Annotated in this window: 48 protein-coding genes; 5 read left to right on the forward strand and 43 right to left on the reverse strand. The window is 65.4% G+C overall.

Annotated elements, in window-relative coordinates; translation table 11 throughout:
* Positions 1 to 707 (reverse strand): hypothetical protein (locus PMI02_RS09830; protein ID WP_036503242.1); only part of this gene is annotated, 707 nt, incomplete at its 3' end.
* A gap of 229 nt (positions 708 to 936) precedes the next feature.
* Between PMI02_RS09830 and PMI02_RS09835 the strand changes: the two genes are divergently transcribed.
* Positions 937 to 1899 (forward strand): zinc-binding alcohol dehydrogenase family protein, encoded by a 963-nt coding sequence (locus PMI02_RS09835; RefSeq protein ID WP_007682108.1) that lies wholly within the window; start codon positions 937 to 939, stop codon positions 1897 to 1899.
* A 112-nt stretch (positions 1900 to 2011) separates the two neighbouring features.
* On the opposite strand, the gene PMI02_RS09840 is transcribed toward PMI02_RS09835, so the two are convergent.
* Entirely contained in the window at positions 2012 to 3718 is a 1707-nt protein-coding gene (locus PMI02_RS09840; protein ID WP_007682111.1) for a hypothetical protein, read from the reverse strand.
* Between the two features lie 83 nt (positions 3719 to 3801).
* Positions 3802 to 5094 (reverse strand): cytochrome P450, encoded by a 1293-nt coding sequence (locus tag PMI02_RS09845; RefSeq protein WP_007682114.1) that lies wholly within the window; start codon positions 5092 to 5094, stop codon positions 3802 to 3804.
* 86 nt (positions 5095 to 5180) lie between these two features.
* Between PMI02_RS09845 and PMI02_RS09850 the strand changes: the two genes are divergently transcribed.
* On the forward strand, positions 5181 to 5801 hold the full coding sequence (locus PMI02_RS09850; protein ID WP_007682115.1) for a trimeric intracellular cation channel family protein: 621 nt from the start codon (positions 5181 to 5183) through the stop codon (positions 5799 to 5801).
* 10 nt (positions 5802 to 5811) lie between these two features.
* On the opposite strand, the gene PMI02_RS09855 is transcribed toward PMI02_RS09850, so the two are convergent.
* The 10 genes from PMI02_RS09855 to rplO form a co-directional block, all read right to left on the reverse strand.
* A complete protein-coding gene (locus tag PMI02_RS09855; RefSeq protein ID WP_007682116.1) occupies positions 5812 to 6354 on the reverse strand; it encodes a hypothetical protein in 543 nt (180 codons plus the stop codon).
* Positions 6355 to 6442: 88 nt separating this feature from the next.
* Complete coding sequence (locus tag PMI02_RS09860; RefSeq protein ID WP_007682117.1) at positions 6443 to 8635, reverse strand: prolyl oligopeptidase family protein; 2193 nt, start codon at positions 8633 to 8635, stop codon at positions 6443 to 6445.
* A 171-nt stretch (positions 8636 to 8806) separates the two neighbouring features.
* Positions 8807 to 9229 carry a 50S ribosomal protein L17 gene (rplQ, locus tag PMI02_RS09865; RefSeq protein WP_007682121.1) on the reverse strand — a complete coding sequence of 141 codons (423 nt, stop codon included), beginning with the start codon at positions 9227 to 9229 and terminating at the stop codon, positions 8807 to 8809.
* Positions 9230 to 9353: 124 nt separating this feature from the next.
* Positions 9354 to 10421 carry a DNA-directed RNA polymerase subunit alpha gene (locus PMI02_RS09870; protein ID WP_007682122.1) on the reverse strand — a complete coding sequence of 356 codons (1068 nt, stop codon included), beginning with the start codon at positions 10419 to 10421 and terminating at the stop codon, positions 9354 to 9356.
* 105 nt (positions 10422 to 10526) lie between these two features.
* A complete protein-coding gene (gene rpsK, locus PMI02_RS09875; protein ID WP_007011846.1) occupies positions 10527 to 10916 on the reverse strand; it encodes a 30S ribosomal protein S11 in 390 nt (129 codons plus the stop codon).
* Between the two features lie 63 nt (positions 10917 to 10979).
* On the reverse strand, positions 10980 to 11348 hold the full coding sequence (gene rpsM / locus PMI02_RS09880; RefSeq protein WP_007682125.1) for a 30S ribosomal protein S13: 369 nt from the start codon (positions 11346 to 11348) through the stop codon (positions 10980 to 10982).
* Between the two features lie 319 nt (positions 11349 to 11667).
* Positions 11668 to 12405, reverse strand: coding sequence for a hypothetical protein (locus tag PMI02_RS09885; protein ID WP_007682126.1), 738 nt, complete (start codon positions 12403 to 12405; stop codon positions 11668 to 11670).
* Between the two features lie 54 nt (positions 12406 to 12459).
* A complete protein-coding gene (locus PMI02_RS09890) occupies positions 12460 to 13113 on the reverse strand; it encodes an adenylate kinase (protein ID WP_007682128.1) in 654 nt (217 codons plus the stop codon).
* Between the two features lie 50 nt (positions 13114 to 13163).
* On the reverse strand, positions 13164 to 14531 hold the full coding sequence (secY, locus tag PMI02_RS09895) for a preprotein translocase subunit SecY (protein ID WP_007682129.1): 1368 nt from the start codon (positions 14529 to 14531) through the stop codon (positions 13164 to 13166).
* A 248-nt stretch (positions 14532 to 14779) separates the two neighbouring features.
* Positions 14780 to 15262 carry a 50S ribosomal protein L15 gene (rplO, locus tag PMI02_RS09900; RefSeq protein WP_007682133.1) on the reverse strand — a complete coding sequence of 161 codons (483 nt, stop codon included), beginning with the start codon at positions 15260 to 15262 and terminating at the stop codon, positions 14780 to 14782.
* 203 nt (positions 15263 to 15465) lie between these two features.
* Between rplO and PMI02_RS09905 the strand changes: the two genes are divergently transcribed.
* A complete protein-coding gene (locus tag PMI02_RS09905; RefSeq protein WP_007682134.1) occupies positions 15466 to 16551 on the forward strand; it encodes an acyltransferase in 1086 nt (361 codons plus the stop codon).
* 16 nt (positions 16552 to 16567) lie between these two features.
* Here the strand turns inward: PMI02_RS09905 and PMI02_RS09910 are convergent, their stop codons facing one another.
* From PMI02_RS09910 to PMI02_RS10040, 27 genes are all read right to left on the reverse strand, one after another.
* Complete coding sequence (locus PMI02_RS09910) at positions 16568 to 17767, reverse strand: ankyrin repeat domain-containing protein (RefSeq protein WP_007682135.1); 1200 nt, start codon at positions 17765 to 17767, stop codon at positions 16568 to 16570.
* A 203-nt stretch (positions 17768 to 17970) separates the two neighbouring features.
* Complete coding sequence (gene rpmD / locus PMI02_RS09915) at positions 17971 to 18147, reverse strand: 50S ribosomal protein L30 (RefSeq protein WP_007682138.1); 177 nt, start codon at positions 18145 to 18147, stop codon at positions 17971 to 17973.
* 5 nt (positions 18148 to 18152) lie between these two features.
* A complete protein-coding gene (gene rpsE, locus PMI02_RS09920) occupies positions 18153 to 18890 on the reverse strand; it encodes a 30S ribosomal protein S5 (protein WP_007682153.1) in 738 nt (245 codons plus the stop codon).
* A 2-nt stretch (positions 18891 to 18892) separates the two neighbouring features.
* The gene (rplR, locus tag PMI02_RS09925) at positions 18893 to 19231 is read right to left on the reverse strand and encodes a 50S ribosomal protein L18 (RefSeq protein WP_007682154.1); all 339 of its coding nucleotides are present in this window, start codon (positions 19229 to 19231) and stop codon (positions 18893 to 18895) included.
* On the reverse strand, positions 19231 to 19764 hold the full coding sequence (rplF, locus tag PMI02_RS09930) for a 50S ribosomal protein L6 (RefSeq protein WP_007682155.1): 534 nt from the start codon (positions 19762 to 19764) through the stop codon (positions 19231 to 19233). The genes rplR and rplF overlap by 1 nt, the downstream gene beginning before the upstream one ends.
* Positions 19764 to 20159, reverse strand: a complete 396-nt coding sequence (gene rpsH, locus PMI02_RS09935; RefSeq protein WP_007682156.1) for a 30S ribosomal protein S8 — start codon at positions 20157 to 20159, stop codon at positions 19764 to 19766. The genes rplF and rpsH overlap by 1 nt, the downstream gene beginning before the upstream one ends.
* A gap of 10 nt (positions 20160 to 20169) precedes the next feature.
* Positions 20170 to 20475 (reverse strand): 30S ribosomal protein S14, encoded by a 306-nt coding sequence (gene rpsN / locus PMI02_RS09940; RefSeq protein ID WP_007682157.1) that lies wholly within the window; start codon positions 20473 to 20475, stop codon positions 20170 to 20172.
* Between the two features lie 26 nt (positions 20476 to 20501).
* Positions 20502 to 21083 carry a 50S ribosomal protein L5 gene (rplE, locus tag PMI02_RS09945; protein WP_007682158.1) on the reverse strand — a complete coding sequence of 194 codons (582 nt, stop codon included), beginning with the start codon at positions 21081 to 21083 and terminating at the stop codon, positions 20502 to 20504.
* Entirely contained in the window at positions 21076 to 21393 is a 318-nt protein-coding gene (rplX, locus tag PMI02_RS09950; protein ID WP_007682159.1) for a 50S ribosomal protein L24, read from the reverse strand. Before rplX ends, rplE begins: the two co-directional genes overlap by 8 nt.
* Positions 21393 to 21761, reverse strand: coding sequence for a 50S ribosomal protein L14 (rplN, locus tag PMI02_RS09955; RefSeq protein ID WP_007682160.1), 369 nt, complete (start codon positions 21759 to 21761; stop codon positions 21393 to 21395). The genes rplX and rplN overlap by 1 nt, the downstream gene beginning before the upstream one ends.
* 196 nt (positions 21762 to 21957) lie before the next feature.
* Positions 21958 to 22227 (reverse strand): 30S ribosomal protein S17, encoded by a 270-nt coding sequence (gene rpsQ / locus PMI02_RS09960; RefSeq protein ID WP_007682161.1) that lies wholly within the window; start codon positions 22225 to 22227, stop codon positions 21958 to 21960.
* A 12-nt stretch (positions 22228 to 22239) separates the two neighbouring features.
* Positions 22240 to 22446 (reverse strand): 50S ribosomal protein L29, encoded by a 207-nt coding sequence (gene rpmC, locus PMI02_RS09965; RefSeq protein WP_007682162.1) that lies wholly within the window; start codon positions 22444 to 22446, stop codon positions 22240 to 22242.
* Positions 22446 to 22880: a 50S ribosomal protein L16 gene (gene rplP, locus PMI02_RS09970; RefSeq protein ID WP_007682163.1), complete on the reverse strand. Its 435-nt coding sequence runs from the start codon at positions 22878 to 22880 to the stop codon at positions 22446 to 22448. Before rplP ends, rpmC begins: the two co-directional genes overlap by 1 nt.
* Positions 22881 to 22901: 21 nt before the next feature.
* Positions 22902 to 23597, reverse strand: a complete 696-nt coding sequence (gene rpsC, locus PMI02_RS09975) for a 30S ribosomal protein S3 (protein ID WP_007682164.1) — start codon at positions 23595 to 23597, stop codon at positions 22902 to 22904.
* Positions 23598 to 23600: 3 nt separating this feature from the next.
* Positions 23601 to 23978, reverse strand: a complete 378-nt coding sequence (gene rplV, locus PMI02_RS09980) for a 50S ribosomal protein L22 (RefSeq protein WP_007682165.1) — start codon at positions 23976 to 23978, stop codon at positions 23601 to 23603.
* Positions 23975 to 24256, reverse strand: a complete 282-nt coding sequence (gene rpsS, locus PMI02_RS09985) for a 30S ribosomal protein S19 (RefSeq protein ID WP_007682166.1) — start codon at positions 24254 to 24256, stop codon at positions 23975 to 23977. Before rpsS ends, rplV begins: the two co-directional genes overlap by 4 nt.
* A gap of 6 nt (positions 24257 to 24262) precedes the next feature.
* Positions 24263 to 25099, reverse strand: a complete 837-nt coding sequence (rplB, locus tag PMI02_RS09990; protein WP_007682167.1) for a 50S ribosomal protein L2 — start codon at positions 25097 to 25099, stop codon at positions 24263 to 24265.
* 4 nt (positions 25100 to 25103) lie between these two features.
* Positions 25104 to 25415 (reverse strand): 50S ribosomal protein L23, encoded by a 312-nt coding sequence (locus PMI02_RS09995; RefSeq protein WP_007682168.1) that lies wholly within the window; start codon positions 25413 to 25415, stop codon positions 25104 to 25106.
* Complete coding sequence (gene rplD, locus PMI02_RS10000) at positions 25408 to 26034, reverse strand: 50S ribosomal protein L4 (protein ID WP_007682169.1); 627 nt, start codon at positions 26032 to 26034, stop codon at positions 25408 to 25410. Before rplD ends, PMI02_RS09995 begins: the two co-directional genes overlap by 8 nt.
* A gap of 2 nt (positions 26035 to 26036) precedes the next feature.
* The gene (gene rplC / locus PMI02_RS10005; RefSeq protein WP_007682170.1) at positions 26037 to 26792 is read right to left on the reverse strand and encodes a 50S ribosomal protein L3; all 756 of its coding nucleotides are present in this window, start codon (positions 26790 to 26792) and stop codon (positions 26037 to 26039) included.
* Between the two features lie 353 nt (positions 26793 to 27145).
* The gene (gene rpsJ, locus PMI02_RS10010; RefSeq protein ID WP_007682171.1) at positions 27146 to 27457 is read right to left on the reverse strand and encodes a 30S ribosomal protein S10; all 312 of its coding nucleotides are present in this window, start codon (positions 27455 to 27457) and stop codon (positions 27146 to 27148) included.
* A 319-nt stretch (positions 27458 to 27776) separates the two neighbouring features.
* Positions 27777 to 28148, reverse strand: coding sequence for a hypothetical protein (locus PMI02_RS10015; protein ID WP_007682172.1), 372 nt, complete (start codon positions 28146 to 28148; stop codon positions 27777 to 27779).
* A 147-nt stretch (positions 28149 to 28295) separates the two neighbouring features.
* A complete protein-coding gene (gene tuf, locus PMI02_RS10020) occupies positions 28296 to 29486 on the reverse strand; it encodes an elongation factor Tu (RefSeq protein WP_007682173.1) in 1191 nt (396 codons plus the stop codon).
* A gap of 92 nt (positions 29487 to 29578) precedes the next feature.
* Positions 29579 to 31663, reverse strand: coding sequence for an elongation factor G (gene fusA / locus PMI02_RS10025; protein ID WP_007682174.1), 2085 nt, complete (start codon positions 31661 to 31663; stop codon positions 29579 to 29581).
* 120 nt (positions 31664 to 31783) lie between these two features.
* Positions 31784 to 32254, reverse strand: coding sequence for a 30S ribosomal protein S7 (gene rpsG, locus PMI02_RS10030; RefSeq protein WP_007682175.1), 471 nt, complete (start codon positions 32252 to 32254; stop codon positions 31784 to 31786).
* Positions 32255 to 32435: 181 nt separating this feature from the next.
* A complete protein-coding gene (gene rpsL, locus PMI02_RS10035; protein ID WP_007682177.1) occupies positions 32436 to 32807 on the reverse strand; it encodes a 30S ribosomal protein S12 in 372 nt (123 codons plus the stop codon).
* 601 nt (positions 32808 to 33408) lie between these two features.
* Complete coding sequence (locus tag PMI02_RS10040) at positions 33409 to 34407, reverse strand: hypothetical protein (RefSeq protein ID WP_007682179.1); 999 nt, start codon at positions 34405 to 34407, stop codon at positions 33409 to 33411.
* 402 nt (positions 34408 to 34809) lie between these two features.
* Here PMI02_RS10040 and PMI02_RS10045 point away from each other — a divergent pair, with 402 nt between their 5' ends.
* On the forward strand, positions 34810 to 35394 hold the full coding sequence (locus tag PMI02_RS10045) for a hypothetical protein (protein ID WP_007682180.1): 585 nt from the start codon (positions 34810 to 34812) through the stop codon (positions 35392 to 35394).
* Positions 35395 to 35400: 6 nt separating this feature from the next.
* On the opposite strand, the gene PMI02_RS10050 is transcribed toward PMI02_RS10045, so the two are convergent.
* From PMI02_RS10050 to PMI02_RS10060, 3 genes are all read right to left on the reverse strand, one after another.
* A complete protein-coding gene (locus PMI02_RS10050; RefSeq protein WP_007682181.1) occupies positions 35401 to 36831 on the reverse strand; it encodes an SRPBCC family protein in 1431 nt (476 codons plus the stop codon).
* A gap of 240 nt (positions 36832 to 37071) precedes the next feature.
* Positions 37072 to 39549, reverse strand: a complete 2478-nt coding sequence (locus tag PMI02_RS10055) for a PhoX family phosphatase (protein ID WP_007682183.1) — start codon at positions 39547 to 39549, stop codon at positions 37072 to 37074.
* A 168-nt stretch (positions 39550 to 39717) separates the two neighbouring features.
* The gene (locus PMI02_RS10060; RefSeq protein WP_007682184.1) at positions 39718 to 40470 is read right to left on the reverse strand and encodes a Crp/Fnr family transcriptional regulator; all 753 of its coding nucleotides are present in this window, start codon (positions 40468 to 40470) and stop codon (positions 39718 to 39720) included.
* A gap of 229 nt (positions 40471 to 40699) precedes the next feature.
* On the opposite strand from PMI02_RS10060, the gene PMI02_RS25855 reads away from it, so the two are divergent.
* Positions 40700 to 41212 (forward strand): hypothetical protein (locus PMI02_RS25855; RefSeq protein WP_007682185.1); only part of this gene is annotated, 513 nt, incomplete at its 3' end.

A 41212-nucleotide genomic window follows, 5' to 3' on the forward strand; every position in this document is an offset into this window, starting at 1 on the left:
TGTCTAGGGCCGTTGGTATAACTGGTCTCCGTGTTGATCGAGTAGGTCGTCGCCTTGGGAGTGGTGTGGCTGAAGAAGGGCTGGATGAACGTCGCGCTGACGTCGCCGCGCGTGTCCTTGCCGGCGAACGACCAGATGTGGTTGGCGAGGAAGCCGAACGTCGTCTGGTGCGATTGCTTGAGAACCAGCGCGGTCGGCCCCGCCCCCCACTTGCCGCCGCCGAGCAGCCTGTCGGTCGCGCTGGGATAGAGCATCGCCGGCCCCACCCCCCAGACGATCCCGCCGGGCCCCGGAGCCTTGGGCGAGAAGAACAGGCTCTGCAGGGTGTCGCCCAGCCCGAACTCGCTCTCGCGCGGTGCCGAGATGTCGTCCTGTGCGATGACCGGCAGGATGGTGCGCACGATCATGTTCCAGTCCGCGCCGATGCTGACCGGGATAACCGGCTGGATGTTCAGCGTCGACTTCACGCCCTCGCCGCGCGGGCCCGCGCCGAAGTCGATGTTCTCCTGGAACGGCACGCTGATCAGCGAAGCCACCGGGTTGGACAGCTTCTGCGCGAGATCCTGGTCACCCCCGGCTGGCGGCGGGCCCGAGGTGATGGTCGGCGGGGAGGCGGGTTCGGCCTCCTGTGCACCGACGCCCGCGGGCAGCGCCGCAAGCGCCATGACCGAGGCGAACGCGGCGAAACACGGTATCCGGCTGCTCATTGCCACTCCCGAAGTCAGGGTCGATCCCGGGATCGTACCGGTGCGGGGGACCACCGGAATCGGGGAAAACCCGAGCATTCCCCGCGTCCGCTCCCGCACGCCTTGCGGAGAAGGGATTTTGCCCGGCGGCGCAGACGACCTTTCCGCCTGGGCCAAGACTGGCTTATTGGCGAGTTTGCCCAGCCCTCCCGCGCCTGCCAAGCTGGCTGCCGGCATACGGGAGAGAACGATGCAGGCAGTCTGGTACACCGAGAACGGCGGCCCCGAGGTCATGTCCTTCGGCACGCTTCCCGATCCCGAGATCGGCCCGGGGACCGTGCTGATCCGGGTCGAAGTCATCTCGGTCGAGGGCGGCGACCTGCTCAACCGCGTCCACACCCCGCCCTCGCGCGTGCCGTTCGTGCCGGGCTATCAGGCCGCCGGGACGGTGATCGCGACCGGCGCCGAAGTGACGCGCTTCCGCGAGGGCGACCGGGTCGTCGGCTTCAACTGGCACGGCAGCCACGCCGAGCTGTTCGCCGTCGCCGAGCATCACTGCTACCCCGTTCCCGGCGGCATGGACCTCGACCTCGCCGCCGTGGTCCCGATCGCCTTCGGCACCGCCTACGATGCGCTGTTCACTTACGGCGGGCTCAGGGAAGGCGAGACGGTGCTGGTGCAGGGCGCGGCGGGCGGCGTCGGACTGGCGGCGGTGCAACTGGCCGCGCAGGCAGGCGCCACGGTCATCGGCACCGCGTCGAGCGCAGAGCGCCTCGCCCTGGTCGAACCGCTCGGCCTGACCCACGGCATCGACTACCGCCGCGAGGACATCGCCGCGCGCTGCAAGGAGATCACGCAGCGCAAGGGCGTCGACCTCGTGCTCGACCTCGCGGGCGGCCAGGGCAAGGACGCACTCGTCGAGGCGCTGCGCGGGCACGGCCGCTACGCCGTGATCGGCGCGGCGGAAGGCACGCTGCCCAGTTTCGGGTTCTTCGAGATGATCCGCAAGGCAATGCAGGTCACCGGCATCTCGTTCGGCCGCGACATGCACACGCCCCGCGTCCACGCCCTCCTCGCCGACCTCATGGCGCGCGTCCACGCGGGCGATCTGGTCATGCCGATCGCGCGGGAATTCGCCCTGTCGGAAGCGGTCCAGGCACACCGCTTCGTGGCCGAGGGGCATCCGTTCGGACGAGTGCTGATGCGGCCTTGACGCCGCAGCGTCGTCCCAGCGCAGGCTGGGCACCTTGGAGGCACTACCTCGCGATCGGCCGCTGCGGCGGCCTTGCCAGCGGTCCCGGATCAAGTCCGGGACGACGATTGTCTCAGATCGTGTCCGGATAGACCGGGCGGATATCGACCGGCAGCGTTCCCATGGCGGCGATGGCGGCCTCGGCCTCGGCATCGAGCTTCGCCCACTTGGCCATGAATGCCTTGGTCCCGGCATAGTCGCCGTTCGCCTGCAGCATCAGGATGTCGTGGAGCAGCGCCTTGAGCCCTGCCTCCATCTTCGCGTCGTCCACCACGTAGCGCTTCGCCGCAGCGTCATAGGTGAACGCCCCATGCGCGCGCAGGTAAGCATATTGCAGCGCCGCCCCTTGCCCATGGGCCTCGACCGCGCCGAAGCGCACCGCGCGGAAGATGCCGGTGAAGTAGGTGGCGAAGAGCTGCGGGCGCTCGGCGGCGGGAAGTTCGCCCTTCTGCATCATCAGCAGGATGTTCCAGACCCCGGCCACGTCGGCCTTGGCCTCCTCCAGCGCCGAGTTCTGCTCCTTGAGCGCCTTGTCTACGGTCGTCTTCTCGCCGTTCACGACGATCGAGCCCGGCCCGAGGCTGTGCGACAGCTCGTGGAACAGCGTCTCGTACTGCATGTAGCTCTTGGCGACGAGCGACGCCTGGTCTGCCTTCAGCACCAGCGGCCCCATCGGCTGCAGGATGCGCTCGAACTTGGCGCCCAGCACGTTGGAGAGGATCACCTTCTTGGCGCCCTTGGCCTCGCGCACGCGCTCGTCGTTGGGCAGGTTGAAGGCGATGGTCTGCGAGCCGGGCACGTTATCGCCGCCGCCGCGCACCTGCTCGGCCACCGCGATCGGGCTCTCGAAGCCGCGCGCGAAGTTCTTGTAGCGATCCTCGATCGGGAGGTTCGCCTCCATGTCCTTGAGGTAGTTCTTGTACTTGGCGAGCGCGGCGGATTCTTCCGGGTCCTTGAGCGTGACGAAGCTCTCGAACGAGGTCTTCGCTCCCATCAGCCGGTCGGTGTAGACCTCATACGGCCCGATCGCGACTTCGATCGGCGTGCCCGCCAGGTCCATCCACGCCAGCTCGCTTGCGTAGTAGTCGTCGGTCATGAAGGCCTTGGCGCGCAGGCTCAGGAACTTCTTGAGGCTCGCGTTGCTGGTGCGCGCGGCGGCCTGTTCGAGCAGCTTCGAGGCGGGCTCCAGCCACTCCCGGTACTCGACCGAATAGGGCACCGCGACCAGCTTCTCGCCCTCGCGCCGGACCACCGTATAGGGGCTGAGCAGCGCCGCCTTCTCGTCCGGATGCGCGGCGACGTAGGCGTCCAGCTGCGCGCGCGTCAGGTCCTCGGGGTAGAAGCCCGCGCCTTCGGGCATCGGCGTCGTGCCCCAGAACGGGTGGAGGTCGGCCATCTCGTCCCACGGGCCGAAGTTGCGGTCGAACATCTCGACCAGGAGGTCGCGGTCGGCGCGACGGTTCATCGAGACGGCGCGGCGGACCTGCGGGTTCTCGGCGTAGCGCTGGCGCAGGTAGACCTCGCTCATCAGGTCGGACGCCTTGATGAGCAGGTTGACCACGTCGCGCTCCTCCGGCGTCAGGAAGGCGGTGTCGACGTCCATCGGGATCGTCGCCAGCTTGGCCTTCTGCGCGGCGAGGTCGTAGTCGGGCTGGGCTTCCACAGCGGCACTTTCGGCAGGCGCGACGGGCGTGGACGCAACCGAACCGGACGGCGCGGCCGCGCAGGCGGTGCTCGCCAGCAGCAGGGCAGCGGGGGAAAGGCGCTTGAAGGTGATCATGGGGGGCATCCGTCGCATGGTGTTTGCACCCAGCCTAGAGCGATGGGCGCAAGGCGCAACCCCGCTGCGATGCCGACGCCGCCTCAGATCGGATCGAACTCCAGGTGCAGTGCCTTCAGCGCGCGCAGCACGTAAGTCGGCTCGTACTCGAAGACATGGGCCCCCGCCGGGCCATGGTGCGCCTCGGAAAGACGGATGTTGCCCATGCGCGCGAGCAGCCGCTCGATGCTGACCACCACCTCGCGCCGGGCGAGCGGAGCGCCGATGCAGGTGTGGGCGCCGCGTCCGAAGGCAAGGTGCTCCTTGATGCGCGGGCGGTCCATGTCGAAAGTGCCGGGATCGGGGAAGCGCGCGGGGTCGCGGTTGGCGGCCATGTGGCTCATCAGGATCGGCGTGCCGGCCTTGATCTCGACCCCGCCGAGCGTCGTGGTCTTGCGGCAGATGCGCCCCCCGCTCTTCACCGAGCCGTCGAAGCGCAGGAGTTCCTCGATGAAGTCGGCGATCCGGGCGGGGTTCGCGCGCAGTTCCGCCTGGATGTCGGGCCGCGTGGCGATGACCTTGAAGCCGTTGGCGAGCAAGCGGTTGGTGGTGTCCTGTCCCGCCCCGAACAGGAACGCGGCGAGGCCGGTGAGGTCGACCAGCGAGGGCTTGCTGCCGTCCGGATAGACCGCCTTCGCGAGATCGCTGAGGATGTCTTCCTGCGCCAGCAAGGCCCGCAGCGCCCGGTGATTGGCGATGCGGCGCCAGGCGATCATCTTGAAGAGGTCCTTGCCCACGCCCACCAGCGGATTCTTCATCATGTCCTCGGGACTGGCGTCCATCGGCACCGGCAGCGCGCCTTCGAGCAGGCCCCGGAACTTGGTGCGCGTGCCTTCCGAAAGCCCCAGCAGGTCGGAGATCACGAGCGCGCCGTAGGGACCGCCGTACTGGCGCACGATATCGACCCGGCCGTCGGCATGGAACTCGTCGATCAGCCCTTCGGCGGTGGCCGCGAGCTGCGGCTGCAACTGCTTGAGCCGGCTCGGCGTGAACAGCCGCGAGAGGATCGAACGCAGGTCCGCATGGCGCTGGCCGTTTTCGGCGACGATCTGGTCGGCGAAGGCGATCTGCCTGCGGTGTTCCTCCAGAGCCTGCGAGATGTCGTCACCCTCGGGCGTGAAGGGCAGTTCCACCAGACCGCCGGTGACCGCGTTGATCTCGGAGAAATGCTCGGTGTCGAGCATGAGCTGCACGGACTCCTCGTACCCGACCACCGCCACCGCATTGCGGTACGGCAGCCGCACCACCGGCCCCTGCGCGCGCAGGTGGTCGAAGTAGGCGTGGGGGTCGTCGACCAGCGAAACGTCGGTGTACCAGTCGGCCTTCTCGTAGGACACGCGTTCTCTCCCGTGACGCTTATGATCCTCTGTGTATCGTATTTTCCCGGAAGATCAAGGTCCCTGCTCCGTGCTAGGGGAACGCGATGACGCCGATCACTCCCGCCCTCCCGCCCGCGCTCGACCTTGTCGGCATCGCCGTTTTCGCCCTTTCCGGTGCCCTTGCCGCCGCGCGTCTGCGGCAGACATTCGTGACAGTCGCCTTCTTCGCGCTGATCACCGGGGTGGGCGGCGGATCGCTGCGGGACCTGCTGATCGGCGCGCCGGTGTTCTGGGTCCATGACCGCTTCGTCGCCCCGGTCTGCCTCGCCGTCGCGCTGGTCGCGTGGTTCACGCCGGTGCGCTGGTGGGAAGGCCGGCTGCTGGAATGGGCCGACGCGCTGGGCCTTGCGGTCTACTCGGTGTTTGGCACGATCAAGGCGCTGTCGTGGGGCGTGCCGCCGGTGCCGGCGATGCTGATGGGCGTGGTGACCGGCTGCATCGGCGGCATCATCCGCGACGTGCTGGCGGGCCAGCCCTCGATCCTGATGCGGCCCGAGCTTTACGTCACCGCCGCCGCGCTGGCTGCCGGACTTGCGGGCGCGGGCATCGCGCTCGGCCTGTCTCCCGCGCTGACCTGGGCGCTCGCGGTGGCGGGAGGTTTCGCCCTGCGCGGCGCCGCGATCCACTGGTCGCTCGGCCTGCCCGCGCATGAGGGCGAGGACTGAGGCCCGCGCCTCAGATCATCGCGTGGCCATCGACCGCGACCGAGCGGACATGGCCGGTCTCATCGACGCTGCAGGCGTAGGGACTGCCGCTCTGCAGACGGCCCTCGACCGAGTAGCGCTCGCCCATGCGGCGCACGCCTTCGACCGAATCGACATGATTGTTGCCGCGTTCCAGCTCGGCCGAACAGGCATCGACAGCGCCGCCGAAGTTGCCCTGCGAGGTGCCGACAGGTGCGTCGTCGAGCGGCGGCGCATCGCCGTACCCCTGCTCGCCCACGGCGGGGCCGCCGGGATAGCGATAGGGCGCGGGCTCGTCGCCGCGGTCGTCGGAGGACTTCTTGTTCGCCGAGGTCGCGATCGCCACGGCCGCGCCGCCCACCAGCAGTCCGGCCAGCAGACTGCCCGCATCGACGCCGCCGCCGTCATGGCGGCGATGATGGCGGCCCCAGTCGTCGTAGCCGCCATAACCGCGCGCGAGGACGGGGGTAGCGGTCACCGAGAAGGCGCCAAGGATGGCGAGAGCGGCGGCGGTGCGCGAACGGAAGAACTGCATCTGTGAAAAGTCCAAGCCCCGGCGCGCACGGTTCGCGCCGCCTAATTCTACACGGGTAGCCCGCTCATGCTGTCGCGCCGCTGAACCGTTACGGCGTGGCCGGCGCGCCCTGTTCGCCCGCATGGGCGATTGTCGTCTCCGGCGGCAGTTGCAGCCCGGTCCACTGCGCGAGGAAGGCGAGGATGTCCGCCCCCTCCTCGATCGCCTTGTCGGTGGGCTTGCCCGAGCCGTGCCCCGCCCGCGTCTCGATGCGGATCAGGCGCGGCCGGCTGCCGAGGTTGGCGTGCTGGAGCGCGGCGGTGTACTTGAACGAGTGGCCGGGCACGACGCGGTCGTCGGTGTCGGCGGTGGTGACGAGGATGGCGGGGTAGTCCGCGCCCTCGCGGATGTTGTGGTAGGGCGAGTAGGCGCGCAGCACCTTGAAGTCCGGCTCGCGGTCCGGGTGGCCGTAGTCGTCCACCCAGTAGCGCCCGGCGGTGAAGCGGTCAAAGCGCAGCATGTCCATGACGCCCACCTGGGCCACCGCCGCCGCGAACAGGTCCGGGCGCTGGTTCACCACTGCGCCCACTAGCAGCCCGCCGTTGGAGCCGCCCTGGATGGCGAGGCCGTCCTTCTTCGCGATGCCTTCCTTCACGAGGAATTCGCCCGCCGCAACGAAGTCGTCGAACACGTTCTGCTTATTGGGCCCTCGCCCCGCGTCGTGCCACTCGCGCCCGTATTCCCCTCCGCCGCGCAGGTTGGCGAGCGCGAAGGCGCCGCCCGCCTCCAGCCACGCCATGCGGATCGAAGAGAAGCCCGGGGTCAGCGAAACGTCGAAGCCGCCGTAGCCGTAGAGCAGTGTCGGCACCGGCGTTTTGGCCTTTGCCACCGCGCGGCTGCGCACGACGAACATCGGCACCCGCGTCCCGTCCTTCGACGTGAAGAAGCGCTGGTCGACCACGTAGGCGCCCGGATCGTAGCACATCTTGGGAGTGGCGAAGGGAGCGGTGACGCCGCTCGCCAGGTCCATGCGGTAGATCGAGGCAGGGCAGTTGAAGCTGGTGAAGGCGTAGAACGTCTCGGGATCGCCGGGCCGCCCGCGAAAGCCCGAAGCGGTGCCGATGCCGTTCAGGCTCAGCGTCCGCCCCGCGCTGCCGTCGAGCGCCAGGATCTCGGCATGGCTGGCGGCATCGCGCATGTAGTTGAGGACGAGCTGGTCGCCGACGATGCCCGCGCGCTCGAGGATGTCCTCGCGCTCGGCGACGACCTGATGCCACTCGGGCTTGGCTTGGTCGAGATCGATCGCCATGAGCCGGTAGCGCGGCGCGCCCATGTTGGTCACGTACCACAGGCGGCGCCCTGCTCCTTCGACCAGCTTCCAGTCGTCGGCGAAACCGGTGACGAGCGGTGTCGCCTTCCAGCCATCGCGCTTCAGGCGCGAGAGGTCGATCACCCGCACTTCGTAGCGCGCATCGGTGCCGACGTGGCTGGTGATCAGCGCGAGCCGGCCGTCCTGCGTGACCTCGGCGGCGTGGCCGTAGTCGGGATGGTCGGGCGTCGCATAGACCAGTTCGTCCTCGTCCTGCGGCGTGCCGATGCGGTGGAAGTAGACCGCCTGGTCGTAGTTGCGACCCTGGAAGGCGGAGCCCTCCTCCGGCGCGGGGAAGCGCGAGTAGAGGAAGCCCTCCTCGCCCACCCAGGCGAGCGCGGTGAACTTCGCCCAGCGGATCTGGTCGGTGAGCGGCTCACCGGTCCGGACGTCGAGCACGCGCAGGATGCGCCAGTCGCTGCCGCCGTCCTGCACGCTGTAGAGGAGGTAGCTGCCCTTCTGCGACGGCTCCCACGCGTCGAGCGCGGTAGCGCCGTCGGTCGCCCAGGCATTCGGGTCGAGCAGGAGGCGGGGCTCGCCCGTCAGGCCCTTGCGCACGAACAGCTGCGCCTGGTTCTGCAGGCCGGAGTTGCGAGTATAGAAGTAACGCCCGCCCGCCTTCACCGGCAGGCCGAAGCGCTCGTAATCCATGAAGGCGCGGATGCGCTTCGCGAAATGCTCTCGCTGGGGGAGCGCGGCAAGGTAGCCTTCCGTGACCGCGTTCTCGCGTCCTACCCAGTCGGCGACTTCGGGCGCATGGCGCACGTCGGCCTCGAGCCAGCGGTAGGGATCGGCGATATCCTCGCCGAACAGGGTTTCGACGAGCGGATCGCGGCGGGTCTGGGGATAGGTGATGTCCGGCATGGGTCCTGCACAGATGGGCGCGCTCGCACAAAGCAGCAAGCCCCCGATCAACGCCCGCAGGCGATCCATGTGCGTACCCTCCCGGATCTATGCGATTTTTACTCGGCAGTTCTAGCAGATATGCAGGCCGGGAAAAGAGCGCCGAGGACTTCCCCGGGCCCGTCCGTCACCACCAACGAAAAAGCGGCCGCGAACCGAAGTCCGCGACCGCTTTTGCTATCCCGTGGGGGACGCCGTGGCTCAGGCCTCGGCGAATTCCTCGGCGTCGGCGTTCACCGGGCCCGAATCCTGGCCCTTGGCGGAAACGTCGCGGTCGACCAGCTCGATGATCGCCATCGGAGCTGCGTCCGAAGCGCGGATGCCGGCCTTGATGATGCGGGTGTAACCACCCTCACGGCCAGCGAAACGCTCGGCGAGAACTTCGAAAAGCTTCTTTTCCTGCGCTTCGTCGAGGATGCGCGCGTGCGCCAGGCGACGGTTCGAAAGACCGCCCTTCTTGGCGAGCGTGATCAGCTTCTCGAGGTAAGGACGCAGTTCCTTGGCCTTCGGCGTGGTGGTCTTGATCTGCTCGTGCTTGATCAGCGCGGCAGCCATGTTGCGCATGAGGGCGGCGCGATGGCCGGACTTGCGCTGCAGCTTGCGGCCACCCATTTTATGACGCATTTTCAATACTCCGTTCGTAGGGGGCCCGTGTCAGGTAGCCCGATCCTGGCAGCCGCTTGAGGGGGGCTGCCGATACCCTGAAAAGACATGATCCCGACCAAGGCCGGGATCATCTCCTGATTGATCAGCCCAGAAGCTCTTGCTCGAGCTTCTTGGCCATCTCTTCGATGTTCTCGGGCGGCCAGCCTGGGATGTCCATGCCGAGGCGCAGACCCATCGAGGAGAGAACTTCCTTGATCTCGTTGAGCGACTTGCGGCCGAAGTTCGGCGTGCGCAGCATCTCGGCTTCGGTCTTCTGGACCAGGTCGCCGATGTAGATGATGTTGTCGTTCTTGAGGCAGTTGGCCGAACGCACCGACAGTTCCAGCTCGTCCACCTTCTTGAGAAGGTAGCGGTTGAGCTGGTTGGTGTCGCTCTCTTCCGAGGACGACGTACCACCGGCAGCCATGCCGATCATCGGCGACTGGCCAACGGGTGCGATGTCCTCGAAGTGGACGAACAGCGCCAGCTGGTCCTGGAGGATGCGCGCGGCATAGGCCACGGCGTCTTCCGGGGTGACGGTGCCGTCGGTCTCGACGGTGAGGTTCAGCTTGTCGAAGTCGAGTTCCTGCCCGATGCGGGCATTGTCGACCTTGTAGCTGACCTGACGCACCGGCGAGTAGAGCGAGTCGACCGGGATAAGACCGATCGGCGCGTCCACGGGACGGTTCGACACGGCGGGGACGTAGCCCTTGCCGGTGTCGGCGGTCAGTTCCATGTTGAGCGTCGCACCCTCGTCGAGGTGGCAGATCACGAGGTCCTTGTTCATGACCTCGATGTCACCCGAGACGGCGATATCGCCAGCCTTCACCGCGGCCGGGCCGGTGGCGGAGAGCTGGAGACGCTTGGGGCCTTCGCCCTGCATCTTGAGCGCGATCTGCTTGACGTTCAGGACGATGTCCGTGACGTCTTCACGCACGCCGGCAAGCGACGAGAATTCGTGGAGCACGTTCTCGATCTTGATCGAGGTGATCGCGGCGCCCTGCAGCGAGGAGAGCAGCACGCGACGAAGCGCGTTGCCGAGCGTCAGGCCAAAGCCGCGCTCAAGCGGTTCGGCAACGAAAGTCGCCTTGAGCTTGGGGTCGGGTCCCGGCTTGATCTCAAGGCTGTTGGGCTTCTTGAGTTCCTGCCAGTTCTTGATGTTGACAGTCATGGACTTCCCCTGGGAGTGATGGCGGTTACGCCCCGAAGGCCTGGTGGAAAGGCCCGGGACGTTCCGAAGACGGGCGACGACCGGTCGTCGCCCGCATTAGCTCGATCAGACGCGGCGGCGCTTCGAGGGACGCACGCCGTTATGCGGAATCGGCGTGACGTCGCGGATCGAGGTAATCGTGAAGCCCACGGCCTGGAGAGCGCGCAGTGCGCTCTCACGACCCGAGCCCGGGCCCTTGACTTCGACTTCGAGGGTGCGGACGCCGTGCTCGGCGGCCTTCTTGCCGGCGTCGTCCGCGGCCACCTGAGCGGCGTACGGGGTCGACTTGCGGCTGCCCTTGAAGCCCATCATGCCGGCCGAGGACCAGCTGATAGCGTTGCCCTGGGCGTCGGTGATGGTCACCATGGTGTTGTTGAAGCTTGCATTCACGTGGGCGATGCCGCTCGTGATGTTCTTGCGCTCGCGGCGCTTAATGCGCTGGGGTTCGCGTGCCATGTTCGTGGTTCCTGTCGAAAAATCGCGTGGGAAAGCCGGGGGCCGACGGGCGGCCCGCGCAGCTTACTTCTTCTTGCCGGCGATCGGCTTGGCCTTGCCCTTGCGGGTGCGCGCATTGGTGTGCGTGCGCTGGCCACGGACCGGAAGGCCCTTGCGATGACGCAGGCCGCGATAGCATGCGAGGTCCATCAGACGCTTGATGTTCATCGCGGTTTCGCGACGAAGATCACCCTCAACGGTGTGCTCGGCGTCGAGGGTCTCGCGGATCTGGAGGACTTCGGCGTCCGACAGGTCCTGAATACGGCGGGCATGGTCGATGCCGAGCTTGTCGGCGATCTCGACGGCCTTGGTGCGGCCGATACCATGGATGTAGGTCAGCGCGATGATAACGCGCTTGTTGGTGGGGAGATTGACCCCGGCAATACGTGCCACTTAAGAAACTCCTGCTCCACAGGGGTCGATGGCGACCCCTATCTCAACGCTGTGAACACTCGGGGAACAAATGACAAAAGGTCCGGTTGGCGGAACTCGCGGGTGCTTTGAACACTGCGGTCTGGGCCTTCCGGACTTGCCGTTGCTATCGAGTGAAGGGGGCGCTTAGAATGATTCGGGCCGCCTGTCAACGGCCGGAGCGCCAACGAGCATCGAACGCCCGCCGAATGGACGGTGCGGGGAGCACGCCTGTGACGCATGTTTAACGCAAATCGTAGGGCCAGTCAAAGCGCGTGATGACCGCGCCCCGTCCCGAAATCTAACGCCCGCGAATCTTGCCGTCGCTCGGCGGCGGCTCGTCCGAAAGGGGCACGATGCCGTCGAGGGGCGGATCCGCCTGCACCGGCTCGGTCACGATCTCTGGACGGCTGGCCTGTGGCTCGGCCTCCGGCGCCCGCTCGCCCGTGGTTTCGGGCAGCGGGAACGCCGCTGAGAACGCGCCTCCGAGCTTTTCCGAGAGCCTGCGGACCTGCTCGCCCAGCATCCCGTCGACTGCCGGAGCGAGCTTCTCGAACGGGGTGCGCGTATAGCCGCCGACCACGTATTCGAGCAGGACCTGCGTCCCGCCCTTCTCGTCCGCCTTGAGCTGGATGGTCAGCGTCGCCATCGCCGCGTCGGCCTGCAGCGGCCCGAGCGCGCCCACCATGCGCAGCGCACGCGGCCGCTCCACGTAGACGACCCGCATGTGCTCGACGGTGCCGCGCGGCGCCGACTTGGGCGAGGCCGGGTTGGGCAGCATCTCGCAGAAGCAGCCCCCTGCCCGCGCATCGATCGAGAGGTTGGCGGCGTCGGTGGACCAGGTGTGCCTGGAGTCCCACCAGACCGAAGGCTTGATCAGGACCGCCCAGGTTTCCTCCGGGGGTGCCGATACGTCGACGAGGTGGCGGACGACGAAGCCCTGCGCGGAAACCTGCGCCACCTTGGCGCCGGCGGCGACGGGCGCCAAGGCCAGCGCCGATGCGGCGAGCGGGGCAAGCGGGAATACGAGAGCCTTCATCAAGACCTACCCCTGCCCGCCCCTACGGCCGGCGATACTGCCAGAAAGACGTCGTCAGGAAGACGGGGCGAGGATGGCCTCGATCGCCGCCGTCACTTCGTCCATGTCAGCCATGCCATCGACCTTGCCGACGATCCCGCGCGCTTCGTAGACCGGCAGGATCGGCGCGGTCTTGGCGCGGTACTCGGCCATGCGCGTGCGCACGGTCTCGGCGTTGTCGTCGGGACGGCGCTTGAATTCGTGCCCTCCGCACTTGTCGCAGGTGCCCTCGGCCTTCGGCTTCTCGAACGTGTCGTGATAGCCCTTGCCGCAGGTGGCGCAGGTGAAGCGGCCGGTGATGCGCTCGACCAGCGCGTCCTCGTTCACTTCGAGCTCGATGACGTGGTCGAGCTTGCGACCGCGTGCGTCGAGGATGGCGTCGAGCGATTCGGCCTGCGCTTCGGTGCGCGGATAGCCGTCGAAGATGGCGCCCATGTCCGGGCCCATCGCGTCCAGCTCGTCGCCGATCAGGGCGGAGACGATCGCGTCCGAAACGAGTTCACCGCGCTCCATCACGGCCTTGGCCTCGAGACCGGTGGGCGTGCCCGCCTTCACCGCGGCGCGAAGCATGTCGCCGGTGGAAAGCTGGCGCATGCCGTGCTTGTCCACCAGTCGCTGCGCCTGGGTCCCCTTGCCGGCCCCCGGCGGCCCAAGAAGGATGATATTCACGCCTTTACCCCCTCAATTTCGTTTCCGCGCCTCCCCGGCGCGGAACCTATTCAGCGCTGGCGGCCCTTCAGCTTCGCCTTCTTGATGAGATCGCCATACTGGTGTGCCAGCAGGTGCGACTGAATCTGCGTGATCGTGTCGACGGTGACGTTGACGACGATCAGAAGACTGGTGCCACCCATGAACAGCAGCGGCAAGCCCGTCATCGACAGGAAGTACTCAGGCACCGTGCACACGATGGTGAGATAGATCGCACCGATCACTGTGATGCGCGTGAGGACGTAGTCCAGATAGGTCGCGGTGTTCTTGCCCGGACGGATGCCGGGGATGAAGCCGCCGTTCTTCTTCAGGTTCTCCGAGGTCTCGTCCGGATTGAAGACGACCGCGGTGTAGAAGAACGAGAAGAAGATGATGCCGGCCGCGTAGAGCAGCATGTAGAGTGGCTTGCCGTGGCCCAGGTACTGGTTAAGCGTGACCACGACCTTGCCCATCGTCGAGTCAGGGCTCAGCGTGTTGCCGGCGAACTGGGTGATGGTGAGCGGCAGCAGCAGCAGCGAGCTGGCGAAGATCGGCGGGATGACGCCCGCGGTGTTGAGCTTCAGCGGCAGGTGGCTGCGGTCCGCCTGCATCATGCCGCGCTGGGTTGCGCGCTTGGGATACTGGATCAGCAGGCGGCGCGTGGCGCGCTCGCAGAAGCAGATCATCAGGATCATGGCGACCAGCAGCGCGATCAGGGCGATGATGAGCACGGTGCCGGTGTCGCCCGCCGCGTAGGCCTGGCCGACGTTGCTGGCGAAAGTCGGCATCTGGGCGACGATGCCGGCCATGATGATGAGCGAGACGCCGTTGCCGATGCCGCGCGAGGTGATCTGCTCACCCAGCCACAGCAGGAACATGGTGCCGCCGACGAGGCTGATGACGGCGCCGATGCGGAACATCATGCCCGGATCGACCACCGCCTGCAGGCCGCTCGACGCGCCGTAGGCCTCGAGGCTGACGGCAAGGAAGTAACCCTGCAGCGCGCAGAGGCCGACAGTGCCGTAGCGGGTGTACTGGTTGAGCTTCTTGCGCCCGGCCTCGCCTTCCTTCTTCAGCGCGACGAGCGCCGGATGGAGCGAGGCTGCCAGCTGCACCACGATCGAGGCGGTGATGTAGGGCATCACGCCGAGCGCGATGAGGCTCATGCGCGAGAGCGAGCCACCCGAGAAGGTGTTGAACAGGTCGAGGATGCCGCCCTGCGTCTTGCTGTAGAGCGATTCGAGGATCAGCGGGTTCACACCCGGCAGCGGCACGAAGCTCATGAAGCGGAAGACGATCAGCGCGCCGATGGTGAACCAGATGCGGTTCTTAAGCTCGGTGGCCTTGGAGAAGTTGGCCAGGCTCAGCGTACTGGCAATATTGTCGGCGCGGGAAGCCATGACGTTCTGGAAGCCTCGAATGATCTAATCGGATTCGCCCTTAGCGGCTGTGACCTGCCTTGTCGAACCTTGGTAAGGAAACTGGCCATATAGACATTCGCACGATGTCTGGAAGACCTTGACTGCGCGAAATGCACGGGTCTGTGCCACTTGCGCATCACTTTGCGCGTGTCACCGACCCCGGACAGCAAGAGAGGGCGAAGCGCCTGGCGCCCGCCCTCTCCTTTAGCTTGGGTCTGAAACCGGGCTCAGGCCGCGGCTTCTTCTTCCTTGGCGGGAAGGATGACCGAGCCGCCGGCCTTCTCAACCGCGGCAACCGCGCCGGCCGAAGCGCCGGCGACGTTGAAGGTGACCTTCGAGGTCAGTTCACCCTTGCCGAGCAGACGCACGCCGTCCTTGCCGCCACGGGCCAGACCGGCCGCCTTCAGCGCCGAGTGATCGACCACGCCCGCGATGTCGAGCTGGCCGGCGTCGATGACCTTCTGGACGAGGCCCAGGTTCACTTCAGCGTAGTCCTTGGCGAACTTCTTGTTCGAGAAGCCACGCTTCGGGATACGCATGTGAAGCGGCATCTGGCCGCCCTCGAAACCGGCGATCGAAACGCCCGAACGCGCCTTGGCGCCCTTCTGGCCGCGACCGGCGGTCTTGCCCTTGCCCGAGCCGATGCCACGGCCGACGCGCATGCGACGGTGACGGGCGCCTTCGTTGTCGCGGATGTCATTCAGTTTCATAATCGTGCACTCGCTTTCGCTTTGTTCGCGCTTGATGGGAAGCGGGCCCCTTAGAGCAACCGGCCAGCGTTGTCACCCCACCAATTGCCAGCAGCACGCACCGGCCTGCCCGCGGCATTTCCGCCCGGCGTCCCGGCCAGTTCATTCTTTTGCGCCGCAGCAAAAGCTGCCATCATCGCTGCAGCAACCGTGGAGCCTGCCGAATGCCCGAAGCCCAGCATCCCGTGCCTCGCGATCGGCCTGCCGGCAACGCGCCGGCGGGGCACATCGTCTCGCTCGACGGGCTGCGCGGCGTCGCGGCGCTCGCGGTCGTCTCGCTTCACTACGCATCGCTGCATGGCTACGTCGGCATCCTGCCCGGAGCCACGCTGGCGGTGGACTTCTTCTTCATGCTCAGCGGCTTCGTACTAAGCTTCGCCTATACCGCCAGGCTGAACGACCGCGCCTTTCTTCCGCGCTTCATGATGCTGCGGGTCATCCGTCTATGGCCGTTGATGACGCTGGGCGCCGTGCTGGGTCTCATCGCTCTACCGCTGGGGGGCGAGAGCTATCATGCCTCGTCGATGGCCCTCAATTTCTTCGGCCTGCCCACGCCGTTCGAACCAGGGCGCGGCGCCTATCTCCTGAACCCACCTGCCTGGTCGCTTTCATGCGAACTGGCGGTCAGCATCGCCTTCGGCATGGTCGCGCCCTTCCTGGGCCGCGTTGTCGGCTTGATCCTGGCAGGCCTCAGCGCCGTCCTGCTGTACCTGGCCATCTCAAGCGCGGGCACGATGCCGGTCTTCGAGAAATCGGTCCTCGGCATGGCGGGCCTCGCGGCCCGAACCGTCGGCCCGTTCGTGATCGGCGTCCTGCTGCAACGCCATGTCCGGCTGCGCGCGGTCAATCCCGAAGTCGTCGCCGTGGTGCTCCTCGCGACATTCGCGGTCACGCCCGGCACCGCCCCGCTCACCGTGGTGGCGATCGTCTATCTGGTATATCCCGCACTGATCGCCTGCGCCGCAGCGTCGCCCGTGACCCAGCGCATCATGCCCCTGGCGAGGTTCTCCGGCTTCATCTCGTTCCCGGTCTACGCGGTCCATTTCCCGCTGCTTCTGCTGCTGCGCCCGCTGCTGCCCGGCACCGGCCTGCCAGCCTACATCGCGACGATGGCGATCGTGGTCGCCGTCGCATGGTGCGCAGGAACCTGGTTCGACGAACCGGTGCGCAAGTGGATGCGTGTGCAACTCGACAGGCTCAGCCGCCCGCGCCAGAACCTTGCAGCGGAGACCGCGCCCGAGAAGGGCTGAGCGTCGACTGCCGCGCTCAGCTGCCTCCGCCGAACCCGACGAGCAGCTTGGCGCTCTCGGGAACGCGCGTACCGAAGGCGTCGCGCGCCGGCGTCCAGCGCACGATCTCGACCGCGAGGCCGCAAAGTTCCTTGTCGAAGCCCGGTGAAACCGACGCGGGCTCCATCCTGCACTCGGTGGTATTGCCCTGCTCGTCGACCTGGAACAGCAGGTCGTGGCGGGCGAAGTCCTCGCGGCGCAGGATGCGCTGATAACGCTCCTTGAGTTCGGTGAGCGCGTGGTTGAACTCCGACAGGCTCGCATCGTCCCAGCGTGGCTTCTGGCGAAGGGCCGCGAACTCATCCTCCGAAACCAGCGGCCGCATGCGGCGGATCATCGCGTACCAGCGCATGATGCGCGCCACCTGCAGCGGCGATTCTCGGTCGATGGTGGACTGGCAGACGGCGCCGGTCGGGCTCGCCTTGGCGCGCAGCAGGGCTTCCGCAGCGGGCCAGCGGTGATAGGCGACGGCCCAGGCGAGCGGCGTCAGCCCGAACATGTCGGGCGCGTTGACGTCCTGCTTCTCGCGCCCCAGCAGCACGCCGATATCCGACACCGAGCCGCGCCGCGCCGCCGCGCCGAGGCCATGGGCCATTCGGGCGGTGCCAAGCTCCGCGAAACCGTAGGGCTGGACGATGCCGGCATCCTGACTGTCCGGCGCCGCCGGGACCGGCCCGGCCTTGTCGAGCGCGCGGCACACGTCGGCGTAGGGATAACGCGGATCGGCAAGCATCGCCGCATTGTAGCGCCGCCCGAACCCGGTGACGGTGTCGTCGGGCTGCGCCTTGCCGGCAGCCACGGCATCGTCGGTGACGAACGCCAGCGCGCGCACGGTCCAGGGGGCAAGCCCGCCCAGGACCCGGCATTGCACGCCGTAGGGTTCCGTGGAGATGCCCGTCGCGGTGGTTGCCCCGGCCAGGCGGTAGTCGCCGGCGTCGAGCGCCTTGTTCGCTTCGGCCACGGCGTTGGCGGTGCCGTTCTTCAGCGCTCTGCGAACCGATTCGTCGCTCTTGCGCAGGTTCGCGAGGAATGTCGTATCCGCCCGCGCATCGTTGCACATGGCGAGCGAGCTGCCCTCGACCGTCACGTCGGCCTTGGGATCGCGCTGCGAGCACGATGCCGCCGCGAGCGCACCCAGGCTCAGAAACGAGGCTGCCAGAAGCCGCTTGCCGATCAAGAACCATCCCCGAATGGAAGTGCGCCCGAGGGCACGTTGAGCGCCCGCGAATAGCATAGCGGGCGATGGTGGGAAGAGCGTTGTGACACACGAGGTGCGCCGATGGCGGAAACGCGGCCCAATATCCTGTCGCCCCCGACGCGGAAAAGGCCCCGGCGTTTCCGCCGAGGCCCTTTCTGTAATCATCGCTTGGACCCGAAGGTTCAGTCGACGATCTTCACCATGTGCGGCAGCTTGGCGATCGCACCGAGCACTTCGGGAGTGTCTTCACGCTCCACCACGCGGTGCATCTTGCCGAGGCCGAGACCGATGAGGATCTTCTTCTGGCTTTCGGGGCGACGGATCGGCGAACCGATCTGCTTGATCTTGATCTTGGCCATGTCGCTTACTCCACGATGGCTTCAGCGGCGGCCTCGGCCTCCACTTCGGAAGCTCCACCACGGCCGAGCAGGTCCGCGATCTTCTTGCCACGACGCTGGGCAACCGACTTCGGCGAAGTCTGGTTGGTCAGCGCGTCGAAGGTGGCGCGGATCATGTTGTACGGGTTCGAGGTGCCCACCGACTTGGTGACGACGTCATGGACGCCCAGGCTCTCGAACACGGCGCGCATCGGACCACCGGCGATGATGCCCGTACCGGCCGGAGCCGTACGCACGTTCACCTTGCCGGCGCCGAAGTGGCCCTTGCCGTCGTGATGGAGGGTACGACCCTCCTTCAGAGCGACGCGGATCATCTTCTTCTTGGCCGAAGCGGTCGCCTTGGTGATCGCTTCAGGAACTTCGCGAGCCTTCGAGTGACCGAAGCCCACGCGGCCCTTGCCGTCACCGACGACGACCAGCGCTGCGAAACCGAAGCGCTTGCCGCCCTTGACGGTCTTGGAGACGCGGTTGATGTGGACCAGCTTCTCGATCAGTTCTTCGCCCTGATCTTCGTCGCTACGCGGACCGCCACGACGGTTGTCGTCGCGACGACCGCCACGGTTGCCACCACGGTCGTTGCCGCCGCGATCGTTGCCACCACGGCCACGACCACCACGACCACGGCCACCCTCGCGGGCTTCCGGCGCTGCGCCCTGGGGCGCTTCAGCCGCGATCGGCTGTTCGTTGTTGTTTTCGTCTGCCATGATCAGAACTCCAGCCCGCCTTCGCGGGCGGCATCGGCCAGCGCCTTGACGCGACCGTGGTACAGGAAGCCACCGCGGTCGAACACGACCGAGGTAACGCCAGCCTTCACGGCTGCCTCGGCGAGTTCCTTGCCCACGCGGACAGCGGCGTCGATGTCAGTGCCCTTGGCGCCGAGCGTATTGGCTGCGGCGACAGTGTGGCCCTGCGCATCGTCGATGATCTGCGCGTAGATGTGGCGACCGGTGCGATGCACCGAAAGGCGGGGACGACCGCCCGAACGCGCCTTGAGGGCGGTACGAACGCGGCGCGCACGGCGCGCGAAGAGAGACAGCTTTGCCATTACTTCTTCTTCCCTTCCTTGCGGAAGACGAACTCGCCGCGATAGCGGATACCCTTGCCCTTGTAGGGCTCGGGCTTGCGCCAGCGACGAATCTCGGCCGCAAGCTGGCCGACCTTCTGCTTGTCGATGCCGGAGATCTCGACCGTGGTGTTGTCCGGGGTCTTCACTTCGATGCCTTCCGGCACGTCGATGTCGACGTCGTGCGAGTAGCCCAGCTGCAGCTTCAAGGTCTTGCCCTGCGAAGCGGCACGGTAGCCGACGCCCTTGATCTCGAGGACCTTGGTGAAGCCGTTCACGACGCCTTCAATCAGGTTCGAAACCAGGGTGCGCTGAAGGCCCCAGTGGCTGCGCGACGTCTTCGAGTTGCCGATGGGCTGGACCGCGATGGTCTCACCCTCGACCGAAGTCGTGACGAGGTTCGAGAGACCCATGGTCAGGGTGCCCTTGGGGCCCTTTACCGAGAGGACGCCGTTGTCGATCTGGGCGGTGACACCGCCCGGGATCGCGACCGGCTTTTTACCGATGCGGCTCATCAGAAGACCTCCGCAAGCACTTCGCCACCGACGTTGGCCGTGCGTGCTTCGGCATCCGAGAGCACGCCGCGGGGCGTCGAGACGATGGTGATGCCAAGGCCGTTGCGCACGATCGGAAGTTCCTTGGAACCCGAGTAGACGCGGCGGCCCGGCTTGGAGACGCGAGCGATGTGCTTGATGGCGGGTTCGCCCTCGAAGTACTTCAGCTCGATGCGAAGCTGCGGGTGAGCGCCGGTCGCGTCGTCGGAGAAGCCACGGATGTAGCCCTCGCGCTGAAGCACTTCCAGGACGCGCGCACGCAGCTTCGAGGCCGGCGAGAGGACGGTGTCCTTCTTCGCCTGCTGGCCGTTGCGGATGCGGGTGAGCATGTCACCCAGGGGATCGGTCAATGCCATTTTCTAACCCTTACCAGCTCGACTTGGTCACGCCGGGGATCATCCCCTTGTTGGCGAGATCGCGCAGCTCGATGCGGCACAGGCCGAACTTGCGGTAGTAGCCGCGCGGACGACCGGTCGTCGCGCAACGGTTGCGAACCCGGGTGGGGTTGGCGTTGCGCGGGATTTCGGCCAGCTTCAGGCGGGCGATGAGGCGCTCGGTTTCTTCGAGCGACTGATCGTCAGCCACCGCCTTGAGGCGGGCATACTGACCGGCATACTTCTTGACGAGCTTCTTGCGACGCTCATTCTTGTTCACGGAACTCAGTTTCGCCATGGACTTAAGCTCTCTTCTTCAGCGGCTCACGCCGCCTCCTTCTGTTCCGACTCTTCAGCCGGGAACGGGAAACCGAACAGACGCAGCAGCTCGCGCGCTTCGTCGTCGGTCTTCGCGGTGGTGGTGACGATGATGTCCATGCCACGCACCTTGTCGATCTTGTCGTAGCTGATCTCCGGGAAGATGATCTGCTCCTTGAGACCCATCGCGTAGTTACCGCGACCGTCGAACGACTTCGGGTTCAGGCCACGGAAGTCGCGGATGCGGGGCATCGCGATCGTGACGAGACGATCCAGGAACTCGTACATGCGCTCGCGGCGGAGCGTCACCTTGCAGCCGATCGGCATGCCTTCACGCAGCTTGAACTGCGCGATCGACTTGCGGGCCTTGGTCACGACGGGCTTCTGGCCGGCGATGAGTTCCATCTCGGCAGCGGCGGTCTGGACCTTCTTCTTGTCCTGGCTCGCCTCGCCGACGCCCATGTTGAGCGTGATCTTCTCGATCTTCGGGATTTCCATCACGTTCTTGTAACCGAACTTCTCGGTCATAGCCTTCGCGATTTCAGCGTCGAACTTGGTCCGCAGGCGCGGAATGTACTGCTCAGCCATCGATCGTCTCCCCGGACTTCACGGCCACGCGGACCTTCTTGCCGTCCTTGGTTTCAAAGCGAACGCGGGTCGGCTTGCCGTCCTTGTCCGCAACAGCGACCTTGCTGATCGCCATCGGCGCAGGAGTGCGCTCGATGCCGCCCTGCGGGTTCTGCTGGGTGGGCTTGCGGTGACGGGTCGCGACGTTCACGCCCTCGACCACGATCTTGCCGTCCTTGGGCTGGACCTGGAGCACCGTGCCGGTGCGGCCCTTGTCCTTGCCCGAGAGAACGACGACCGAGTCGCCCTTCTTGATCTTAGCGGCACCCATTAGAGGACCTCCGGCGCGAGCGAGATGATCTTCATGAAGCCGCGGCCGCGCAGTTCGCGCACCACGGGGCCGAAGATACGGGTGCCGATCGGCTCCTCGTTCTTGTTGATCAGCACGGCTGCGTTACCGTCGAAACGGATGACGCTGCCGTCGGCGCGGCGCACGTCCTTGCGGGTGCGCACGATGACGGCGCGGTGAACGTCGCCCTTCTTCACGCGTGCACGGGGCTGCGCTTCCTTGATCGACACCACGATGATGTCGCCGACGCCTGCGAAACGACGCTTGGAGCCACCCAGTACCTTGATGCACTGGACGCGCTTTGCGCCGCTGTTGTCCGCGACGTCGAGATTGGATTGCATCTGGATCATCGATCCGGGTCCTTCTCAACTGGCTTGCCGGAACCAGTCCGGCAGTTCCTAAAAATACAGGCCCCCGAAGAGGCCCGAGTCGCCGGTGACCGGCGAAGGCGGCCCTTTGCCGCATTCACCCGTCCAGGTCAACTCTCGTCAGCTACGGCCAAAGCCGGGAGCCAAGGCCCCCGGCTTCGATCCCGTCACCGAGGTCTCAGACCTCGGCTTCGAAGGCCGTACCCTTGCTCGCCTGAAGACGGTCAAGAACCTTCCAGGTCTTGGTCTTCGAGTAGGGCGCCGTCTCCTCGATCCGTACCTTTTCGCCGGTCTTGAAGGCGTTGTCCTCGTCGTGGGCGTGGTACTTCTTCGAGCGGCGGATGATCTTCCCGTAGAGGGGGTGCTTCACCTTGCGCTCGACGAGCACGGTCACGGTCTTGTCCGTCTTGTCGGAGACGACGGTCCCGCTAAGAATACGCTTGGGCATCGTTGCTTCTCCTTACGCCTTCGCCGAACCAGAGCGCTCAGCCTGGAGCGTCTTGATACGGGCGATGTCGCGACGGACTTCCTTGATGCGTGCCGGGCGCTCGAGCTGGCTCGTGGCGGCCTGGAAACGCAGGTTGAACTGCTCGCGCTTGAGGTCGACGAGGTCAGCGGTCAGCTGGTCGTCCGTCTTGGCGCGGAAGTCTTCGGTCTTGGCGGCCATCATTCGCCTCCCAGATGCGAGGTGTCGCCAAGACGGGCGACGACCTTGGTCTTGATCGGCAGCTTCATCGCAGCGCGGCTGAAGGCTTCAGCAGCGAGCGGGCCGGCAACGCCGTCGAGCTCGAACAGGATGCGACCCGGCTTGACGCGGGCTGCCCAGTATTCGACCGCGCCCTTGCCCTTGCCCTGGCGGACTTCGGCGGGCTTCTTCGAGACGGGAACGTCCGGGAAGATGCGGATCCAGAGACGGCCCTGGCGCTTGATGTGACGCGTGATCGCGCGGCGAGCCGCCTCGATCTGGCGGGCGGTGATCCGCTCGGGCTCCATGGCCTTGAGGCCGTAGGAACCGAAGTTCAGGTCGGTGCCACCCTTGGCGTCGCCCTTGATCCGGCCCTTGAAGGCCTTGCGGAACTTGTGCTTTTTCGGTTGCAGCATGGTGCTAACTCTATCCTAGGATCAGCGGGCCGGGCGGACGCCGGAAGTCTGAGCTTCCATCATCAACCGGTCCTGCGCCATCGGGTCGTGACCAAGGATCTCGCCCTTGAAGACCCACACCTTGATGCCGATGATGCCGTAGGCGGTCAGCGCCTCGACGTCGGCATAGTCGATGTTGGCACGCAGCGTGTGAAGCGGCACGCGACCTTCGCGGTACTGCTCGACACGGGCGATCTCAGCGCCGCCGAGACGGCCGCCGCACATGATCTTGATGCCTTCGGCACCCAGACGGATGGCGGACTGCATCGCGCGCTTCATCGCACGGCGGAAGGCCACGCGGCGAACCAGCTGGTCGGCGATGCCCTGAGCGATCAGCCTGGCGTCGACTTCCGGCTTGCGGATTTCGACGATGTTCAGCTTCACTTCGCTCGAGGTCATCGCGGCAAGCTGCTTGCGCAGCTTCTCGATGTCCGCACCCTTCTTGCCGATGATGACACCGGGACGGGCTGCGTAGATCGAGATGCGGCACAGCTTGGCCGGACGCTCGATGACGACCTTGGAGATCGCGGCCTGCGGCAGCGTCGTCATGATCGACTTGCGGATCTTGAGGTCTTCCTCAAGCAGCTTGCCGTAGTCCCGGCCTTCCGCATACCAGCGGCTGTCCCAGGTACGGTTGATCTGCAGGCGCAGACCGATCGGATTGCTCTTATGACCCATGGATCAGGCCTCCTCGACTTCGCGAACGACGATCCGCAGGCGCGAAAACGGCTTGAGGATGCGGGTGGACTTGCCGCGACCACGAGCGTGGAAACGCTTCATGGTGATCGACTTGCCGACCGACGCCTCGGCGACGACGAGAGCGTCGACGTCGAGGTTGTGGTTGTTCTCCGCGTTGGCGATCGCCGAGGCGAGCACCTTGCGGGCGTCCACTGCCATCGCCTTGGTCGAGAACGCGAGGATGTTCATCGCGTCTTCGACCGGACGGCCGCGGATCAGGGCAGCGACCAGGTTGAGCTTCTGGGCCGAACCACGAATGTTCGTGTTGACCGCAAGAGCTTCCTTGTCACCAACGCGGCGGGGTGCTGCTTGCTTGCTCACTTGCGCTTACCCTTCTTGTCGGCGGCGTGGCCCGGGAACGTGCGGGTGGGAGCGAACTCACCCAGCTTGTGACCGACCATGTCCTCGTTGACCGAGACCGGGATGAACTTGTGCCCGTTGTAGACCGTGAAGGTCAGACCAACGAACTGCGGGAGAATGGTGGAACGACGCGACCAGGTCTTGATCGGGCCACCACGGTTGCCGGCATCCTGCGCAACTTCAGCCTTCTTGAGAAGGTAGAGGTCGACGAAGGGGCCTTTCCAGACGGAACGTGCCATCGTGACTTACCTCTTCTTCTTGGCGTGACGCGAACGGATGATGAGCTTGTCCGTCTGCTTGTTGTTGCGGGTGCGGGCACCCTTGGTCGGCTTGCCCCACGGGGTGACCGGGTGACGGCCGCCCGAGGTACGGCCTTCACCACCACCGTGCGGGTGGTCGACCGGGTTCTTGGCGACGCCGCGGGTCAGCGGACGACGGCCCAGCCAGCGCTTGCGGCCGGCCTTTGCGAGGGTCTGGTTGCCGTTGTCGGGGTTCGACACGGCGCCCACGGTGCCCATGCAATCGCCGCGCAGGTAACGCTGCTCGCCCGAGTTCAGGCGAACGATGACCATACCGCGGTCACGACCGACGACCTGCACATAGGTGCCTGCCGAACGGGCGATCTGGCCGCCCTTGCCGGGCTTCATCTCGACGTTGTGGCAGATCGTGCCGACCGGCATCTGCGACAGAAGCATGGCGTTGCCCGGCTTCACGTCGGTCTTCTCACCGGCGACGACGACGTCGCCGACTGCGAGGCGCTGCGGCGCGATGATGTAGGTCTGCTCGCCGTCCGTGTACTTCACCAGGGCGATGAAGGCGGTGCGGTTGGGATCGTACTCGATCCGCTCCACGGTCGCTTCCATGTCCCACTTGCGACGCTTGAAGTCGATGAAGCGGTACTTCTGCTTGTGACCGCCGGCGATACCGCGCGAGGTCACGTGACCCTTGTTGTTGCGGCCGCCGGTCTTGCTCTTGCCTTCGGTCAGCGCCTTGAGGGGCTTGCCCTTCCAGAGCGACGACTTGTCGACGAGGACCAGGCCACGGCGTGCCGGGCTGGTCGGGTTATATTTCTTCAGTGCCATCGGATTAGCCCCGCACGCCTTCGGTGACGTCAATCGACTGGCCTTCGGCCAGCGTGACGATCGCCTTCTTCACGTCGCTGCGGCGGTATTCCCTACCGCGCCAGCGCTTGGTCTTGCCCTTGGTGACCAGGGTGTTGACGCCAGTTACCTTGACATCGAACAGCGCCTCGACGGCAGCCTTGATCTGGGGCTTGGTCGCCGCATCGGCCACCTTGAAGACGACCGCGTTATGCTCGGAGAGCAGGGTCGACTTCTCGGTGATGTGCGGCGAGAGGATCACGTCGAAGTGACGGATGTCCACGTTGCTCTTAGCCATTGAAACGGGCCTCCAGCTTTTCGACAGCGGCGCGGGTCAGCACCAGCGTATCATGCTTCAGGATGTCGTAGACGTTGGCGCCGACAGCCGGGAGAACGTTCACGCCGATGATGTTGCGGGCAGCCAGGGCGAAGCCCTCGTTGACCTGCTCACCGTCCATGACGAGAACCTTCTTGCCGAAGTTCGCCTTCGCGAGTTCGCCGGCAAGCACCTTGGTCTTGGCGTCGGCAACGTCGAGCGAGTCGACGATGACCAGGCCGTTCAGGGCCTTGGCCGAGAGAGCCATCTTCAGACCGAGAGCGCGGATCTTCTTGTTCAGCGAGGGGTTGAAGTCGCGGCGACGAGCACCGTGAGCCTTACCACCACCGATGAACACGGGAGCTGCGCGATCGCCGTGACGGGCGGTGCCGCCACCCTTCTGGCGGCCGAACTTCTTGCCGGTGCGTGCGACTTCCGAACGCTCGCGAGTGGCGCGGGCGGTGCCGCGACGATTCTCGAGCTGCCAGGTGACGACGCGGTGCAGGATGTCAGCGCGCGGCTCGATGCCGAACACGTCGTCCGAAAGCTCGATGTCGGCGTTGGCGGCCGAACCGTCGATATTGAGGACTTGAACCTTCATGATTAGCCCTCCTGGCCTTCGGTCGCTTCGGGAGCCGCCACGTCAGCGGGGGTCTCGGCAGCGGCCGTGTCGTTGGTGTTGGCAGCCGACTTGAGGCCGGCGGGGTACGGAGCCTCGGCGTGACGGTCGACCTTGACGGCGTCCGAAACGGTGAGCCAGGCGTTCTTCGAACCCGGGACCGAGCCCTTGACGAAGATCAGGCCGCGCTCGTCGTCGACGCGGACGACTTCGAGGTTCTGCTGCGTGCGCTGGCGGTCGCCCATGTGGCCGGCCATCTTCTTGTTCTTGAAGACCTTGCCCGGATCCTGGCGCTGACCGGTCGAACCGTGTGCACGGTGCGAGATCGAGACACCGTGGGTGGCGCGCATGCCTCCGAAGCCCCAGCGCTTCATGGCGCCCTGGAAGCCTTTGCCCTGCGTGTGGCCGCCTACGTCGACGAGCTGGCCGGGCACGAAGTGCGAGGCTGCGATCGTCGAGCCGACCTCGAGGAGGGCGTCGTCGGCGACGCGGAATTCCGCGACGCGCATCTTGAGGGAAACTTCAGCCTTGGCAAAATGCTCGCGCTGCGGCTTGGCGACGTTCTTCTGCTTGGCTTCACCAGCACCGAGCTGAACCGCGACGTAACCGTCACGATCAGAGGTGCGGACCGAAACCACCTGGCAGCCTTCCAGGGCCAGGACGGTGACGGGCACATGGCGGCCATCCTCCTGGAACAGGCGGGTCATCCCGACTTTCTTGGCGATCACGCCGGTACGCATGACCTTCTCCTTACAGAGGCGCACGCAGGACCATCCCCCGTGCGCGTGTCCAACCCTATTTGTGATACGAACCCCGTCCGGGTCAGGTGCTCCCTGCGAACCCTGTATGGGCAGCGGAAGCGAGACGGGGGACGCATTCCCGATACTTTCCGAGGAAAGCAGCGGAGGTATCCCTTGTGTCCCCTTCGGTTTCCCTCCGGGGCGCTGTCTAAGCGGGTTTCTCCCCGCGAAGCCGGCCCAGTGGACCGACAAGGTAATTTGAACCCGGAGGTTCGAATTTTGCCTCGATCGTTTAAAGTCCGATCGGAAAGGACTTATCGGGGCAACCCCTGAGGGTTACCCCGTCAGCCGGCTCAGGCCAGCTTGATTTCGACGTTCACGCCGGCCGCGAGGTCCAGCTTCATCAGCGCGTCGACAGTGGCAGCGTTGGGCTGCACGATGTCGAGGAGACGCTTGTAGGTGCGGACCTCGAACTGCTCGCGCGACTTCTTGTCGACGTGCGGGCCGCGGTTGACCGTGAACTTCTCGATCTGCGTCGGCAGAGGAATGGGGCCCCGGATCAGCGCGCCGGTGCGGCGGGCCGTATCAGCGATTTCGCCAGTTGCCTGGTCGAGAACGCGATGGTCAAACGCCTTGAGGCGAATGCGGATGTTCTGAGCTTCCATTACCTACACCGATGAGAAAGAGCCAAAGGACCGAAGTCCCGTTAAATTCGAGACGCGCCCCTACACGGCAAGGGCGAGTCGGGCAAGCGATACTTTGTGGGAATCTGCGGGGCAGCTGGTCAGGCCAGCGCCCGGCCCTTCGCCGCGAGGCCTTCTTGGTTTGGTCCGTGAGCGATAGCCTGTTGAACCGTAGAGCGCCGTGCAGGTACACCCTCGTTCGATTTGCCGCCAATGATCCCGATCTAACGCATTAGCGGGCCTGAAATAAACTGCAGGCCACGGGCGAGCCTCCGGAAGATCGGACTGCGCCTGCCGGTGCTCAGTTCATGTTTATTGGGCAGGGCGAAGAAACAAGAGCAAGTGCGATCCCCGATCGCTTCGCCCTGATCTTGTCGCCGATTTCGCAGCCGGCAATTTCATGGGGATAGACCGATTTGAAACCGATCAAGCCTGCAGCATCCTGGGCATAGACAACACCAATCAATCCCGGACGATACTTGCTGCCACCGACCTTCAAATCGGTAATTGTGGCTATCACCGGAATTGCCTTCCGGCTTTCGGCTACATCGCCGACGTAGTGAAAGACGCCAAAGCCAATTGAGACGACGAAGAATAACAAGATAAGCAAAAGCAGGCCGGTTCCCCAAGCCTGATTGCTCTTGAAACGCAGCGAATGCAGAAAGTCAGCCATTGCCCCCATCCTCATGCACCCGCGATGATATCCGCAATGGAAGCGCGACCCGGCATTTTCGCAGTATAATCCCCAAAACGCGAAAAGCCCGACGCTCCTTTCAGAGCGCCGGGCCAATCACTGTAGCCGTAGCTTCAGATCAGCGAATTACTTCGTAATCTTCGAAACGACGCCCGAACCGACGGTGCGGCCGCCTTCGCGGATTGCGAAGCGCAGGCCATCGTCCATGGCGATCGGTGCGATCAGCTTGACGCTGATGGTCACGTTGTCGCCCGGCATGACCATCTCGGTGCCCTCGGGGAGGATCACTTCGCCGGTCACGTCGGTGGTGCGGAAGTAGAACTGCGGACGGTAGTTGGCGAAGAACGGCGTGTGACGGCCGCCTTCGTCCTTCGACAGAACGTAGACTTCTGCGTCGAACTCGGTGTGCGGGGTCACGGTGCCCGGCTTGGCGAGAACCTGGCCGCGCTCCACGTCTTCACGCTTCAGGCCGCGAACCAGCGCGCCGATGTTGTCGCCTGCACGACCTTCGTCGAGCAGCTTGCGGAACATTTCGACGCCGGTGACGACGGTCTTCTGGGTGTTGCGGATGCCGACGACTTCGACTTCCTCGCCAACCTTGACGATGCCGGTCTCGACGCGGCCGGTGACGACCGTACCACGGCCCGAGATCGAGAACACGTCCTCGACGGGCATCAGGAACGCCTTGTCGGTCGGACGCGGCGGCTGCGGGATGTAGCTGTCGACGGCGGCCATCAGCTCAAGGATCTTTTCCTTGCCGATGTTGTCGTCGCGGCCTTCGAGAGCGGCGAGAGCCGAACCCATGATGATCGGAATGTTGTCGCCGTCGAAGTCGTACGACGAGAGCAGTTCGCGAACTTCGAGTTCGACGAGCTCGAGCAGCTCGGCGTCATCGACCTGGTCGACCTTGTTCATGAACACGACGAGCTGCGGCACGCCGACCTGGCGGGCAAGCAGGATGTGCTCGCGGGTCTGCGGCATCGGGCCGTCAGCAGCGTTCACGACGAGGATCGCGCCGTCCATCTGGGCGGCACCGGTGATCATGTTCTTGACGTAGTCAGCGTGACCCGGGCAGTCGACGTGCGCGTAGTGGCGCTCGGCGGTCTCGTACTCGACGTGTGCGGTCGAGATGGTGATGCCGCGCTCGCGCTCTTCGGGAGCCTTGTCGATGTTCGCGAAGTCAACGGCGGTACCACCGAACGCTTCAGCCATCACCTTGGTGATCGCGGCGGTCAGCGTGGTCTTGCCGTGGTCGACGTGACCGATGGTGCCGATGTTGCAGTGCGGCTTGTTCCGCTCAAATTTAGCCTTGGCCATTTTTCAAACCTTCTTTCGTCTTGATTTCGAATCTGCGGGTATCGGAGCGGAGCCCGCGGATGCAGGCGCCGCCCCTAGAACCATTGCTGCCCTCAGGCAAGCTTCTCCTTGACCTCAGCCGCGACGTTCGCCGGGACCTCGTCGTAGTGAGAGAACTGCATCGAGTAGTTCGCACGGCCCTGGGTGAAGGAGCGCAGCGAGTTCACGTAGCCGAACATGTTCGCGAGCGGCACGTTGGCATCGACGACCTGGGCATTGCCGCGGCTGTCGGTGCCTTGGATCTGGCCACGACGCGAGTTGAGATCGCCGATGACGTCGCCCATGAACTCCTCAGGGGTGACGACTTCGACCTTCATGATCGGCTCGAGCAGCTTGATGCCAGCCTTCTGCGCGACTTCGCGCATCGCAGCACGGCCGGCGATTTCGAACGCCAGGGCGCTCGAGTCGACGTCGTGGTACGAACCGTCGTAGAGGACGATGTCGAAGTCGATGATCGGGAAGCCGACCAGCGAGCCCGAGGCAGCGGTTTCGCGCATGCCCTTTTCGATCGCGGGGATATATTCCTTCGGAATGTTACCGCCCTTGATCTCGTCCTTGAAGGTGATGCCCGAACCGCGCTCACCCGGCGTGACCTTGACCTTCACGCGGCCGAACTGACCCGTACCACCCGACTGCTTCTTGTGGGTGTAGTCGACGTCGACCGGCTTGCCGAGGTATTCGCGGTAAGCCACCTGCGGCGCACCGACGTTGGCCTCGACCTTGAACTCGCGGCGCATGCGATCGACGATGATGTCGAGGTGAAGCTCGCCCATGCCCTTGATGATGGTCTGGCCGGACTCGTGGTCGGTCGAAACGCGGAACGAGGGATCCTCGGCCGAGAGACGGTTGAGCGCGATGCCCATCTTCTCCTGGTCGGCCTTGGTCTTGGGCTCCACCGACAGCTCGATCACGGGCTCGGGGAACTCCATGCGCTCGAGCACGATCGGTGCGCGTTCGGCGCAGAGCGTGTCGCCCGTGGTGGTTTCCTTCATGCCCGCCAGCGCGACGATGTCGCCTGCGAACGATTCGTCGATGTCCTTGCGGTCGTTGGCGTGCATCTCGAGGATGCGGCCGACCTTCTCCTTCTTGCCCTTCACCGAGTTCAGATACGTGCCCTTCGACAGCGTGCCCGAGTAGATGCGGATGAAGGTGAGCGAGCCCACGAAGGGATCGTTCATGACCTTGAAGGCGAGCGCCGAGAACGGCGCGCTGTCTTCGGGCGGACGGCTGTCGGGCTCGTCGCTGTCAACCTTGACGCCCTGGACGTCTTCGATGTCGAGCGGCGAAGGCAGGTAGTCGACGACGGCGTCGAGCAGGGGCTGGACGCCCTTGTTCTTGAACGCCGAGCCGCAGACGACCGGAACGAACGCATGCGCCAGCGTACCCTTGCGGATCAGCGCCTTGAGCGTTGCGACATCGGGCTCGTTGCCTTCGAGGTACGCTTCCATCGCGTCATCGTCCTGCTCGACGGCGAGTTCGATGAGCTTGGTGCGGTACTCGGCGGCTTCGTCGACGAGGTCGGCCGGGATTTCTTCGTAGAAGAACTCGGCGCCCAGCGACTCGTCCTTCCAGACGATCGCGCGGTTGTGGACGAGATCCACGAGGCCCTTCAGGTCGGCTTCGAGGCCGATCGGAATGTAGAGCACGGCCGGGGTCGCACCGAGGCGGTCGATGATCGACTGCACGCAGTACTTGAAGTTCGCGCCGGTGCGGTCGAGCTTGTTGATGAAGCACATGCGCGGAACGCCGTACTTGTCGGCCTGGCGCCACACGGTTTCCGACTGCGGCTCAACGCCGGCAACGCCGTCGAAGCAGGCCACGGCACCGTCGAGCACGCGCAGCGAACGCTCGACTTCGATGGTGAAGTCGACGTGTCCGGGGGTGTCGATGATGTTGATGCGGTATTCCTGGCCCTCGGAGGTCCAGAAGCAGGTGGTCGCCGCGGAGGTGATCGTGATGCCACGCTCCTGCTCCTGCTCCATCCAGTCCATGGTCGCAGCGCCGTCGTGCACTTCGCCGATCTTGTAGGACTTGCCGGTGTAGTAGAGGATACGCTCGGTCGTGGTGGTCTTGCCGGCGTCGATGTGCGCCATGATACCGATGTTGCGGTACATGTTGAGCGGATGGCTGCGGGCCATGGGAGAATCCTTAGCGAGGGTTTCGGGAGCGTATGCGGCCTTCAGATAGACCTGCGCGCCCTGAAATAAAAGTGTGACGCCCGGATGACCCTTGCAGGTCGTCCGGGCACCACGATCACATTACCAGCGGTAGTGCGAGAAGGCGCGGTTCGCGTCCGCCATGCGGTGCGTGTCTTCGCGCTTCTTGACCGCGTTGCCGCGGTTGTTGGCGGCGTCGAGCAGCTCGCCCGACAGGCGCGCGGCCATCGTGGTCTCGGGGCGGTTACGGGCCGCGCCGATCAGCCAGCGGATAGCGAGGGCCTGCGAACGCTCGGGACGCACTTCCACGGGGACCTGGTAGGTCGCACCGCCGACGCGGCGCGAACGCACTTCGATCTGCGGCTTCACGTTGTTCAGGGCATCGTGGAACAGCTGGACCGGGTCCGACTTGGCGCGGGTTTCCATGGTTTCCATGGCACCGTAGACGATCTGCTCTGCGACCGACTTCTTGCCGTCGTACATGAGGTTGTTCATGAACTTGGACAGGATGAGATCCCCGAACTTGGGATCGGGCAGGATTTCCCGCTTCTCGGGACGACGACGACGTGACATTTTTGTAACTCCAAAAGGTCCGGAGCGTAGCGGAGGTCTTCAACCGTCATCCCAGCGTAGGCTGGGACCGCTGGCCTCACTGGGCGCTCGGCAGGTTTAGTCCTTCAAGCTCGCGGTAGGCTGCCAGCGGTCCCAGCCTTCGCTGGGATGACGGGTGGCCGGGCGCGAGGCTTGCGACCGATCACTTCGGACGCTTGGCGCCGTACTTCGAGCGGCTCTGCTTGCGATCCTTGACGCCCTGCGTGTCGAGCACGCCGCGAAGGATGTGGTAGCGAACGCCGGGAAGATCGCGGACGCGGCCGCCGCGGATGAGCACGACCGAGTGCTCCTGCAGGTTGTGGCCTTCACCCGGGATGTACGAAATGACTTCGCGGCTGTTGGTCAGGCGAACCTTGGCGACCTTGCGGAGAGCCGAGTTCGGCTTCTTCGGGGTGGTCGTGTAGACGCGGGTGCAGACGCCGCGCTTCTGGGGGTTCTGCTCCATCGCAGGGACCTTCGACTTGGCCTTCTGCGGTTCGCGACCCTTGCGGATCAGCTGGTTGATAGTGGGCATCTATACTCTTCTTTCAAATTGGGAGTGCGATGGATGCGCGCCGAAACGAAATCGGCGCGGACCCATCGCACCCCGGCCTGGGACCGGGCCGGCATGCCTTGCGAAAGGAAGAGTGAGAGGGTCACGAACGAACAGGAAGAACTGCGCCGCCCCCTCATCCCGGCGAAGGCCGGGACCCAGTGAGCTATGGCGCAACCTTGCGGTCGCCCGTGAGCCGAAAAACACTCCACCCGGCGCGAGGCGCTACCGGATTACTCTGCCAACCGTCGGCCCTTCCCGAATCGGAAGAAGGAACCCGCTTCCCCGAGCGGCCCGCAACGGCGAAACCGCTGCAAACCTTGAGGAAACCGCCGGAATGGCAATGTTCAGCTCTATGTCGTCCACCGCGAGCAGACCCGCGAGGGATGCGGGCCTTTAGGGGATTGGAGGGTGTGGGTCAAGGATTGAGCAGCGGTTACCGCTGTGAACCCATTCCAGTTGCCCGCCGCACAATCATTGTTCCAGAACTTGCGAGCGCTAGCGAAATCCAATCGCGTCGTGTTGCTGCATCACGATAAGTTGATGCAGCTAAATGATCTGCTGCTCAGTCCAAGTGCCTCTCTTAGAACGGTATGTCATCATCGAACCCCGTTCCCCAAGGGTCATTCTTTCGGGGCTGCGCAGCTAGGGGCAGCTCTAGGCCGCGCACAATGTAGAGGTTCAGAATGTGGTCGCGGTCCATGAACATAATCTGGCTTCGCTTCGAATGGTCCAGCGCGTTGCCCAGCCAGTTGCGCGCTTGCTTTGTGATCTCTCCGCCAGCGACAATGAAAGCATGATCTACAAGTGCCTTCTTATTAGTGTCGGCATCGAAAACTTCATGACCGAGCATCATGAGAACCTGATTGTAGATTTCGGATATGTTTGCATTCGAACCTTTTGACATCCCAGCAGCATCTAGCTTTCCCTTTTTCGCTTGGATGCCGAAATAGATTACGTGCTCGGTCGGTAGCTTATACCTCATCCATACGTCCTTGCCGTATTCGAGCGACTTGTCCTTGTGCCCGACGCTGGTAATCCGCTGGTAGCCACAGTGTCGGAATAACGGCAGTAGGACTTCCTCAATAAGTTCGTCCTCAGAGCACTTGTCCAGATACGCGATTAGTAGGTTGCGCTTCTCGACTTCAATAGGCGTAAGCGGTCGGTACAGGTTAACCGGCGTTGAAATGGTTTTTGTCTGAATATCGCGAACGTAGAAGATGCCACCCTCGTCATAATATCCCTCAAAGCCTTCGCGCGTCAGGGTAGCGTTCAGCGCCTCCAGCGCAAGAATCCGGTCATTGTCGGGAGTAACCGCGTTCCGCTTGTCCATCAGCGTCCGCAACACGATTGCGAACCGTTCGGGGAGCTGATTTGCATGCGATTGCGGTTCAGCGAGCAGGGTTTTAAGGGTTTCTAGAGTCCACAAGACGCGAGAGCTGCCGTCGAAAACGAACTCCATGTCGCACTCTTCAAAAAATTCAGTGATTTCATACCCTTTGCGGTATGGAAACCAATTATGTTCTTCTTGGCCGACCAGCATTTGAGCCAGCATCTTAAGGCTGCGGTTTTTGAATTCCATACGTGCAGGGTACCTAGCCTGATCGCCTTGCCAATCACTTATACGCAGAAATACACAGTTCACTGCGGCCGCCATTTGGGAATGGACGAGTAAAGCTAGACCCAACAAACCATTTTCCTACACACCCCCACCCTTGATACGCAGGTCCGCCATGGGAACCGTCCCTTCCAGCACGGAGTGACCTGCCTTATGTCGCCTTCGGATCGCAACCTGCCCGCACGCCCCGGCCTCGGCGACGAAGAGGGGCCGGGGACATGCCCTCCCCCGACCCCTCCCGCGCGCGGGAGGGGGGATGAAGGAGCGCCCCCACCCCTCTCTTCGGCGCCTTCGGCTCGCGCGTCGTCCTTGTCGGTGCGGCCTTCGCGGCGTACCTCGCGCACCGCCTTCTTCGACGAGCCAGTCATGGACGACGATCCGCTGCTCGGCTTCGCGCCCTATCTCCATGCCATGCCGCGCCGGAACTCGATCACGCCCGAGCGCCAGCGCGCCTTCATCGCCGCGCTCGCCGCCACCGGGATCGTGACGCAGGCGGCGCGCTCCATCGGCGCCAGTCTCGAGGCGCTCTACAACCTGCGGCACCGCAAGGGCGCCGAAGGGTTCTCGGCCGCGTGGGACATGGCGATCGACCGGGGCATGATGCGGCTGGAGGACTGCGCCCTCGAACGCGCGATCCAGGGCGAGGAACGCCCGGTGGTGAGCTTGGGCCAGGTCGTCACCACATACGTGCGCCACGACACCAGGCTCATGCTGTTCCTGCTGCGCACCCGCCGCGCCGAGCGCTACGGCCCCGACAGCGGCGCCGATCCGCAGCCGGGCTCGCCGGTCTACGAGCGCATCCGCGCGGAGATCGAGGGCGACGCTTCGCTCGACCAAGTCCGCGCCAGCATCACCGCCAAGCTCGAGCAGCTGCGCCTGCACATGGAGGCGTGCCGGGAGCAAGAAGAACACGAGGCCTGGCACGCCCGCCCCGGGCTCGGGGACTATTGAGCCCCCTCAGCTGTTGGAGCCCTCGAACGGAATCCGCGTCGGCGCGCCGCGGCCGCCCATGAAGTTGGCGAGGTTGCGGTGGAGGTTGATGACCTTCTGCTCCTGGTGCGGGTTGGGCAGCGGCCCTCGGAACCCGCTCGACTTCATGCCCTTCTGGACGAACTGCATGTTCGAGAAGTCCTGCGCCAGCACCGATCCCCACAGCTCGCCCACCGGGTCGGCGTAAGTCCACTCCGTCTCCGGCACCTGCCCTTCCGGGAAGCGCTCGAGCGCGTAGCTTTCGAACACGCACTTGTTGGGATCGTCGCCGTAGGGGCGCACGCGGTAGCACAGCGCGAAAGTGACGCCGTGGAGGATGTTCTGGTTGGGGAACAGCCCCCAGGCGAGCCCGGCCTCGGCCATGACGGCGGGCGGGACCTCGGGCCAGGTGACCCCGCGCGCCGCGTCGTCCTTCTTGGCCGACGCCATCCAGTGGGCGATGACCTCCTGCGCCGGGGTACCCTCGGGCAGCTCGTCGACGAGGCGGCTGGCGGCGTTCACCAGCGTCTCGGTCGAGGCGGAGTAGTTCACCGTCTCGTAGTTCTCCTTGATCAGCTCGTAAGTGGACAGCCGCGCGTCGTCGCCCTTGCCGGCGCGGGTGGTGCCCGAGCTTTCGCTCATCTTGAACTTGTCGTCGCGGGTGTCGTAGCTCGAGACCGAGTGCAGCCCGTACTGCTTGGACAGCGCATAGTAGTTGCCGTAGGCGAGCAGCTGGGTGTGGGTGCCGGCGACGTGGTAGGGTTCCAGGAACGCCTCGATCGCGGTCTTCCAGTTGCAGTCGTAGATCGCCCACTGGCGCCACTTGTAGTGCATCTTGTCGAGTTCGAAGTGCGACAGGATCTCTCCGGCGCGGCCCATCCACTCCTTCAGCGGCACCGCGTCGGGGTCCATGGTCACGTAGATGTAGCCCGCCCAGGTATCGACCTGCACGCCCGACAGGCAGGTCATCTCCGCCGTGAGCTTGTTCTGCCAGTCCTGCGGATCGAGGATGTAGGTGTTCTGCCCGTCGAGGTCGAAGGTCCAGCCGTGGAAGCCGCAAATGAAGTTGCGGCGGTTGGAGCCGCGCACGTCGTGCACCTTGCCGGGCAGCATGTCGGGCACCGAGACGAGCTGGCGGCCGCGGTGCGGGCAGACGTTGTGGAACGCCTTGAGGGTGCCGTCGTCCTTGCGCAGGATGATGATGGATTCGTCGGCGACGTCGTAGGTCATCCAGTCGCCGGGATTGGGCAGGTCGCTCTCACGCTCGACCATCTGCCAGATCTTTGGCCACAGGTGCGTCTTCTCGGCCGCAAGGTAGTCCTTCGAAAGGAACGCCTCGGTCGGGTAGGTGGCGAGCACTTCCGCGTCCATGTCGGCGGCGGTGAGGCGGCTGGGCTCGAAGGATTCCGGCTTGTTCATGGTCGTCTCCCTTGACGCCCGGCCCGTCCCTTCGCCTGGGGACACGGTGGCCGCGGCGGCAACACTATTCAACAGCACTGTTTACTAAGCCAAGGCCCCGCCGGTTTCCAGAGCCTACCGTGCGCAACGCCCCGGCGATGCGGCAGGGCGGGCGCCACCCGAAACGAAAAGGGAGGAGACGCCCGCCGGCATCCCCTCCCCCTGCATTCTCCGCGAGGGAGAACCCTTCGGATCAGTGCCTCAAAGGCCGATGATACCGCCGTCGTTCTTGGTGATCGCGATCAGCGCCGAGCGGGGACGCACGCTTGCCGCCGGAGTGCCGGTCTGGCTGTCGGGCCAGTGGCTGCTCGGAGCGGCGGCGGTGCCGTCCTCGCCGGGGTGCTGGATGCCCACGAACAGGGTGCGGCCGTCCGGCGTCTGGTCGATGCCGGTGATCTCGCACTGGACCGGGCCTACCAGGAAGCGGCGCAGGTTGGCCGCGGTCGCCTTGGCGCCCACGAACGTCGCCTGCGTGCCGGTGCCGCCGTTGGTGTTGGTGATCGTCACCGCGCCGCCGTCACCGACCTTGCCGGGGATGGCCGCCAGCAGCATGCAGTTGGTGCGGTCGGTCAGGGCGCCGTCGTCGGTCTCGATCCACAGCAGCGGATTGATCTGGCCGGAGGGGTTGGTCGAACGCGAGAAGTTCAGGCCGTCCGGGCTCGAGAAGTCGTTGGCGACGGTGAGGCCCGAGACGTTGACGTTCACCGGATCGGCATCGGTCGAGTCCGCCCCGAACAGGTAGATGTCCCACTTGAAGGTCAGCGCGCTGGTGGTGTCGCCGGTTTCGCGCAGGCGCACGATGTGGCCGTTGGGGTTGCCGGTCTGGGCGGTCTTGGCGGCGCCCTTGGGGTCGTTGTACGAACGCGGGTTGGCGGCGTTGGTGCCGGTCACCGGGCGGAACGCGTTGTTCGAGTTGGTGAGCGTCAGGTAGATTTCGCCGGTCACCGGGTTGCCCACGGTCCATTCCGGGCGGTCCATCGGCGTCGCGCCCACCGCGTCGGCGGCGAAGCGGGTGTTGACGCAGATGTCGGCCTGGTCGGCGAAGGTATAGGCGGGATAAGTGCCGCTGGCGGGACGCGTCGGCACCTGGCCGGCGACGAGCGGCAGCCACTTGCCGGTGCCGTCCGCATCGAAGCGGGCGACGTAGAGGATACCGGCGTCGAGGTACTTGTCACCCACCGCGAGACGGTTGGCGGCATTGGCGTCCGCCGGGTCCCAGGTCGCGGTCGAAACGAACTTGTAGAGGTATTCGCCGCGCGAATCGTCGCCCATGTAGACGCCCAGCTTCTGGCCGGTGGCAATGCGCACGAAGGCGCCTTCATGGCCGAAGCGGCCCAGCGCGGTGCGCTTGCGCGGGGTCGAGGTGGGGCTGAACGGATCGATCTCGACGACCCAGCCGAACTGGTTGGGCTCGTAGCGGAAGTCGGCGGTGGCAGGCGCCGTGGCGCTGCTGATCGTCGCGTTCCAGCGAGTGAAGCGCGTGTCGGTGCTCGAGGCGGTCGACCACGAGTAGCTGCCCGAGCGGCTGGTGATGCCGTTGCGGTTCAGCGAGGCCAGTTCGCGCGGCGTACGCAGGGCATCGTCCGAAGCGTCGCGGCGGAAGTAGCCGGCGTAGTTTTCCTCGCAGGTGAGGTTGGTGTTCCAGCCGGTATATCCGTTGGCGCAGTTGTTGATGGTGCCGCGACCAGCCTTGCCGTCGTTCGAGAACGCGGTGACGAGGTAGGGCGAGCCCGCCGCCGGACCCGAGAAGGCCATCGGCGTGTTCGGCGTGATGCGGCGATTGAAGCTGCTGTTCTGGACGTAGCTCCAGGCGCGATTGCCGGCATCGGCATACTCGACGATCGAGACGCCGTGGCACTCGATTTCCTTGAGCGCCTCGGCCAGCGGACGCGCGCCGCCCGTGGTGGTCGGGCCGTTCGGGTGGAGGTAGGTCTGGGTGATGTTCTCGTGGTTCTGCACCATCAGGCCGCGCGTCGAGCTGGTGGGCTGCGGCGTGCCGGTGGCCGACATGCCGAAGAAGTGCAGCGCGTCGTGGTGGTCGCCGATGCGCTTGTCGAAGTCGGCGTCGGAACCGTTGTTGGCATAGGCCGAAACGCCGGCGGCGATCGGGTCGCCCAGGCGGGTCAGCACGGTGACGCGGTAGCCTTCGGGCACCACGGCGACGTCGGCCAGACTGTGGGCGACGGCGGCGAAGCCGAGCACCGCGGGGGACACGCGCACCGTGGTGCTGGCGCTGGCGGCTTCGCCGTAGGCCGAGGTGGCGCTGTAGGTGAAGGTGAAGTCGGTCGCGGCGGCGACTGCCGGAGCGATGAAGGTCACGGTGCCGCTCGTGCCCGAGAGTTCGACGGCGGGGCCACTGATCTGGGTCCAGACCGGGGCGGTGCTGCCCAGCGTGCCCGTGGCGTTGCCGGTCAGCGTGACCACGCGGCCGGTGCTGGTGGCGGCGTTCTCGCCCGCCGTGACGGTGATGCCGCCCAGGCTGCCGTCGTCATCGCCGTCGCCGCAGGCGGCGAGCAGGCTGGTGCCCATGAAGGCCATCGTCGTGGCGCCGGCGCCCCGGAACATCGCCTGGCGGCGCGAATAGCGCTCGGCGGCCATGCTCTCGAGCGAGCGCTGGGTGGAATCGTTGGTGTCGACGTCGCCGTCGGTATAGCCGATGGCGGGAGTAATCTCGGTCATGGTGTCGCCCCTGTTGTTGGTCGCGAGGGCGACAGCTAGGGGCGGATCATGACAACAACACGCAAGTTTGATGGCAGATCGATGGCGTTATTCTGACGGTTATTCGACGGCGACGCGCAACCGGTGGTCGCAGGCGGCCCGCATCGGCCGCCGGAGCCGGATTGTCGCTCAGTCCTCGCGGGGATAGACCTCGCCCAGGACGCGGCGGAAGTGGCCTTCCACCTGGTCGTTGCAGGCGCAGGCGCGCTCCTTGAGCCCCGTGCGGTCGAGCACTTCGATGCCGCCCCGGCGGGTGCGGACCATGCCGTCGCGCTTGAAGCGCTGGAGCACGCGGCTGGCGTAGCTGCGACCGATTCCCATCATCGAGGCCAGCTGTTCCTGCGTCATCGTCACGTCGTTGCGGCCGATCCGGTCGACGGCGGCCGACAGCCACTTGGCGGCGCGCTGCTCGATGGTGTGGACGGCATTGCAGGCGATCGACTGGAAAACCTGCGCCATCACGCAGTCGGCATAGCGCGTGAACAGGTGGTCGATCGCCGCGGAGCGGTCCTTGGCGGCCTCGAGGTCGCGCATGGCGATGCGCAGGAAGACACCTTCGTGCAGGACGTTGGCGCGGGCATAGGACGGCAGCGAGCCGTGACTGACGATGCCGCCGAGGGCGCCCTCGCGGCCGACCAGGATGGTTTCCACCGCCATGCCGTCGTCCATCTCGACGAAGTAGGAGCTCATCGCGCCTTCGGTCGGGAAATAGCAGTAATCGACGTTCTCGCCGGGATTGTAGATGATCTCGCCGGACTTCAACCGGCACTCGCCAAGCTTGGGTTCCAGCAGCGCAAGGTCATCCTTCCGCAGCGCGGAAAGCAGGTCGCTACCCGCGATCGCCGCCGCCGAGACCGGGCTGGTTTGCGGGATTGTGCTCATTTATCGTCCTCGGGCGCTCGGTCCACCCCCGGACCGATCGAACGAAAACCCCCGGCGACCTGCACGGTTCCCTCGCCCTGCGATCAAAAGTGGACAGACGCGGCGAGACGCCGATGCTATGCGACGACTTGTGTTACTGAGGAACATTCCTGCCCGGGAAGGGTTCCGCCAGCGAGGCGCTCCACTCGGCTCGCTTTGAAAACATGCAAAAGGCCTCTAAGCGGACACCATGCAAGCCGACGTCGAAAACACCGCACCTGACCTTCTGAGCCTTCTGCGCACCGCGACCGGGCCTTCGCACGAGCGTCTCGACGCCTCGTTCGGTTCGCTGGACCTTTCCCGGCGCGGCGATCTGGTGCGTTTCCTCGCCGCGCATGCCATCGGCCTTGCGCCGCTGTTCCCGGTGTTCCGCGCCTTCGTCGAGGAGCGGCTGGGGCTGGATTGCCCCGACTACCCCGCCATGCTGGCCGCCGACCTTGCCGCCCTAGGCATCGACGGCGACGCCTTGCCCGCGCTGGAGGTGCCGAGACAGATCGCACCGATCGGCGGCGAGGCCGGGGTCGGCTACGTGATCTGCGGCTCGCGCCTCGGGCTCGCGATGATCCGCCAGCGCGGCTATTGGGGCGAGGCCGAGGGCTTCCGCTCCGCCTACATGACCGACGGGCGCGGGCATGAGGCGTGGAAGGCGCTGGTCCCGCAGCTGCGCGGCCAGCGCGCCACGCCGGCGGCCGCCGAAGCGGCC

It is taken from the genome of Novosphingobium sp. AP12, from assembly GCF_000281975.1.
Classification (GTDB): Bacteria; Pseudomonadota; Alphaproteobacteria; order Sphingomonadales; family Sphingomonadaceae; genus Novosphingobium.

Coding starts and splice junctions, on each gene's coding strand:
- PMI02_RS09835 (WP_007682108.1), top strand. CDS start 937: ATGCAGGCAGTCTGGTACACCGAGAACGGCGGCCCCGAGGTCATGTCC.
- PMI02_RS09840 (WP_007682111.1), bottom strand. CDS start 3,718: ATGATCACCTTCAAGCGCCTTTCCCCCGCTGCCCTGCTGCTGGCGAGC.
- PMI02_RS09850 (WP_007682115.1), top strand. CDS start 5,181: ATGACGCCGATCACTCCCGCCCTCCCGCCCGCGCTCGACCTTGTCGGC.
- PMI02_RS09855 (WP_007682116.1), bottom strand. CDS start 6,354: ATGCAGTTCTTCCGTTCGCGCACCGCCGCCGCTCTCGCCATCCTTGGC.
- PMI02_RS09860 (WP_007682117.1), bottom strand. CDS start 8,635: ATGGATCGCCTGCGGGCGTTGATCGGGGGCTTGCTGCTTTGTGCGAGC.
- rplQ (WP_007682121.1), bottom strand. CDS start 9,229: ATGCGTCATAAAATGGGTGGCCGCAAGCTGCAGCGCAAGTCCGGCCAT.
- PMI02_RS09870 (WP_007682122.1), bottom strand. CDS start 10,421: ATGACTGTCAACATCAAGAACTGGCAGGAACTCAAGAAGCCCAACAGC.
- rpsK (WP_007011846.1), bottom strand. CDS start 10,916: ATGGCACGCGAACCCCAGCGCATTAAGCGCCGCGAGCGCAAGAACATC.
- PMI02_RS09885 (WP_007682126.1), bottom strand. CDS start 12,405: ATGAAGGCTCTCGTATTCCCGCTTGCCCCGCTCGCCGCATCGGCGCTG.
- secY (WP_007682129.1), bottom strand. CDS start 14,531: ATGGCTTCCCGCGCCGACAATATTGCCAGTACGCTGAGCCTGGCCAAC.
- rplO (WP_007682133.1), bottom strand. CDS start 15,262: ATGAAACTGAATGACATCCGCGACAACGAAGGCGCCCGTCACCGTCGC.
- PMI02_RS09905 (WP_007682134.1), top strand. CDS start 15,466: ATGCCCGAAGCCCAGCATCCCGTGCCTCGCGATCGGCCTGCCGGCAAC.
- rpmD (WP_007682138.1), bottom strand. CDS start 18,147: ATGGCCAAGATCAAGATCAAGCAGATCGGTTCGCCGATCCGTCGCCCC.
- rpsE (WP_007682153.1), bottom strand. CDS start 18,890: ATGGCAGACGAAAACAACAACGAACAGCCGATCGCGGCTGAAGCGCCC.
- rplR (WP_007682154.1), bottom strand. CDS start 19,231: ATGGCAAAGCTGTCTCTCTTCGCGCGCCGTGCGCGCCGCGTTCGTACC.
- rplF (WP_007682155.1), bottom strand. CDS start 19,764: ATGAGCCGCATCGGTAAAAAGCCGGTCGCGATCCCGGGCGGTGTCACC.
- rpsH (WP_007682156.1), bottom strand. CDS start 20,159: ATGGCATTGACCGATCCCCTGGGTGACATGCTCACCCGCATCCGCAAC.
- rpsN (WP_007682157.1), bottom strand. CDS start 20,475: ATGGCGAAACTGAGTTCCGTGAACAAGAATGAGCGTCGCAAGAAGCTC.
- rplE (WP_007682158.1), bottom strand. CDS start 21,083: ATGGCTGAGCAGTACATTCCGCGCCTGCGGACCAAGTTCGACGCTGAA.
- rplX (WP_007682159.1), bottom strand. CDS start 21,393: ATGGGTGCCGCTAAGATCAAGAAGGGCGACTCGGTCGTCGTTCTCTCG.
- rplN (WP_007682160.1), bottom strand. CDS start 21,761: ATGATCCAGATGCAATCCAATCTCGACGTCGCGGACAACAGCGGCGCA.
- rpsQ (WP_007682161.1), bottom strand. CDS start 22,227: ATGCCCAAGCGTATTCTTAGCGGGACCGTCGTCTCCGACAAGACGGAC.
- rpmC (WP_007682162.1), bottom strand. CDS start 22,446: ATGGCCGCCAAGACCGAAGACTTCCGCGCCAAGACGGACGACCAGCTG.
- rplP (WP_007682163.1), bottom strand. CDS start 22,880: ATGCTGCAACCGAAAAAGCACAAGTTCCGCAAGGCCTTCAAGGGCCGG.
- rpsC (WP_007682164.1), bottom strand. CDS start 23,597: ATGGGTCATAAGAGCAATCCGATCGGTCTGCGCCTGCAGATCAACCGT.
- rpsS (WP_007682166.1), bottom strand. CDS start 24,256: ATGGCACGTTCCGTCTGGAAAGGCCCCTTCGTCGACCTCTACCTTCTC.
- rplB (WP_007682167.1), bottom strand. CDS start 25,099: ATGGCACTGAAGAAATATAACCCGACCAGCCCGGCACGCCGTGGCCTG.
- PMI02_RS09995 (WP_007682168.1), bottom strand. CDS start 25,415: ATGGCTAAGAGCAACGTGGACATCCGTCACTTCGACGTGATCCTCTCG.
- rplD (WP_007682169.1), bottom strand. CDS start 26,034: ATGAAGGTTCAAGTCCTCAATATCGACGGTTCGGCCGCCAACGCCGAC.
- rplC (WP_007682170.1), bottom strand. CDS start 26,792: ATGCGTACCGGCGTGATCGCCAAGAAAGTCGGGATGACCCGCCTGTTC.
- rpsJ (WP_007682171.1), bottom strand. CDS start 27,457: ATGGAAGCTCAGAACATCCGCATTCGCCTCAAGGCGTTTGACCATCGC.
- PMI02_RS10015 (WP_007682172.1), bottom strand. CDS start 28,148: ATGGCTGACTTTCTGCATTCGCTGCGTTTCAAGAGCAATCAGGCTTGG.
- tuf (WP_007682173.1), bottom strand. CDS start 29,486: ATGGCCAAGGCTAAATTTGAGCGGAACAAGCCGCACTGCAACATCGGC.
- fusA (WP_007682174.1), bottom strand. CDS start 31,663: ATGGCCCGCAGCCATCCGCTCAACATGTACCGCAACATCGGTATCATG.
- rpsG (WP_007682175.1), bottom strand. CDS start 32,254: ATGTCACGTCGTCGTCGTCCCGAGAAGCGGGAAATCCTGCCCGATCCC.
- rpsL (WP_007682177.1), bottom strand. CDS start 32,807: ATGCCCACTATCAACCAGCTGATCCGCAAGGGTCGCGAACCGCAGAAG.
- PMI02_RS10040 (WP_007682179.1), bottom strand. CDS start 34,407: ATGGAATTCAAAAACCGCAGCCTTAAGATGCTGGCTCAAATGCTGGTC.
- PMI02_RS10045 (WP_007682180.1), top strand. CDS start 34,810: ATGGACGACGATCCGCTGCTCGGCTTCGCGCCCTATCTCCATGCCATG.
- PMI02_RS10050 (WP_007682181.1), bottom strand. CDS start 36,831: ATGAACAAGCCGGAATCCTTCGAGCCCAGCCGCCTCACCGCCGCCGAC.
- PMI02_RS10055 (WP_007682183.1), bottom strand. CDS start 39,549: ATGACCGAGATTACTCCCGCCATCGGCTATACCGACGGCGACGTCGAC.
- PMI02_RS10060 (WP_007682184.1), bottom strand. CDS start 40,470: ATGAGCACAATCCCGCAAACCAGCCCGGTCTCGGCGGCGGCGATCGCG.